The sequence below is a fragment of the Methylobrevis albus genome, assembly GCF_015904235.1.
GTDB classification, from domain to species: domain Bacteria; phylum Pseudomonadota; class Alphaproteobacteria; order Rhizobiales; family Pleomorphomonadaceae; genus Methylobrevis_A; species Methylobrevis_A albus.
In genome coordinates, this window is the sequence record NZ_JADZLT010000040.1 from 455402 (window position 1) to 512069 (window position 56668).

Annotated in this window: 50 protein-coding genes and 2 tRNA genes (2 of these 52 cut by a window edge); 28 read left to right on the forward strand and 24 right to left on the reverse strand. The window is 69.5% G+C overall.

All coding sequences use genetic code 11. The features are described from left to right. The 6 genes from I5731_RS04200 to hflX form a co-directional block, all read left to right on the forward strand. Positions 1-442, forward strand: the 3' portion of a protein-coding gene (locus I5731_RS04200; RefSeq protein ID WP_197310095.1) for a sensor histidine kinase NtrY-like. 1781 nt of this gene lie to the left of the window's left edge; only the last 442 of its 2223 coding nucleotides appear in the window; its start codon lies off the left edge, out of view; it ends in the stop codon at positions 440-442. A gap of 39 nt (positions 443-481) precedes the next feature. Next, on the forward strand, positions 482-1849 hold the full coding sequence (ntrX, locus tag I5731_RS04205) for a nitrogen assimilation response regulator NtrX (RefSeq protein WP_197310096.1): 1368 nt from the start codon (positions 482-484) through the stop codon (positions 1847-1849). 132 nt (positions 1850-1981) lie between these two features. Then, positions 1982-3358 (forward strand): Trk system potassium transporter TrkA, encoded by a 1377-nt coding sequence (trkA, locus tag I5731_RS04210; RefSeq protein WP_197310097.1) that lies wholly within the window; start codon positions 1982-1984, stop codon positions 3356-3358. 197 nt (positions 3359-3555) lie between these two features. Beyond that, positions 3556-4416 carry a D-amino-acid transaminase gene (locus tag I5731_RS04215; RefSeq protein ID WP_197310098.1) on the forward strand — a complete coding sequence of 287 codons (861 nt, stop codon included), beginning with the start codon at positions 3556-3558 and terminating at the stop codon, positions 4414-4416. A gap of 195 nt (positions 4417-4611) precedes the next feature. Then, positions 4612-4857: an RNA chaperone Hfq gene (hfq, locus tag I5731_RS04220; protein WP_197310099.1), complete on the forward strand. Its 246-nt coding sequence runs from the start codon at positions 4612-4614 to the stop codon at positions 4855-4857. A gap of 228 nt (positions 4858-5085) precedes the next feature. Continuing rightward, positions 5086-6417, forward strand: a complete 1332-nt coding sequence (hflX, locus tag I5731_RS04225; protein ID WP_197310167.1) for a GTPase HflX — start codon at positions 5086-5088, stop codon at positions 6415-6417. A 220-nt stretch (positions 6418-6637) separates the two neighbouring features. Here hflX and mazG read toward each other — a convergent pair whose 3' ends face one another. The 3 genes from mazG to I5731_RS04240 form a co-directional block, all read right to left on the reverse strand. Then, positions 6638-7465, reverse strand: coding sequence for a nucleoside triphosphate pyrophosphohydrolase (mazG, locus tag I5731_RS04230; RefSeq protein ID WP_197310100.1), 828 nt, complete (start codon positions 7463-7465; stop codon positions 6638-6640). 123 nt (positions 7466-7588) lie between these two features. Continuing rightward, positions 7589-8575, reverse strand: coding sequence for an ABC transporter substrate-binding protein (locus I5731_RS04235; RefSeq protein WP_197310101.1), 987 nt, complete (start codon positions 8573-8575; stop codon positions 7589-7591). A gap of 178 nt (positions 8576-8753) precedes the next feature. Beyond that, a complete protein-coding gene (locus tag I5731_RS04240; protein ID WP_197310102.1) occupies positions 8754-9299 on the reverse strand; it encodes a hypothetical protein in 546 nt (181 codons plus the stop codon). 221 nt (positions 9300-9520) lie between these two features. Here I5731_RS04240 and hutC point away from each other — a divergent pair, with 221 nt between their 5' ends. The 5 genes from hutC (at position 9521) to I5731_RS04265 (ending at position 15854) form a co-directional block, all read left to right on the forward strand. Then, on the forward strand, positions 9521-10264 hold the full coding sequence (gene hutC / locus I5731_RS04245) for a histidine utilization repressor (protein WP_197310103.1): 744 nt from the start codon (positions 9521-9523) through the stop codon (positions 10262-10264). Positions 10265-11427: 1163 nt separating this feature from the next. Then, positions 11428-12201, forward strand: coding sequence for a triose-phosphate isomerase (gene tpiA, locus I5731_RS04250; protein WP_197310104.1), 774 nt, complete (start codon positions 11428-11430; stop codon positions 12199-12201). Positions 12202-12563: 362 nt separating this feature from the next. Further along, the gene (gene secG, locus I5731_RS04255) at positions 12564-13079 is read left to right on the forward strand and encodes a preprotein translocase subunit SecG (protein ID WP_197310105.1); all 516 of its coding nucleotides are present in this window, start codon (positions 12564-12566) and stop codon (positions 13077-13079) included. 168 nt (positions 13080-13247) lie between these two features. Further along, on the forward strand, positions 13248-14876 hold the full coding sequence (locus I5731_RS04260) for a CTP synthase (RefSeq protein WP_197310106.1): 1629 nt from the start codon (positions 13248-13250) through the stop codon (positions 14874-14876). 27 nt (positions 14877-14903) lie between these two features. Continuing rightward, positions 14904-15854, forward strand: coding sequence for a glutaminase (locus I5731_RS04265; RefSeq protein WP_197310107.1), 951 nt, complete (start codon positions 14904-14906; stop codon positions 15852-15854). 15 nt (positions 15855-15869) lie between these two features. Here I5731_RS04265 and I5731_RS04270 read toward each other — a convergent pair whose 3' ends face one another. The 8 genes from I5731_RS04270 to moaA all read right to left on the reverse strand — a co-directional run bounded on the left by I5731_RS04270 (position 15870) and on the right by moaA (position 23487). Next, positions 15870-16478 carry a LysE family translocator gene (locus I5731_RS04270; protein WP_197310108.1) on the reverse strand — a complete coding sequence of 203 codons (609 nt, stop codon included), beginning with the start codon at positions 16476-16478 and terminating at the stop codon, positions 15870-15872. Positions 16479-16525: 47 nt separating this feature from the next. Next, positions 16526-17359 (reverse strand): ABC transporter permease, encoded by an 834-nt coding sequence (locus I5731_RS04275; RefSeq protein ID WP_197310109.1) that lies wholly within the window; start codon positions 17357-17359, stop codon positions 16526-16528. Next, positions 17356-18066 carry an ABC transporter permease gene (locus I5731_RS04280; RefSeq protein ID WP_197310110.1) on the reverse strand — a complete coding sequence of 237 codons (711 nt, stop codon included), beginning with the start codon at positions 18064-18066 and terminating at the stop codon, positions 17356-17358. Before I5731_RS04280 ends, I5731_RS04275 begins: the two co-directional genes overlap by 4 nt. Before the next feature lie 133 nt (positions 18067-18199). Next, on the reverse strand, positions 18200-18979 hold the full coding sequence (locus I5731_RS04285) for an ABC transporter substrate-binding protein (RefSeq protein ID WP_197310111.1): 780 nt from the start codon (positions 18977-18979) through the stop codon (positions 18200-18202). Positions 18980-19247: 268 nt separating this feature from the next. Beyond that, positions 19248-20555, reverse strand: a complete 1308-nt coding sequence (locus tag I5731_RS04290; protein ID WP_328838131.1) for a molybdopterin molybdotransferase MoeA — start codon at positions 20553-20555, stop codon at positions 19248-19250. Continuing rightward, positions 20552-21205 (reverse strand): molybdenum cofactor guanylyltransferase MobA, encoded by a 654-nt coding sequence (mobA, locus tag I5731_RS04295; protein ID WP_197310112.1) that lies wholly within the window; start codon positions 21203-21205, stop codon positions 20552-20554. Before mobA ends, I5731_RS04290 begins: the two co-directional genes overlap by 4 nt. Before the next feature lie 158 nt (positions 21206-21363). Further along, on the reverse strand, positions 21364-22281 hold the full coding sequence (locus I5731_RS04300; RefSeq protein WP_197310113.1) for a DMT family transporter: 918 nt from the start codon (positions 22279-22281) through the stop codon (positions 21364-21366). A gap of 162 nt (positions 22282-22443) precedes the next feature. Beyond that, the gene (moaA, locus tag I5731_RS04305) at positions 22444-23487 is read right to left on the reverse strand and encodes a GTP 3',8-cyclase MoaA (protein ID WP_197310114.1); all 1044 of its coding nucleotides are present in this window, start codon (positions 23485-23487) and stop codon (positions 22444-22446) included. Positions 23488-23677: 190 nt separating this feature from the next. Here moaA and I5731_RS04310 point away from each other — a divergent pair, with 190 nt between their 5' ends. Further along, a complete protein-coding gene (locus I5731_RS04310; protein ID WP_197310115.1) occupies positions 23678-24067 on the forward strand; it encodes a gamma-butyrobetaine hydroxylase-like domain-containing protein in 390 nt (129 codons plus the stop codon). 160 nt (positions 24068-24227) lie between these two features. On the opposite strand, the gene gatB is transcribed toward I5731_RS04310, so the two are convergent. From gatB to gatC, 9 genes are all read right to left on the reverse strand, one after another. After that, positions 24228-25709, reverse strand: coding sequence for an Asp-tRNA(Asn)/Glu-tRNA(Gln) amidotransferase subunit GatB (gene gatB / locus I5731_RS04315; RefSeq protein WP_197310116.1), 1482 nt, complete (start codon positions 25707-25709; stop codon positions 24228-24230). Between the two features lie 112 nt (positions 25710-25821). Next, positions 25822-26964, reverse strand: coding sequence for a slipin family protein (locus I5731_RS04320; protein ID WP_197310117.1), 1143 nt, complete (start codon positions 26962-26964; stop codon positions 25822-25824). A gap of 304 nt (positions 26965-27268) precedes the next feature. Further along, positions 27269-27334 (reverse strand) — tRNA-Gln (locus I5731_RS04325). Between the two features lies 1 nt (position 27335). Further along, positions 27336-27403: transfer RNA gene (locus tag I5731_RS04330), tRNA-OTHER, on the reverse strand. 320 nt (positions 27404-27723) lie between these two features. Beyond that, positions 27724-29406 carry a methyl-accepting chemotaxis protein gene (locus I5731_RS04335; RefSeq protein WP_197310118.1) on the reverse strand — a complete coding sequence of 561 codons (1683 nt, stop codon included), beginning with the start codon at positions 29404-29406 and terminating at the stop codon, positions 27724-27726. A gap of 311 nt (positions 29407-29717) precedes the next feature. Then, positions 29718-30056, reverse strand: a complete 339-nt coding sequence (locus tag I5731_RS04340; RefSeq protein ID WP_197310119.1) for a hypothetical protein — start codon at positions 30054-30056, stop codon at positions 29718-29720. Positions 30057-30099: 43 nt separating this feature from the next. Beyond that, complete coding sequence (locus I5731_RS04345; RefSeq protein WP_197310120.1) at positions 30100-30450, reverse strand: hypothetical protein; 351 nt, start codon at positions 30448-30450, stop codon at positions 30100-30102. A 120-nt stretch (positions 30451-30570) separates the two neighbouring features. Next, positions 30571-32046: an Asp-tRNA(Asn)/Glu-tRNA(Gln) amidotransferase subunit GatA gene (gene gatA / locus I5731_RS04350; protein ID WP_197310121.1), complete on the reverse strand. Its 1476-nt coding sequence runs from the start codon at positions 32044-32046 to the stop codon at positions 30571-30573. A gap of 64 nt (positions 32047-32110) precedes the next feature. Further along, positions 32111-32398 carry an Asp-tRNA(Asn)/Glu-tRNA(Gln) amidotransferase subunit GatC gene (gene gatC, locus I5731_RS04355; RefSeq protein WP_197310122.1) on the reverse strand — a complete coding sequence of 96 codons (288 nt, stop codon included), beginning with the start codon at positions 32396-32398 and terminating at the stop codon, positions 32111-32113. A 726-nt stretch (positions 32399-33124) separates the two neighbouring features. Between gatC and I5731_RS04360 the strand changes: the two genes are divergently transcribed. Next, positions 33125-34171: a porin gene (locus I5731_RS04360; RefSeq protein ID WP_197310123.1), complete on the forward strand. Its 1047-nt coding sequence runs from the start codon at positions 33125-33127 to the stop codon at positions 34169-34171. 273 nt (positions 34172-34444) lie between these two features. Here I5731_RS04360 and I5731_RS04365 read toward each other — a convergent pair whose 3' ends face one another. Together I5731_RS04365 and I5731_RS04370 are read right to left on the reverse strand one after the other, a co-directional pair. Next, on the reverse strand, positions 34445-35362 hold the full coding sequence (locus tag I5731_RS04365; RefSeq protein WP_197310124.1) for an alpha/beta fold hydrolase: 918 nt from the start codon (positions 35360-35362) through the stop codon (positions 34445-34447). A 319-nt stretch (positions 35363-35681) separates the two neighbouring features. Next, entirely contained in the window at positions 35682-37700 is a 2019-nt protein-coding gene (locus I5731_RS04370; protein ID WP_197310125.1) for a lytic transglycosylase domain-containing protein, read from the reverse strand. A gap of 443 nt (positions 37701-38143) precedes the next feature. Here I5731_RS04370 and dapA point away from each other — a divergent pair, with 443 nt between their 5' ends. From dapA to I5731_RS04400, 6 genes are all read left to right on the forward strand, one after another. Then, entirely contained in the window at positions 38144-39019 is an 876-nt protein-coding gene (gene dapA / locus I5731_RS04375; protein ID WP_197310126.1) for a 4-hydroxy-tetrahydrodipicolinate synthase, read from the forward strand. Between the two features lie 49 nt (positions 39020-39068). Continuing rightward, positions 39069-39548 carry an SsrA-binding protein SmpB gene (smpB, locus tag I5731_RS04380; RefSeq protein ID WP_197310127.1) on the forward strand — a complete coding sequence of 160 codons (480 nt, stop codon included), beginning with the start codon at positions 39069-39071 and terminating at the stop codon, positions 39546-39548. A gap of 537 nt (positions 39549-40085) precedes the next feature. Then, entirely contained in the window at positions 40086-40409 is a 324-nt protein-coding gene (locus tag I5731_RS04385; RefSeq protein ID WP_197310128.1) for a hypothetical protein, read from the forward strand. A 985-nt stretch (positions 40410-41394) separates the two neighbouring features. Then, on the forward strand, positions 41395-42714 hold the full coding sequence (gene proS / locus I5731_RS04390) for a proline--tRNA ligase (RefSeq protein ID WP_197310129.1): 1320 nt from the start codon (positions 41395-41397) through the stop codon (positions 42712-42714). Positions 42715-42828: 114 nt separating this feature from the next. Then, positions 42829-44097 (forward strand): lipoprotein-releasing ABC transporter permease subunit, encoded by a 1269-nt coding sequence (locus I5731_RS04395; protein ID WP_235981509.1) that lies wholly within the window; start codon positions 42829-42831, stop codon positions 44095-44097. Further along, positions 44094-44798: an ABC transporter ATP-binding protein gene (locus I5731_RS04400; RefSeq protein ID WP_197310130.1), complete on the forward strand. Its 705-nt coding sequence runs from the start codon at positions 44094-44096 to the stop codon at positions 44796-44798. The genes I5731_RS04395 and I5731_RS04400 overlap by 4 nt, the downstream gene beginning before the upstream one ends. Before the next feature lie 25 nt (positions 44799-44823). On the opposite strand, the gene I5731_RS04405 is transcribed toward I5731_RS04400, so the two are convergent. Further along, a complete protein-coding gene (locus tag I5731_RS04405) occupies positions 44824-45105 on the reverse strand; it encodes a hypothetical protein (RefSeq protein WP_197310131.1) in 282 nt (93 codons plus the stop codon). Between the two features lie 285 nt (positions 45106-45390). Here I5731_RS04405 and dnaE point away from each other — a divergent pair, with 285 nt between their 5' ends. The 4 genes from dnaE (at position 45391) to I5731_RS04425 (ending at position 51380) form a co-directional block, all read left to right on the forward strand. Then, positions 45391-48837, forward strand: coding sequence for a DNA polymerase III subunit alpha (gene dnaE / locus I5731_RS04410; RefSeq protein ID WP_235981511.1), 3447 nt, complete (start codon positions 45391-45393; stop codon positions 48835-48837). Positions 48838-49082: 245 nt separating this feature from the next. Then, a complete protein-coding gene (gene rpsB, locus I5731_RS04415) occupies positions 49083-49886 on the forward strand; it encodes a 30S ribosomal protein S2 (protein ID WP_197310133.1) in 804 nt (267 codons plus the stop codon). A gap of 172 nt (positions 49887-50058) precedes the next feature. After that, on the forward strand, positions 50059-50985 hold the full coding sequence (tsf, locus tag I5731_RS04420; protein WP_197310134.1) for a translation elongation factor Ts: 927 nt from the start codon (positions 50059-50061) through the stop codon (positions 50983-50985). A gap of 152 nt (positions 50986-51137) precedes the next feature. Further along, entirely contained in the window at positions 51138-51380 is a 243-nt protein-coding gene (locus tag I5731_RS04425; RefSeq protein WP_197310135.1) for a DUF3297 family protein, read from the forward strand. A 25-nt stretch (positions 51381-51405) separates the two neighbouring features. Here I5731_RS04425 and I5731_RS04430 read toward each other — a convergent pair whose 3' ends face one another. Continuing rightward, complete coding sequence (locus I5731_RS04430; protein WP_197310136.1) at positions 51406-52866, reverse strand: S8 family serine peptidase; 1461 nt, start codon at positions 52864-52866, stop codon at positions 51406-51408. A 228-nt stretch (positions 52867-53094) separates the two neighbouring features. Between I5731_RS04430 and I5731_RS04435 the strand changes: the two genes are divergently transcribed. The 5 genes from I5731_RS04435 to clpS form a co-directional block, all read left to right on the forward strand. Next, positions 53095-53598, forward strand: a complete 504-nt coding sequence (locus I5731_RS04435; RefSeq protein WP_197310137.1) for an RNA polymerase sigma factor — start codon at positions 53095-53097, stop codon at positions 53596-53598. Between the two features lie 58 nt (positions 53599-53656). Beyond that, positions 53657-54433 carry an anti-sigma factor family protein gene (locus I5731_RS04440; protein ID WP_235981513.1) on the forward strand — a complete coding sequence of 259 codons (777 nt, stop codon included), beginning with the start codon at positions 53657-53659 and terminating at the stop codon, positions 54431-54433. Between the two features lie 86 nt (positions 54434-54519). Then, the gene (locus I5731_RS04445; protein WP_197310139.1) at positions 54520-55098 is read left to right on the forward strand and encodes a LysE family transporter; all 579 of its coding nucleotides are present in this window, start codon (positions 54520-54522) and stop codon (positions 55096-55098) included. A 239-nt stretch (positions 55099-55337) separates the two neighbouring features. After that, positions 55338-55901, forward strand: coding sequence for a hypothetical protein (locus I5731_RS04450; RefSeq protein ID WP_197310140.1), 564 nt, complete (start codon positions 55338-55340; stop codon positions 55899-55901). A 448-nt stretch (positions 55902-56349) separates the two neighbouring features. Next, on the forward strand, positions 56350-56668 hold the 5' portion of the coding sequence (gene clpS / locus I5731_RS04455; RefSeq protein WP_197310141.1) for an ATP-dependent Clp protease adapter ClpS. It continues 11 nt past the right edge of the window; only the first 319 of its 330 coding nucleotides appear in the window; its start codon is at positions 56350-56352; its stop codon lies off the right edge, out of view.

A 56668-nucleotide genomic window follows, 5' to 3' on the forward strand; every position in this document is an offset into this window, starting at 1 on the left:
CCTGCTCGGCGTCGGCCGCCCGGAGATCGACTTCGAGACCGACCTGCCGGCCGAGCCGCTGGCGGGACTGTTCGACAACCGGCTGATGTCGCAGGCGATCACCAATCTCGTGAAGAACGCCGCCGAGGCGATCGACCAGGTGCCGGTGGAGGAGCGAGACGGCGGCAAGGGCCATGTGCTCGTCGCCGCCCGGCGCCAGGACGACCAGTTCGTGATCGAGGTCGTCGACGACGGCATCGGCCTGCCGAAGGCGGACCGCCACCGGCTGCTCGAGCCCTATATGACGACGCGCGAGAAGGGCACCGGGCTCGGCCTCGCCATCGTGCGCAAGATCATCGAGGAGCACGGCGGCCGGGTCGAACTCAACGATGCGCCGGCCGTGGCAACCGGCGGGCGCGGCGCGATGGTGCGCGTGACGTTCCCGGTCACCGGCGCCGCCTGACGCCGTCATGGCGTCCGGCCCAGAAAAAGAAGAGAGGCGATGGCTTCGGACATTCTCATAGTCGACGACGAGGCGGACATCCGCGAGCTCGTCTCTGGCATCCTCGAGGACGAGGGCCACGGGACGCGCACGGCCGCCGACGCCGACCAGGCGCTGTCCCTGATCGGGGCGCGGCGCCCCTCGCTGGTCTTCCTCGACATCTGGCTGCAGGGCAGCCGCCTCGACGGCCTCGCGCTGCTCGAGCAGATCAAGGCCGACCATCCCGACCTGCCGATCGTGATGATCTCCGGCCACGGCAACATCGAGACGGCCGTCGCGGCGATCAAGCGCGGCGCCTACGACTACATCGAGAAGCCGTTCAAGGCCGACCGGCTGGTGCTGATCGCCGAACGCGCGCTGGAGACCTCGTCGCTGAAGCGGACGCTGCAGGAGCTGAAAGTCCGCTCCGGCGAGCCCGAGTCGCTCGCCGGCGGCTCGTCGGTGATCAACCAGCTGCGCAACACCATCGAGCGCGTTGCGCCGACCAACAGCCGCATCCTGATCTCCGGCCCGTCGGGGGCCGGCAAGGAGGTCGTCGCGCGGGCGATTCACGCCCGCTCGCAGCGGGCGCGGGCGCCGTTCATCGCGCTCAACGCCGCGGCGATCACGCCCGAGGGCATGGAATACGAGCTGTTCGGCGCCGAGCCGGTCGACGGCAATCCGCCGAAGGTCGGCGCGCTGGAGGCGGCGCACGGAGGCACGCTGTTCCTCGACGAGGTCGGCGACATGCCGCGCGAGACGCAGAGCCGCATCCTGCGCGTGCTGGTCGACCAGAGCTTCGAGCGGCTCGGCGGTACGCGGCGGGTGCAGGTCGACGTGCGGCTGATCTCGTCGAGCGCGCGCGACCTCGAGCGCGAGATCGCCGAGGGGCGCTTCCGCGAGGACCTGTTCCACCGCCTCAGCGTGGTGCCGATCCGGGTGCCGGGGCTCTCCGAGCGGCGTGAGGACATCCCGGCGCTGATTGACCATTTCATGCAGCAGATCTCGGTCTCGGCCGGCCTGCCGCCGCGCAAGATCGGCGACGATGCGATGGCGGTGCTGCAGTCGCACGACTGGCCGGGCAACCTGCGCCAGCTGCGCAACAACGTCGAGCGGCTGATGATCCTCGCCCGCGGCGACGCCGAGGCGGTGATCACCGCGGACATGCTGCCGTCCGAAGTCGGGGCCATGCTGCCGTCGCTGCCGAGCAGCGCAGGCGGCGAGCACCTGATGGCGATGCCGCTGCGCGAGGCGCGCGAGATCTTCGAGCGGGAGTATCTCACCGCCCAGATCAACCGCTTCGGCGGCAACATCTCGCGCACCGCCGAGTTCGTCGGCATGGAGCGCTCGGCGCTGCACCGCAAGCTGAAGTCGCTCGGCATCGCCTGAGCCGCGCGGCGCGGCGATGACGCAACGCGGTAGCGGACGGCGCGCCGCGGCCGCGATATAGAGATGATCTCAAAGATGTGCCTCCGCCGTCCGGCGGACGAGCGCCGTCATGCCGAAGGGACGACACAACCGATGCGAGTCGTGATTTGCGGAGCCGGCCAGGTCGGCTACGGCATCGCCGAGCGCCTGGCCGCCGAGGAGAACGACGTCACCGTCATCGACACGTCGCCGCGGCTGATCACCGGCATCCGCGAAACGCTCGACGTGCGCGGCATCATCGGCAACGGCGCGCATCCCGATGTCCTCGCGCAGGCGGGCGCCGAGGAAGCCGACATGATCATCGCCGTCACGCTCTACGACGAGGTGAACATGGTGGCCTGCCAGGTCGCCCACTCGCTGTTCAACGTGCCGACCAAGATCGCGCGCGTCCGCGCCCAGAGCTACCTGCAGCCGCACTGGCGCGACCTGTTCTCGCGCGAGCACATGCCGATCGACGTGGTGATCTCGCCCGAGATCGAGGTCGGCGACCTCGTGCTGCGCCGGCTCGCCTATCCGGCGGCGGTCGACATCGTGAAGTTCGCCGACAACAACGTGCTGGTGCTCGGCCTGCGCTGCGGCGACGACTGCCCGGTGGTCGACACGCCGCTGCACCAGCTGTCGGAGCTGTTCCCGAACCTCGGCGCGGTGGTCGTCGGCATCGCCCGCGGCACCACCGTGTTCGCGCCGAAGAGTTCGGATTCGATGCTGGTCGGCGATCTCGTCTACGTCGCGATGCACCGCGACAGCGTGCGGCGGCTCCTGAAGATCTTCGGCCAGGACGAGCCGGAGGCGACGCGGATCGTGATCGCGGGCGGCGGCAACATCGGCGCCTATGTGGCGCGCATGGTGGAGAAGGCGAACCCCGCCGCCAAGGTGAAGGTGATCGAGGCCTCGCGCGAGCGGGCGGTGCAGATCGCCGACGACCTCGAGCGCGCCGTGGTGCTGCACGGCTCGGCGCTCGACCAGGCGATCCTCTCGGAAGCCGACGTCGAGACCGCCGACACGCTGGTCGCGCTCACCAACGAGGACGAGGTCAACATCCTCGCCTGCGTGCTCGGCCGCACGCTGGGCGCACGGCGCACGCTGAGCCTGCTCAACAACGCGAGCTATCCGACCTTTGCAAAAGCGCTCGGCATCGACGCCTACATCAACCCGCGCGGCGTCACCGTCTCGAAGATCCTGCGCCACGTGCGCCGCGGGCGTATCCGCGCCGTGCACACGGTGCAGAACGGCGCCGCCGAGATCATCGAGGCCGAGGCGCTCGACACCTCGCCGCTGGTCGGCAAGCCGCTGCGCGAGCTCAACCTGCCGGCGGGCGTACGCATCGGCGCGGTGTTCCGCGCCGGCAAGGTGTTGACGCCCGACGGCGATACGCGGATCGTGGCGCGCGACCGGGTGATCATCTTCGCGGTTGCCGGCCGGGTGCGGATGGTGGAACAGATGTTCCGCGTCAGCCTCGAGTTCTTCTGAGCCCGGCGTCGGCCGGATATGCGGAGCGGCAGGCTCAACATGGCCTGAAACCTGCTTTGCAGGAGGTTCGAACTTTCGAGGGCCCTGAAAGCGAAGCTCACAGGCGCGAATCCGCGCAAATCGACTGCAAAAAAAGAACCGACATCGGCCCTGCGGCGCAAAATGCCGACGGAGCTGCAAAAAAAAGAGGCAGATGGATGGGCAGGATCGCATTTGTGAACGGACGCTATGTTCCGCACGCCGCGGCGCAGGTGCACGTCGAGGACCGCGGTTACCAGTTCGCCGACGGGGTCTACGAGGTGTGCGAGGTGCGCGACGGCGCCCTGATCGACGTGACCCGCCATCTCGACCGGCTGGAGCGCTCGCTCGACGAACTCCGGATCGACCATCCCGGCGAGCGCAGCGCGCTGACGCTGATCATGCGCGAGGTCGTGCGCCGCAACCGCATCCGCAACGGCATGGTCTACCTGCAGGTGACGCGCGGCGTCGCCCCGCGCGACCACGGCTTCCCCGCCGACGTGCGGCCGTCGGTGGTGATGACCGCGCGTGCGGCATCGCGGGCAAAGGCCGACGCGCAGGCGGCGGCCGGTATCGCGGTGATCACCGTGCCGGACAACCGCTGGGACCGCGTCGACATCAAGTCCACCTCGCTGCTGCCGAACGTGCTCGCCAAGCAGGCGGCGCGCGAGGCCGGTGCCTATGAAGCCTGGTTCGTCGACGGCGATGGCTTCGTCACCGAGGGCTCGTCGACCAACGCCTGGATCGTGACGCGCGAAGGAACCTTGGTGACGCGCGCCGCCGAACACGGCATCCTGCGCGGCATCACGCGCGGCGTCGTCAGCGACGTCGCGGCGACGCGGCAGATCCGCGTCGTCGAGCGGCCGTTCAGCGTCGAGGAGGCGAAGACGGCGCGCGAGGCTTTCATCACCGCAGCGACCACGATCGTGATGCCGGTGGTGTCGATCGACGGCCATGCGGTCGGCGACGGCAAGCCCGGCCCCGTGGCGCTCGGCCTCCGGGCCGCGTTCCACGACGGGGTCGAGCGGCTGTCGGCGTAAGAGCAGTTTCAGCGCGACCGCCCGCCGGGGAACGGGGGCGGTAGCGAGGGGAATCCCGGTGGTTCGGCGGGCGCCAGGATGCGTCGCCGGGTTTCGGGTTTGGGCCGGCGGAGCGCCGCCGTGGACGGATCCTCCCCCGCCCGCGGCAGCTTGGCCGGATGACACAGGCACAACCAACTACAAGGCCAAATACAAATGGCAGAGCGCGCTCAAAATCTCCAGGACACCTTCCTCAACCACGTCCGGAAGAACAAGACCTCGCTGACGATCTTCCTCGTCAACGGTGTGAAACTTCAGGGCGTCGTCACCTGGTTTGACAACTTCTGTGTATTGCTGCGCCGTGACGGGCACTCCCAGCTCGTCTACAAGCATGCGATCTCGACGATCATGCCGGCCCAGCCGGTGCAACTGTTCGAGCCGGGCGACGACAGCGCCGCGTGACCGCCGTCCGATAGTCTCCCGCTGGTCGGGAGAGCATCATGACCGCTGCGTCGGCCGCCTCATCAGCGGCCGGCGCAGCGCATCGACGATGACAGACGGCCCGGCATTTCGCCGGCCGGGTCATTGTGATCGGGCCGTATCCGGCTTATCTCAGCTCTTTGGAGCTGTGATCCGGAGCAGGCGAAGACCTTGGAAGAGCACGACAGGAACGACGACATCGGCATCTCGATGGGCAAGGCGAAGTCGGTCTCCCGGCTCGCCAAGCGAACCCGTGCGGTCGTCGTCGCGCCGGAAATCGTGCGGCAGCGGCGGGCGGCGGATGCCTCCGACATCGCCAATCGCTCGGCGGAGGCGAAGCTCGCCGAAGCCGTGGGCCTCGCGCGCGCCATCGATCTCGAGATCGTCGGCCAGATGTCGGTGCGCATCTCGACGCCGCGGCCGGCGACGCTGATGGGGACCGGCAAGGTCGAGGAGATCCGCGCGGCGGTCGAGGCGGCCGAGGCGACGCTCGTGATCGTCGACCACGCGCTGACCCCGATCCAGCAGCGCAATCTCGAAAAGGCGCTGAACGCCAAGGTGCTCGACCGCACCGGCCTGATCCTCGAGATCTTCGGCGCCCGCGCGCGCACCCGTGAGGGCGCGCTGCAGGTCGAGCTCGCCCATCTCAACTACCAGAAGAGCCGGCTGGTGCGCAGCTGGACCCACCTCGAGCGCCAGCGCGGCGGCTTCGGCTTCCTCGGCGGCCCCGGCGAAACCCAGATCGAGGCCGACCGGCGCCTGCTGCAGGACCGGATCGCCAAGATCGAGGGCGACCTCGACCAGGTGCGCCGCACGCGCGACCTGCACCGACAGAACCGCAAGAAGGTGCCGCATCCGGTGGTGGCGCTGGTCGGCTACACCAACGCCGGCAAGTCGACGCTGTTCAACCAGTTGACCGCCGCCGACGTGCTGGCGCAGGATCTGCTGTTCGCGACGCTCGACCCGACGCTGCGCCGGATCAAGCTGCCGCACGGCACCGAGGTGATCCTCTCCGACACCGTGGGTTTCATCTCCGACCTGCCGACCCACCTCGTCGCGGCCTTCCGGGCGACGCTCGAGGAGGTGATCGAGGCCGACGTGATCCTGCACGTGCGCGACGTCTCGCATCCCGACACCGAGGCGCAGTCGGCCGACGTTGCCGAGGTGCTGCGCCTGCTCGAGGTCGAGACCGGCGAGACCGGGCGGATGATCGAGGTCTGGAACAAGATCGACCTGCTCGACCCCGACCACCGCGCCAAGCTGCTCGACGGCGAGGGCAGCGGCCGGGCGATCCCGGTCTCGGCGCTCACCGGCGAAGGCGTCGACACGCTGCTCGACATCGTCGAGAACCGCCTCGTCGGCGACCGCCCGGTCTACGACGTGACCCTCGACCCGGCCGACGGCGCCGGCCTCGCCTGGTTGCACCGCAATGCGGAAGTGCTGTCGCGCGGCGAGGCGAAGGAGGAGGGGATTCCCCTCACGGTGCGGGTGTCGCCGCGGCATCAGGAGCAGTTTCTGGCACGGTTCAAGCTCGCGGGGTGAAATGGAGGAGGGGCTGTTGCCCCCTCATCCGCCCTTCGGGCACCTTCTCCCGCGAGGGGAGAAGGGGATTTGCGGCGAATACTGAATCAAGATTGCGCCGTATCTATTTGAAATCGATGCGGATTTGAGCAAGGCTCCGCCTAATTCCTTCTCCCCTCGCGGGAGAAGGTGGCCGAAGGCCGGATGAGGGGGCGCGGCCTCTCCTCACTCCAACCCCCGCCTACTCCGCCGCCACCTTCGCCTGCTGCCACAGCGCTTCCATCTCGTCGAGGCTCGCCTCGGCGGGGCTGCGGCCGGCCGCGGCCAGCGCGCGTTCGATGTAGCCGAAACGGCGGACGAACTTCTCGTTGGTGAGGCGCAGGGCCATGTCGGGGTCGACGTCGAGGTGGCGGGCGAGGTTGGCGAAGGCGAACAGGACGTCGCCGAGTTCGCCGGCGATCGTGGTGCGGTCGCTGCCGGCGTCGATCTCGGCTTCGAGTTCGTCGAGTTCCTCGCGGATCTTGGCGATCACCAGCTTGGGGTCGCCCCAGTCGAAGCCGACGGTGGCGGCTTTTGCCTGCAGCTTGACGGCGCGGGGCAGGGCGGACTGGGCGGCGGCGACCTCGCCGAGCAAGCCCGGGCCGGTGTCGTCCGGCAGGCCGCGTTCGGCGCGGCGCGCCCGGCGGGCGGCCTTTTCGGCAGCCTTGATGCGGTTCCAGGCGCCCTTCGCCATGCCGGCGGAGCGGGCGTCCTCGTCGCCAAAAACGTGCGGATGGCGGCGGATCATCTTTGCGGTGATCGCCTCGACGACGTCGGCAAAGGCGAAGTTGCCGGCTTCCTCGGCCATGCGGGCGTGGAAGACCACCTGCAGCAGCAGGTCGCCGAGCTCGTCGCGCAGGTCGTCGAGGTCGCCGCGCGCGATGGCGTCGGCGACTTCGTAGGCTTCCTCGATGGTGTAGGGGGCGATCGACGCGAAGTCCTGTTCGACGTCCCACGGGCAGCCGTGGTCGGGGTCGCGCAGCGCTGCCATGATGGCGAGAAGATCGTCGATGTCGCGTCCGTGCTGCATGGCTCGCCCGTGGTTGAGAACGGGCGGCACTTGAGCAGAGGGGGCGGCGCAGCGCAACCGCGCCCGCCGCCCCTCGTGGTCTGTCGATCCGGAGGGCGCCGCGTGGCGGCGATCCCTATCCCGTCACATCGCGCTCGCCTGGCCTGGCCAGTAGGTGCCGTCGGTGAGTTCGGTCGAGTCGCCGACGAGATCGGCGCCGCCGAGTTCGGCCATCAGCTTGAACACCCGGCGGGCGTTGTCGATTTCCTGCTCCAGCGACGCGGTCGGGATGCCTTCGCGGAAACGGTCGCGCAGCACGGCGAGTTCGGCGTCGTTGGCCGGGCGCACCTGCGGGGTGAGGCGGACCCACTCCTCGTCGGAGGTCTTCATGATCTCCTTAGCCTCGCGCGAGGCGGCGACGAAGCCCTTCATCGCGGCTTCGTGCTCGGCGGCGAACTTGTCGTGGAAGACGTAGCCGATCGGGGCGTTGTTGCCGCCGGCGCCGAGCGCGGTCGCGGCTTCCTCGCCCGTGATCAGGCGCTTGTAGCCCTTGGCTTCCAGCTTGGCGCTGAAGTTCCAGAAGCTCAGCACCGCGTCGAGTTCACCCTGCTCGAACTTTTCCGACAGCAGCGGCGGGGCGCCGTACTGCGGCTCGGCGTCTTTCGCGAGATCGATGCCGAAGTCCTTCTTGGCGACGGCCTGGATCATCAGCCAGTTCTTGTCGAGCGGGCCCCCGGCGACGCCGATCCGCTTGCCCTTGAGATCGGCGAGCGTCGCCGCGCCGGAATCGGCGGGCACCATCAGCGCGCCGACGGCCGAGGAGAACGGCACGAAGGTGAGGTCGTCGCCGGAGGCGCGCTGGCGCGTGACCCACAGCCAGTCGCTGACGATCACGTCCATGTCGCCGCCCTGCAGGCCGATCTTGGTCGCCTCGTTGTTGGCGACTTCGGCGAGCTCCAGCTCGAAGCCGTGCTTGGCGTCGAGGCCGTGCGCCTTGATGACGTCCATCTCCCAGTTCACCGTGCCGAACTTCAGCACGCCGACGCGGATCTTGTCGGCGGCGGACGCGGCGCCCGCCGTGAGCAGCACGGCGGCGGCGGCCGCGGCGACGATCAGTTTCCTCGCGATCATGAAACCTTCCTCCCGGCGCCGGCTGATCGCCGGCGTTCGTTGTTTGTCTTTGATTGGTGCGGCACGCCCCAGCGGTGCCTTTGGGGCCAACGCTAGATCGCGGCGCGCGGACGCGCACCTTAACAAAACGTCACGTCCCGTCACCTCCGGCCCCGCCCACTTGGCCGTACCGGCTGGCTCAGGGCTTCGGCAGGTCGCAGGCGGTGATCGTCGCCACCTTCGTCGCGTAGCGCACGGCCGGATAGCCGTCGAAGAAGTCGGGCACCACGAAGGTGCCGGTCGAATCCGGCGGGATCACGGAGGCCGCCGTCACCGAGACGGTGGAGAGGTTGAGATCCTGGGTCGCGACCTCGATGCCGGTCAGCAGCTTGTCGGGGAAGATGTTGCGCACCTCCCAGGTGAAGATGTTGAGCTGCTGGCGCCACGAGGCGCTGGCGGCGCGCACGGCGCGGAATTCGTCGCGGGTGAGCGGGCGCGGCGTGCAGGCGGCATAGGCCTCGTAGAGCCCGGCCTTGCGCAACCCGTCGAGCGCCTCCGAGGTGCACATGTCGCGGCAGGCGCGCACGCCGTCGGCCATCTTGAAATGGTCCTGGCTCACCACCGGATCGGCCGCGATGCAGGCCGAGAAGCAGTCCGCCCTTGCCGCTGCGCCGCTGCCGAGAAGAATACCGACGGCGAGCGCCGCTGCGCCGGCACTCGGCGCCCATGCCATGATCTTCCGCATCGTGATCCTCCCGTGCGGCCGGTCTTCGGCGCGCAAACGTCGCGGCCGGCTGTTGTGGTCGCAACTCACTACGTGCGCGCGGGACAACCGGACCATGCGGCGACCCGCCACGCTCCGGCAGCCGTGGCGGAACGGTTGAAATCGCGCGGCCGGGATGTTGTATGGCCTTGTCCATACAGGCCGGCGCCAGCCGGGCGCGGGGACGAGCGGGGACGCGGACGATGACCTTGGACAGTGGGCTCTCCGAGCAGGCCGGGCCGCTCTACGAAAAGGTGAAGGACTACATCCGCCGCAACATCGAGGCCGGCCATTGGACCACCGACACGCGGCTGCCGTCCGAAAACGACCTCGTCGCCCAGCTCGGCGTCTCGCGGATGACCGTGCACCGGGCGCTGCGCGAACTCACCGCCGCCGGCCTGCTCCGGCGTATCCAGGGCGTCGGCACCTTCGTCGCGGTTCCGCGGCCGCAGTCGGCGCTGGTCGAGATCAACGACATCGCCGCCGAGATCCGCGCCCGTGGTCACGCGCACCGCTCGAAGGTGCTGCGGCTCGAGACGGTGACGGCCTCGACCGAACTGATGCTCGGCTTCGAGATGACCAGCCGGCGGCCGCTCTATCACTCGGTCGTGGTCCACTTCGAGAACGACATGCCGGTGCAGCGCGAGGAGCGCTTCGTCAACCCGGCACTGGTGCCCGGCTACGCCGCCCAGGATTTCTCGACCCGCACCACCTTCGACTACCTGCAGAGCCAGGCCCCGCTGACCGAAGTCGAGCACGTCATCACCGCCGTGGCGGCGGACGCGGCGATGGCGGCGGAACTCGCCGTTCCCCCGGGCGACCCCTGCCTGCTGCTGCACCGGCGAACCTGGAGCGGCGCGACGGTGGCGACGGTGAATCGTCTGACCTATGTGGGCAGCCGCTACGCGCTGGGGAGCCGGTATCTGACGGGGACGCGGGCGGGGTAGGGCTGGGTGCCGTCTTGCCCTTCTCCACGGTCGTTATCTCCGCGAATGCGGGGATGTCGGCTGAGAGGGAGCAGGCGAGGGACTGCCCGCGCCCTCGTCTAAACGCCCGCTTCTTGCCGACTGTCAGTGCCTCCATGGACGTCACCCCCTCCCGGAACGTCATCCCTCCCAAGGACGTCATCCCCGCGAAAGCGGGGATCCAACTGTCGACTGGGGGCGAACTGTCGGATCGGTCTGGTGTTGCCGGGGGGCACCGGGGCGGGCGCTATGCCTCTCTGCGTCTCCGCCCTCGCGGAGAGTTGGATCCCCGCTTTCGCGGGGATGACGACCGCGAGGCGAGCGAGGAGAGGCGACCGGTGTCCTCCGGCCTCGCCGCGGTCTTGCCGTCGTCCGCCGCCAATGCGGGGATCGAACCGTCCGCCGGGGGAGAATCATTGAGGGAACTCCTTCCCCTCCACGGCCGTCATCCCCGCGAAAGCGGGGATCCAACTGTCGGCTGGGGGAGAACTGTCGGATCGGTCTGGTGTTGCCGGGGGGGCGCCGGGCGGCGGGCGCTATGCCTCTCTGCGTCTCCGCCCTCGCGGAGAGTTGGATCCCCGCTTTCGCGGGGATGACGACTGAGAAGCGAGAGAGGAGGGATGACCGGGCGGCGGGCGCTATGCCTCTCCGCGTCTCCGCCCTCGCGGCGAGTTGGATCCCCGCTTTCGCGGGGATGACGCCCGAGAGGCGAGAGAGGCGGGACGACCGGCGTCCTCCGGCCTCGCCGCGGTCTTGCCGTCGTCCCCGCCAATGCCGAGATCCAACCGTCCGCCGGGGGAGAATCATTGAGGCAACTCTTCCCCTCCACGGCCGTCATCCCCGCGAAAGCGGGGATCCAACTGTCGGCTGGGGGAGAACTGTCGCATCGGTCTGGTGTTGCCGGAGGGTTTCATCGGGCGGCGGGCGCTATGCCTCTCTGCGTCCCGGCCCTCGCGGAGAGTTGGATCCCCGCTTTCGCGGGGATGACGACCGAGAGGCGAGCGAGGCGGGACGACCGGTGTCCTCCGGCCGCGTCGCGGTCCTGCCGCCCATCCGTCCCAGGCGCCGCTTTCCCGGCATCGCCAAAATCTGCTATGCGGCTTGCGACTTCGCGTCGCCCGACGAACCGAGAAGAAAGATCGCCGATGACCCCCTCCATTCGCCCGCTCGTGGCCGGAAACTGGAAGATGAATGGACTGGCCGCCTCGGCCGCCGAGTTCAGGGCGATCCTCGCCGGTTATGACGCGAGCCTCGCGGGCGCCATCGATCTCGCGGTGTTTCCGCCGGCGACGCTGCTCGCCGCCTTTGCCACGGCGGCCGCGGAGACGGGGGTGATCGTGGGTGGGCAGGACTGCCATGCGGCGGCCTCGGGCGCCCATACCGGCGATATCTCGGCCGAGATGCTGGCGGATGCCGGGGCGGGCGCGGTGATCGTCGGCCATTCGGAGCGGCGCACCGACCACGACGAGACCGACGCCGACGTCTGCGCCAAGGCGCTGGCGGCGCGGCGGGCGGGGCTCATTGCCGTGATCTGCATCGGCGAGACGCTGGACGAGCGCGACCGCGGCGTGACGCTCGACGTCGTCGGGCGCCAGCTCACCGGCTCGCTTCCCGTGGGCGCGACGGCGGCGAACGTCGTCGTCGCCTACGAGCCGGTGTGGGCGATCGGCACCGGCCGCACGCCGACGGCCGAGGACGTCGCCACCGTGCACGCCTTCATCCGCGACCGGCTGGTGCACCGCTTCGGCGCCGAGGGCGAGGTGATCCGCATCCTCTACGGTGGCTCGGTGAAGCCCGGCAATGCGGCGGAGCTGATGGCGATTCCCCATGTCGACGGCGCGCTGGTCGGCGGCGCCAGCCTCAAGGCGGCCGACTTCCTCGGCATCGCCGGCGCCTACCGGTCGCTGACCGCGGCCTGACGACGGCGCCCGGCGGACGCTGCCGGGGGGATCGTCGCAGTCCCTGCGGACCGTGGCGGAATTCGCCCTCGCAATGCGCGCGGCAAACGCCCATATCATGAGTTCCGGGCGACGTTCCGCGCCGCCGGGAGACATCTTCGCCTGATCCCCTCCGCCGGTCCCCCTCGCGCCCTGCCTTCCGGCCCTTCGCCGCCCCGCGAAACGGCAGGAAGCGTTGCGCGGAGCGGGGTGGAAAGCGCGGAGGCGATCGTGTACAACGCCGCCGGTTGTTTTCCTTGCCGTGAGCCGGTTCATTCCGTCCGGGTGCGCCGGCCGGGCGCTCCCGGCCGGTCGGGCCGGGCTCCAGAGGTTTTTGCTGGTCCATGCAGACGGTCATCCTCGTCATCCACCTGATGGTGGTCATCGCCCTCGTCGGCGTCGTGCTGCTGCAGCGCTCGGAAGGCGGTGCGCTCGGCATCGGCGGCGGTGGCGGCTTCATGTCGAGCCGCGGCTCGGCCAACGTGCTGACGCGGGCGACCGCCATCCTCGCGGCGCTGTTCTTCCTCACGTCGATCGCGCTCACCCTGCTGCCGCGCTACATGGGCGGCCCGGCGTCGATCTTCGACGGCGTGCCCGGTGCGGCGCCGGCCCCCGCGGGCCTGCCGAACCTCTCGGGTGATGGCGAGGGCATCCTGAATCAGCTGCAGCGGCCGGGCGCCCAGACGCCCGCCGCGCCGGCCCCGGGTGCCCAGGCGCCGGCCAGCGAGGCTCCGGCGACCGAGGCGCCGGCCGCTCCAGCCCCGGCGACCCAGGCTCCGCCGGCCGCCACCCCCGCGACGCCCGACGTCACGCCGTCCGTGCCGGCCCCGGCCGCCCCGACGACCCCGCCGGCGCCTTGAGGCCCACCGGCGCATAGCCGACATTCGTCCGGCGCCCCCGCGGCGCCGGGCTTCGCCCAGCGAGTGGTTCTCCGGCCCGACCGGCCGGGGAGCGGCTCCCTGTTTTTGTTTGAGGAGACGGTTCGTCACCGCTGACGAATCGATCCGGCAGAGCTAGGTTGGTCTCCCATGGCGCGGTACATCTTCATCACCGGCGGCGTGGTTTCCTCACTCGGCAAGGGCCTCACGTCAGCCGCCATCGGGGCCCTCCTGCAGGCGCGCGGCTATCGCTGCCGGCTGCGCAAGCTCGACCCCTATCTCAACGTCGACCCCGGCACGATGTCGCCGACGCAGCACGGCGAGGTCTTCGTGACCGACGACGGCGCGGAGACCGACCTCGACCTCGGCCACTACGAGCGCTTCACGGGGCGTCCCGCCAACAAGCAGGACAACATCACCACCGGCCGCATCTACCAGGACATCATCGCCCGCGAACGCCGCGGCGACTATCTCGGCGGCACGGTGCAGGTGATTCCGCACGTCACCGACGCGATCAAGGAATTCATCCTCGGCGGCAACGAGGACTACGACTTCGTGCTGTGCGAGATCGGCGGCACGGTCGGCGACATCGAGGCGATGCCTTTCCTCGAGGCGATCCGCCAGCTCGGCAACGAGTTGCCGCGCCAGCACGCGATCTACGTCCACCTGACACTGATGCCGTACATCCCGAGCGCCGGCGAGCTGAAGACCAAGCCGACGCAGCACTCGGTGAAGGAGCTGCGCTCGATCGGCATCCAGCCGGACATCCTGCTGGTGCGCTGCGACCGGCCGATTCCACCGGGCGAGCGGCGCAAGCTGTCGCTGTTCTGCAACGTGCGCGAAAGCGCGGTGATCCCGGGCCTCGACGTGAAGTCGATCTACGAGGTGCCGATCGCCTATCACGAGGCCGGGCTCGACGCCGAAGTGCTCGCCGCCTTCGGTATCGAGGGCGTACCGCAGCCGAACCTCGAGAAGTGGCGCACCATCGCCGACAACATCCGCAACCCGGAAGGCGAGGTCACGATCGCCGTCGTCGGCAAGTACACGGGCCTGAAAGACGCCTACAAGTCGCTGATCGAGGCGCTGGTGCACGGCGGCATCGTCAACAAGGTCAAGGTCAACATCGAGTGGATCGAGAGCGAGGTCTTCGAGAAGGAAGATCCCGCGCCCTATCTCGAGCACGTTGCCGGCATCCTGGTGCCCGGCGGCTTCGGCGAGCGCGGCGCCGAGGGCAAGATCGCGGCGGCGGGCTTCGCGCGCAGGCGCGACGTGCCGTACTTCGGCATCTGCTTCGGCATGCAGATGGCGGTGATCGAGGCGGCGCGCAATCTCGGCGGCATCGACCACGCCAACTCCACCGAGTTCGGCCCGACCTCGGAGCCCGTCGTCGGCCTGATGACCGAGTGGCTGAAGGGCAACATGCTGGAGAAGCGCACGCTGACCGGCGACCTCGGCGGCACGCTGCGGCTCGGCGCCTATGAGGCCTGCCTCAGCGAGGGCTCGCGCATCGCGGAGATCTACGGGTCCGAGCGGATCTCCGAGCGCCATCGCCACCGCTACGAGGTCAACATCGAGTACCGCGAGCGGCTGGAGGCGCAGGGCATGCGTTTTGCCGGGCTCTCGCCCGACGGGGTGCTGCCGGAGACGATCGAACTCGAGAACCATCCCTGGTTCATCGGCGTGCAGTATCATCCCGAGCTGAAGTCACGCCCGTTCGAGCCGCATCCGCTGTTCGCGAGCTTCATCGAAGCCGCGGTGGAGCGCAGCCGCCTCGTCTGAGGCGGTGATCGGAAAGCGGGGACAGCGATGGCGGCGGCGATCGACCCGGCGGCGATCAAGGTGATCCTCGGCGAGATCGCCGAGGAGACGCTGGCGCTCCGGCGCGTCGGCAAGGTCGCGAGCTACATCCCCGAACTCGCCGGCGTCGATCCCGAAGGCTTCGCCGTCAGCGTCGCCTTCCTCGACGGGCGGACCGCCGAGGTTGGCGCCGTGGGCGAGACCTTCTCGATCCAGAGCATCTCCAAGGTCTTCAACCTGACGCTGGCGCTCGGCAAGATCGGCGACGTGCTGTGGCGCCGCGTCGGGCGCGAACCGTCGGGCAACGCCTTCAACTCGATCGTCCAGCTCGAGCAAGAGCAGGGCATTCCGCGCAATCCCTTCATCAACGCCGGCGCCATCGTCGTCTCCGACGTCCTCCTCGCCGGCCACGAGCCGAAGGAGACCATCGCCGAAACTGTGACCTTCCTGCGCTTCCTTGCGGGCGACGAGAGCATCGTCGTCGACAAGGCGGTGGCGCAGTCGGAGAAGGCGACCGGCAACCGCAACTTCGCGCTCGCGTATTTCCTGAAAGCGCACGGCAATCTGGTCGAGACGCCCGACCGCGTGCTCGGCGTCTATTTCCACCAGTGCGCCATCGCGATGAGCTGCCGCCAGCTCGCGCGCGCCTGCCTGTTCCTCGCCGCCGACGGCCGCGACCCGGTCGGCGGCCGGCGCATCGTCTCGGCGCAGCGGGCGCGGCGCATCAATGCGTTGATGATGACGTCGGGTATGTACGACGCCTCGGGCGACTTCGCCTATCGCATCGGCCTGCCGGCAAAGAGCGGCGTCGGCGGCGGCATCGTCGCGGTGGTGCCGGGCGTCGGCACGGTCGCGGTGTGGTCGCCGGGGCTCGACGCCACCGGCAACTCGCTGGTCGGCAGTCTCGTGCTGGAAAAGCTGGTGCAGCGGACGGGCTGGACGGTATTCGGCGGGCGTTGACCGCGGATCCTCGCCTCAGCGCGCGGTGCCGAACGCCAGCCAGACGGCGATCGGGATCAGCGACAGGGCGAGCAGGCGCTGGACGAGGACGCGGCGCGGCGAGGCGCTGAGCAGGCGCTCGCCGGTGCTGGCGGCAAGGACCAGGGCGGTGTGCACGGCGGTCGCGACCGTCACATAGGTCGCGCCGAGCAGCGCGAGGCGCAGCACCGGCTGCGGGTCGGCCGGATCGACGAAGCGCGGCACCACGGTGACGAAGAACAGCACCGACTTCGGGTTCAGCACGTTGGTGACGAAGCCGCGCAGGAAGTGGCGGCCGGCCTTCGCCTCGGGGGCGTCGGCGCCGCCTGACCCGGCCTCGCGCCAGCCGTCGATCGCGAGGTAGACGAGGAAGGCGATGCCGCCCCAGCGCAGGGTCTCGTAGACGATCGGCGAGGCGGCGACGAGGTAGCCGAGGCCGAAGGCGGCGGCGACGGCGTGGACCGAAAGGCCGGCCGCGACGCCGGCGACGGTCAGCAGCCCGGCGCGGCGGCCCTTCGCCAGCGACAGGCTGGTGAGGTAGCCCATGTTGGGGCCGGGCGTCACCTCGACGACGATGCAGAGGACGAGAAACTCCAGCCACGACATCGCCGGCCCTCCGTCTTTCGCCCGCCGGCCGGCGCGCGCCGCGGTGGTCAGGCCTCGTTGTCCGTCCGCCGGACGAGGTGCTGCGTCAGGTGGCGCTCGATGCGGTCCCACAGCCGGCGAATCAGCTCGACCATCACGAGGTAGAGCACGGCAGCCCAGAAGTAGGCCTCGAAATCGAAGGTGCGCGAGAAGATGCGGCGGGTTTCGCCCATCAGGTCGAACACGGTGACGATCGAGGCGATCGCCGAGCCCTTGATCATCAGGATGATCTCGTTGCCGTAGGGGCGCAGCGAGACGATGAAGGCTTGCGGCAGGACGATCTTCCGCATGGTGACGTAGCGCGACAGGCCGAGGGCGGCGGCGGCCTCGCGCTGGCCGCGGGCGACGTTGCGGATCGAGCCGGCAAGGATTTCCGCCTGATAGGCCGAGGTGTTGAGCGAGAAGGTGAACACCGCGCAAAAGAAGGCGTCGCGGAAGAACGGCCAGAGGCCGAGCGCCTCGAACTCGGCGCGGAAGGTGCCGGCGCCGTAGTAGACGAGGAAGGTCTGGGCGAGCAGCGGCGTGCCGCGGAAGAAATACACCCAACCGAAGGCGAGCGCCCCGACCAGCCGGTTGCTGGAGAGCCGCGCCCAGGTGATCGGCAGCGACAGCAGCGCCCCGAACAGCATCGCGAGGCCGACGAGTTGCAGCGTCGTCGTCAGGCCGTTGAGGTAGCGCGGCGCGTACTGGACGAGGAAGCCCGAGTCCCAGTCGCCGAAGATGGCCCAGCCGATCACGCCGGCGAGCAGGATCCAGAACCCCATGAAACCGTGGCCGGCGATGCGGGCGGTGGTCCAGCGGCGGGCGGGCGCCGGCGGCGGGGGCAGGGTGGTGTCGCTCATCGGCTGAAATCCCCGCGCCGCGCCCAGGCCTCGAGCCGGCCGATGCCGACCGACGAGATGATCGAGAGCACGAGGTAGATCGAGCAGGCGACGGCGAAGAAGAAGAACGCCTCGCGCGTGACGCGGGCGGCGACGCCGGTCTCGCGCAGGACGTCGGCAAGGCCGATGACGGAGACGAGCGAGGTTTCCTTCATCAGGATCAGCCAGAGGTTCGAGAGACCCGGCAGGGCGAGGCGCACGAGCTGCGGCAGGATGACGAGGCGCATCGTCTGCGCCCGCGACAGCCCGAGCGCGCCGGCGCCCTCATACTGGCCCGAGGTGATGCCCTTGAAGGCCGAGAGGAAGACCTCGCTGGAATAGGACGAGAACACCAGGCTCAGCGCGATCATGCCGGCGACGAAGGAGTTCACCTCGACGGGCGGCAGGCCGAGCGCAGCGAGGATCGCCTGCAGCAGCATCTGGCCGCCGAAATAGACGAGGAACAGCGTCAGCAGTTCGGGCAGGCCGCGGAACACGGTGGTGTAGATGTTCGCGGCGGCGCGCAGCGACGGCTCCGGCGAGTTCTTCGCGAGCGCCAGCAGGAAGCCGAGCACGAGGCCGATCGGCAGGGTGGCGAGGGCGAGGCTGACGGTGACGAAGGTGCCGGCGAGGATTTCGTCGCCCCAGCCGTCGGGGCCGTAGGAGAGCAGCGACCAGAGTTCGCCCATCGGCTGTCTTTCGAAGGTGGTCGTGGCCGGAGGGCCGATGCAGCGAAAACGGGCAGGCGCCGGGCCGGATCTCGGGCCGGACGAACCGCGCCGGCCGCGAGGGGCGGCCGGCGCAGCGGGGTCGGGCGGGCGGTCAGCCGCCGTAGACGTCGAACTGGAAGTAGGCGTCGTTGATCGTCTTGTAGGTGCCGTCGGCGCGGATCGCCTCGATCGCGGCGTCGAACTTTGCCTTCAGCTCGGTCTCGCCCTGGCGGATGGCGATGCCGGCGCCCGGGCCGTTGATCGCCGGGTCGGGCGTCAGCGTGCCGAGGATCTTGCAGCAGGCGCCTTCCTCGGTCGCCAGCCACTCGCTGAGCACGACGACGTCGTCGATCGCCGCGTCGATGCGGCCGCTGGCGAGGTCGAGCTTGTACTCCTCCGCGGTCGGATAGAGCTTCAGCGCCGCGTCGGGGAACTTCTCCTCGGCGTAGTTCGAGTGCGTCGTCGACGACTGCGCGCCGAGCTGGAGGCTGCCGAGCTCTTCCGGCGTGACGCCGGCGAGGGTGGAATCCTTCGGCACGGCGATCGCCGGCGGGGTGTTGTAGTACTTCGAGGTGAAGTCGACCTGCTTGAGGCGCTCCTCGGTGATCGACATCGACGCGATGATCGCGTCGAACTTGCCGGCCTGCAGGGCGGGGATCATGCCGTCCCAGTCCTGCACGACGAACTCGCACTCGGCCTGCATCGCGGTGCAGAGCGCCTTGGCGATGTCGACGTCGAAGCCCTTCAGCTCGCCGGACGCGTCGAGGAAGTTGAAGGGCGGATAGGCGCCTTCGGTGCCGATGCGGATCTTCGCCGGCTCCTGCGCGGCGGCGCCGCCGACCGCGATGACGGTCACGGCCGCGGCGAGCGCGATACGCTTGAAAAAGCTCATGTCAGCCCCTGTCGCATGTCATGCCCGAAGGGGCATGCGGGTGTCCGGTTGGCAGGTTCCGGCGCGGGAGACCGCCGCCAACGTGCCACCCCAGCGGGCGACATCGGGCGGCGAGCCGTGGCCGGAAGCTGTTCCCTTCGTTTTCGTTCGGGTTCGGTGCGCGGCGTGGAGCGCGTCGTCCCGCTGTCATCATGATACGGCTTGCACCCCGGATGCAACAGCGGACGGCAGGATGAATTCCGCGCCAGAACAAGGGCAGGGCGACGCCTCAGCCGGGCTCGGAGCGGGGCGAAATCCCGAACTCGGTGAAGGGGATGAAGTCGACGAGGTCACCGCGCGCGATGTGCGGCACGTCCTCGCCGATCTCGACCAGTCCGTCGGCGGCGCGCAGCCCGCTGATCAGGCCCGAGCCGTCGCGGCCGTACTTGCCGGCCTGCAGCCGGCCGTCCGGGCCGGTCTCGAGGATGCCGCGCAGGAATTCGCGCCGGCCGGTCTTGCGCGCCGGGGCGTCGAAGCCGGCGGGCAGCGGAAACCGCGTCGGCGGGCGCCAGGCGGCGCCCGACAGGCGGGCGAGCAGCGGCTGGCCGTAGAGCAGGGCGGTGACGAACACCGCCACCGGATTGCCGGGCAGGCCGAGGAACAGGCAGCCGCCGATCTGGCCGAGCGCCAGCGGCCGGCCGGGCTTCACCGCGAGATGCCAGAGGTGGCGACGGCCGAGCGCTGCGACGGCGGCGGCGATGTGGTCGCCCTCGCCGCGGCTGGTGCCCCCGGTCGAAACGATGAGGTCGTGGCTCTGGCTAAGTCCGGCGATGACGCGGCGGACGACGGCCTCGTCGTCGGGCAGCACGCCGTGGTCGGCGAGCTCGAGGCCGCTGCCGGCGAGCAGCGCGGTCAGGATCAGGTGGTTCGAATCATAGACCTGCCCGGGGCGAATCGGCTCGCCCGGGCGGACGATCTCGTCGCCGGTCGAGACGAGGGCGACGCGCAGCGGCCGCACGACGGTAATCTCGGCGCGGCCGATGGAGCCGAGCGAGGCGAGGTCCTGCGGCCTGAGGCGCGTGCCGGCGCGAAGCACCAGCGTGCCCGCGGCGACATCCTCGCCGGCGCGGCGGCGGTTGGCGCCCGGTCGCAGCCCGGCCGGCAGGCGGACGGCGGGGGCGCCGGCGAGCGTCTCCGACATGCAGTGCTCCTGCATGGCGACGGTGTCGGCGCCGGGCGGCATCGGCGCGCCGGTGAAGATGCGCACCGCCGTTCCCGGCGCGATCGGCGCCTCGCGCGCGGGGCCGGCGGAGATGTGGCCGGAGATGGGGAGAGCACCGCCGTCGCCGCCCAGATCGGCGGCGCGGAATGCCCAGCCGTCGACGGCGGCGGTGTCGGTCATCGGCACGTCGCGCGGGGCGGCGACGGTTTCGGCGAGCACGCGCCCGCCGGCCGCGGCGACCGCGACCCGCTCGGTGCCGGTGACCGCGGCGGTGCGGGCGAGAATCAGCGCGACGGCCTCGTCGTGGCGCAGCGACGGCTCGCCGGTGCGGAAGCAGTCGTCGACGTCGAAGCGGGGCAGGTCCGGGGCGCTCACGATGCGGCCTCGCGGCTGGTGGCGAAGCGCTCGGCGGCGGCGAGATCCTCGGGGCGGTTGATGTTGAAGAACGGGTCGACGGGCTCGGCGCCGATGCGCCCCTCCGGGAACGCCGCCTCGGCGGCGCCGACCTCATCGGCGAAGGCCAGTACCTTGCGGCGACCGCCTCCGAGGAAGGCGCGGAGTGCCGCGGCGCAGCCGAGCGGCCAGAGGGCGCAGACCGGGTGAACGCCGGTCGCAGAGCGCGCCAGCACGGCGCGGGCATAGCCCTCACTGGCGGCGACGAGGCGGGCGACGAAATCGGCGGGCAGGAACGGGGTGTCGGCGGCGACGGTGACGAGTGCGCGGGGCCGGTCACTCAGGCCCGCGGCATGGTCGAGGCCGGCGAGGATGCCGGCGAGGGGGCCCGGATGATCCGGAACGCCGTCGGCGACGACGGCGAGGCCGAGGAAGGCAAAGCGGGCCGGGTCGCCGTTGGCGTTGAGGACGAGGGCGCCGACCTGCGGCGCCAGCCGGTCGGCGACATGGGCGACGAGTGGGCGGCCGCCGAGCGGCAGCAGCGCCTTGTCGCCGCCGCCCATGCGCTGCGAGCGTCCGCCGGCGAGGATGCAGCCGGCGACCGGGGCGGCGGGCGCCGCCACCGTCAGCATGCCGGCGATCCCACAGCCTTGCCCATCGTCGTCTCCCGTCGCGGCCGGCGGTGCGCTGCCGCAGGTGCCAAACGTGGAATCCGGATTAGGCGCTCCCGGTTCCGATCGCAAGCCGGCGCGGCCGATCGGGCGAGAGGATGGACGGATCGTCGCGGAGGTTACGGCGCCGGGTTGGCCGCGGCGCGCAGATGATCCCGCGCGCGGACGCGTTCGCGGTGCACGGTATAAATTCCGGTGCAGACGACGATGGCGATGCCGATCAGCGTCGGCATGTCGGGGATCTGGCCCCAGATCAGGAAGCCGGCGACGATCGCCCACAGCACCTGCGCGTAGCGGAACTGCGCCACGGTCGCGACCTCGCCGTTGCGCATCGCCACCACGATCAGCACGTAGGCGACGATGACACAGGCGGCCGCGGCGGCGAGCAGCACGAAGTGGTGCATGGTCATCGCCACCATCGGCAAGCCTTGCGCCGTCTCGGCGACCGCCAGGACGCCGCCGACGATCGTCACCGTCACGATGGTGACCGAAGCGACGAACAGCGTCGGCACGGTGAGCGCCATCCGCCGGGTGAGCAGGTCGCGCAGCGCCACGGCGAACATCGCGGCGAGCGCGATGACGGCGTAGATGTTGAAGCCCTCCGGACCGGGGCGCACGATCAGCAGGATGCCGGCAAAGCCGACCAGCACCGCCGCCCAGCGCCGCCAGCCGACGACCTCCTTCAGGAAGATCGCACCGGCCGCCGTCATCACCAGCGGCACCGCCTGCATGATCGCGGTCGAGTTGGCGATCGGCATGTTGAAGAGGGCGACGAGGTAGAGCAGCGTCGCCAGCACCTCGCCGAGCGTGCGCCAGGCGAGCAGGGCGGAGACGTGCTGGCGCCAATGGGTGAAGGCGCCGCTGAGCCCCGCGATGGTCAGCACGACCACGGAGGCGATCAGGCCGCGCACCAGCATGATCTGGCCGAGGCCGAGATCCTCGCTCGCGAGCTTGGCAAAGGTGTCGTTGGCGATGAATGCGGCGCTCGCGACCAGCATCGCGATGATGCCGCGGAGCGTTTCGCGAAGCGTGGACATGGGACCCGGGAGATCGATCTGCCGCGGAGTGGTCCGGAATCGCCGGACCCGTTGCCGCATCGCGGGCGGGCCGGAGGCCGGTCGGCGACGGCCCTAGATAGACCCGAGGTCGTTCTTGAGCAAACGATAAAATTTCGGGACAGGCATGACCCAGGGACGGTCTCAGCCGCCGGTCACCGACATATGCCGGCCGACCGATGGCGCCTGGCGGCGGCGGTCGATGACGAAGTCGTGGCCCTTGGGCTTGCGCGAGATCGCCTCCTCGATCGCCCGGCCTAGCGCCTCGTCGCTCTCCGAGGCGCGCAGTGCGGCGCGGAGATCGGCGGCGTCTTCCTGGCCGAGACACATGTAGAGGGTGCCGGTGCAGGTGACGCGGACGCGGTTGCAGCTTTCGCAGAAATTGTGGGTCAGCGGCGTGATGAAGCCGAGCCGGCCGCCGGTTTCCTCGACGCGGACGTAGCGGGCCGGGCCGCCGGTCTTGTAGGGGATCTCGGTCAGCGTGAAGCGCTCTGCGAGGCGGCGGCGGACGAGGTCGAGCGGCAGATACTGGTCGGTGCGGTCGCCCTCGATGTCGCCGAGCGGCATGGTCTCGATCAGGGTGAGGTCGTGGCCCTCGCCGTGCGCCCAGCGCAGCATCTCCTCGATCTCGTGTTCGTTGAGATTTTTCAGCGCCACGGCGTTGATCTTGACGCCGAGCCCGGCGGCCTTCGCCGCGGCGACGCCTTCAAGCACCTTGGCGAGATCGCCCCAGCGGGTGATGCGGCGGAATTTTTCCGCGTCGAGCGTGTCGATCGAGACGTTGACCCGGCGCACGCCGGCGCTGGCGAGCTCGGCGGCATAGCGGGCGAGCTGCGAGCCGTTGGTGGTCAGCGTCAGCTCGTCGAGCGCGCCGGTCTCGAAGTGGCGCGACAGGCCGTGGAACAGGCTCATGATGTTCTTGCGCACCAGCGGCTCGCCGCCGGTGATGCGCAGGCGCCGGACGCCGCGCGCGACGAAGGCGCTGCACAGGCGGTCGAGCTCCTCGAGGGTGAGGATGTCGCGCTTGGGCAGGAAGGTCATGTCTTCCGCCATGCAGTAGACGCAGCGGAAATCGCAGCGGTCCGTGACGGAGACGCGCAGGTAGGTGATGGCGCGGGCGAACGGATCGATCAGCGGCGCCGCCTTGCCCGGATCGGCCGTCAGCGGCAGCCTGTCTTCGAAACCCATGCCCTGCTCCCGATTGCCGCGGCTGTCCGCACGTTGTGGCCGCTGGTCGTTTTCGGAAAGGTAGTGGTTGCCGGGCGCCTTCTCAAGCGATGCCCGCGGCGATGACGGAATTGCGATGTGGCGCGACGGGCTTGCCGCCGCGCGCGGCGTGCCCTAGGCCACGGGGACACGGCGAAGACAGGAGCGACGGATGGCTGAGAGCCCGCACGAGAGCATTCACTGGCCGACGGAGATCCGCCTCGGCAAGGACAAGCGCACGCTGTCCGTCACCTTCGACGACGGCGCCCGCTTCGACCTCGCCGCCGAATACCTGCGCGTCTGCTCGCCCTCGGCCGAAGTGCAGGGGCACGGGCCGGACCAGAAGCAGACCGTGCCGGGCAAGCGCGACGTTACCATCATCGCCCTCGAGCCGATCGGCACCTACGCGGTGCGCGTGCGCTTCGACGACATGCACGACACCGGGCTGTTCACCTGGGACTACCTGCACAAGCTCGGCACCGACCGCGAGCGGCTGTGGCACGCGTATCTGGAAGAACTCGCGACGAAGGGCTTGAGCCGGGATCCGAAGAAGCGGGGGTAGGGCGTCGGCAATTCCCTTCTCCCCCTGTGGGAGAAGGTGCCCGAAGGGCGGATGAGGGGTGCAGCGCTTCCGCAACGATGAGGCTCTGCGGCGATGCCGCGCCCCCTCATCCGGCCGCTGCGCGGCCACCTTCTCCCGCGAGGGGAGAAAGATCTGCCCCTCACTCGATCCCGAGCTTCGCCTTCACGATCACATTCACCGCCTGCGGGTTGGCCTTGCCGCCGGTCTGCTTCATGACCTGGCCGACGAACCAGCCGGCCATGGTCGGCTTCGCCTTCGCCTGCTCGACCTTGTCGGGGTTGGCCGCGATCACCGCGTCGACGGCGGTTTCGATCGCGCCGGTGTCGGTGACCTGGCGCATGCCGCGGCTCTCGACCAGCTCGCGCGGGTCGCCGCCCTCGGTCCAGACGATCTCGAACAGGTCCTTCGCGATCTTGCCCGAGATGGTCTCGTCGGCGATCAGGTCGACGATGGCGCCGAGCTGGTCGGCGGACATCGGGCTGGCGTCGATCTCCTTGCCTTCCTTGTTGAGGCGGCCGAAGAACTCGTTGATCACCCAGTTCGCCGCCGCCTTGGCGTCGCGGCCCTTGGCCACCTTCTCGAAGAAGTCGGCCGAGGCGCGCTCCAGCGTCAGCACCATCGCGTCGTAGGGCGTCACGCCGTAGTCGCGGATGAAGCGGGCCGTCTTGTCGTCGGGGAGTTCCGGCAGGGCGCTCGCGAGGCTGTCGACGTAGGCCTGGTCGAATTCGAGCGGCAACAGGTCGGGGTCGGGGAAATAGCGGTAGTCGTGCGCCTCTTCCTTCGAGCGCATCGAGCGGGTGACGCCCTCGCGCGGGTCGAACAGGCGGGTCTCCTGCGCGATCTTGCCGCCGTCCTCGATGATGCCAATTTGGCGGCGCGCCTCGTATTCGATCGCCTGGCCGGCGAAGCGGATCGAGTTGACGTTCTTGATCTCGCAGCGCGTGCCGAGCTCGGCGCCCGGCCGGCGCACCGAGACGTTGATGTCGGCGCGCATGGAGCCTTCCTCCATGTTGCCGTCGCAGGTGCCGAGGTAGCGCAGGATGGTGCGCAGCTTGGCGAGATAGGCCTTCGCCTCGTCGGAGCAGCGCAGATCCGGCTTCGAGACGATTTCCATCAGCGCGACGCCGGACCGGTTGAGGTCGACGAAGGACATGGTCGGGTGCTGGTCGTGGATCGACTTGCCGGCGTCCTGCTCAAGATGCAGCCGCTCGACGCCGACCTCGACGGTCTCGCCGTTCGGCATGTCGAGGATGACGGTGCCCTCGCCGACGATCGGCTGCTTGAACTGGCTGATCTGGTAGCCCTGCGGCAGGTCCGGATAGAAGTAGTTCTTGCGGTCGAAGACGCTGCGAAGGTTGATCTGGGCCTTGAGGCCGAGCCCGGTGCGGATCGCCTGCGCGACGCACTCGGCGTTGATCACCGGCAGCATGCCCGGCATCGCCGCGTCGACGAGGCTGACGTGGGCGTTCGGCGCGCCGCCGTATTCGGCGCTCGCCCCGGAGAACAGCTTCGACTTCGACGTGACCTGCGCATGCACCTCCATGCCGATGACGACCTCCCAGTCGCCGGTGGCGCCGGAAATCAGCTTCTTCGGATCGGGTTCGCGATAGGCGAAGGTCATGGGTCTCGGTCTCGTCGTTGACGGGATGCGTTGCGCCTTCAATGGGCCGGGCAGCGCCGCGCCGTCAAGGGCGAGAACGGGGCCGGGCCGCCCGTGGGCGGCCCGGCGATGGTCAGGTGTCTCGCAGCTGGACGATGTCGTTCATCAGGCCGCTGACGCCGTTGTGGATCGTGAGCCGGTCCACCTTCGACGCGATGGTCTCCAGCGCCTCGAGCTCCTTGAGGCGCAGCATGACCGGGTTCTCGGCCATCACCTTCGCCGTGTTGAGCAGCGAACGGGTCGCGTTCGTCTCCTCACGGCGCCGGATGACGTTGGCCTCGGCCTGCTTCTCGGCCGTGACCACCTGGTTCAGGATGTCGCGCATCTCGCCCGGCAGGATCACGTCCTTCAGCGAGACGGCGCCGAGCTCGACGCCGACCGCCGCCATCTCCGCGCCGAGGGCGGCGACCGCCTCCGGCTTGAGGCCGGCCTTGGTCTCGAGGATGTGGTCCAGCGTCTGCCCGCCGAGCGTCTCGCGGAAGGCGAGCTGCAGGGCGCGGTAGAGCATGTCGCCCGCATCCTTGACGCCGATCGTCGCCTTGATCGGGTCGACGATGCGGTAGCCGGCCGTGACGTTGACGCGGATCGTGACGCGGTCGCGGGTCAGGAGTTCCTGGCCGTTGACGTCGAGCACCTGCGGCTTCAGGTCGACCTGCCGCACCTCGATCGCGGCGTCCGACGCCCAGAAGGCGTGGAAGCCCGGGCCGAGCGTCTCGCGGTAGACGCCGTCGACCATGAGCAGTCCGATCTTGCCGTCCGGGACCGTGGCGGTCTGGACGGCCGCGATCCGGCCGCTGAGGGCGAGGCGCCGCGCGAGCAGCGGTTCGATCTTCAGCGAAGCGGCGAGGTCGAAGCGGCGGATCGTCCATGGACCGGCGTCGGTCCACAGCACCAGCCGCGCGTTCGGAGCGAGCGCGACGAGCAGGTCGCTCTCGCGCTCGATCAGCACGACCTCGCGTTCGCCGGCCTTGACCACCGTCAGGTGACGGGCGGCCACGTCCGGGAGCCGATCGATGAGCGCCTTCTCATAGGTCGAGCGGAAGCGCGGCTCGGCGAGATTGTGGCGCTCGATGACCAGGGTGCCGCGAAAGTTCGGCATCCTGTGCACGCCCGCACCGTAAATCCCGAGGACCTTGCCCTCGTAGAGCGCGACGACGCGCTCCGCTTCGCTCACGAGCACCCGCTCGTACCCAAGAAACCTGGTCAACTTGCTCATCATCGTTCTCCTTCGGCATGGCGCTAGGTCAAGGCCGATGTCCTTTCACTGGTTGGTCGAGAATCCGGAGAAGCGGAGTCGGTGGCGCCTTCGGATCGTCCGGAGCGGGGATTGCAGCACGGCGGCGGGCCCGGGACCCCCGAGGGGGCCAAGGCTGACCATCGCGCGGCGCGCCCTTCATGGACGACCGGTCGGCGTCTCCGGCCCGCTCACACTCCGAAGAATGATCGCGGGCGGGTCCACTTCTCCGGACCCGTGATGCGAGAGACGTCTTACGAGGACGTTGCCGTTTGCGGCGGCGGTTTGGAGGAGGAGTCGAACCTCCGACAGCCGGGACCAAAGCCCCGGTGCTCTACCCACTGAGCTATCCGTGGTGGACGACGGGCATCGAACCCCGCAACCTCCCGGTTTCCCGGGGCTCTACCATTGAGCTACGTCCGAAGCGCCGTTCCCCGTACCGATGCCCGTACACGAGGCGGCAGGGCCGGATCGTGCGGGAGGCAGACGAAAGCCAACCGTTGGCAAGGGCCGATGGAGACAGCGGGGCGCGTCATACGCCGCCCGGGCGCCAATCAGCAAGACTTCCGAGTAAAAGTATTCGTGAAAAAATAGACTGTAACCTCAAAGCAACAGTGAACCGTACGTTACGGTTCCGTCTGGCGCCCCGCCTTCGATATTCGGGGCCGGGATCGCGCTGTCGATCGACATCTGTGCGCAATGACGGACGGGAGGGCCGCGCCTCCCGTCCTCCGCGCTGCCTCAGGCCGCATCGAGGCTGGCGACGAAGCCGCGGACCTCGTCCTGCAGCGCGGTCGCCTGGCCGTTCAGGGTTTCCGACAGCCCGCGCAGCGTTTGCGAGGCTTCGCCGGTGCTGGTCGCGGCCGCGCTGACGCCGGCGACGTTGTCGCTCACGGCGGCGGCGCCGCCGGCGGCGCGCTGGGTGTTGAGCGCGATCTCCGACGTCGCGACGCCCTGTTCCTCGACGGCGCCGGCGATCGCGGTCGCATAGTCGCGCACGGTGCCGATGGCCGCGACGATCCGGCCGATCGAGTCCACCGTCATCGTCGTCGCGCCCTGGATCTCGCCGATCTTGCTGGAGATCTCGTTGGTCGCCCGGGCAGTCTGGGCGGCGAGCTGCTTGACCTCGGAGGCGACGACCGCAAAGCCCCGGCCGGATTCGCCGGCGCGTGCGGCCTCGATGGTGGCGTTAAGCGCGAGCAGGTTGGTCTGCTCGGCGATCTCGCGGATGAGCTCGATCACGGAGCCGATCGACGCCGCCGAGTCACTGAGCAACCTGATCTGCTCGCTGGTGGCGCGCGCATCGTCGGCGGCGACCTGCGAGGCGGCCGCCGACTTCGTCACCTGGTGCGTGATCTCGCGGATCGAGGCGGCGAGTTCCTCGGTGCCGGCGGCGACGACGGCGACGTTCTGCGAGGCGTCGCCGGCCGCTTCCGACATGCGCGACGCCTTGTCCCGGGTTTCACCGGCGGTCGACGCCAGCACCCCGGCCGCGGCCGAGACCTGCGCGGAGGAGGCGCCGAACCCCTTGGCGAGTTCCTCCATGCGCGCCACGAAGCGCTGCGCGGCGGTGGAACGGGCGGCGAGGCGCTGCATGTCCGCCCCGCGCCCGGCCTCGGCCGCGGCGCGCGCGCCCTCGGCGGCGACGAGGCTGTCGCGCATCCGGGCGAGTTCGCGGAACATCGGGCCGGTCTCGTCGCGGCGGTCGGTCTGCAGCCGGGCGTCGCCGTAGCGGCCCGCCGCGATCAGCGTCACGGCATTGGCGACATCGGTGATCGCGCCGAGGATCGTGCGGCCGGCGAAAAAGGTGAGGCCGAGCACCAACACCGCGGCGACGCCGGCGGCGGTCACCTGGGTCCACATCGCCGCTCCGGTTTCGTCCTCCAGGGCGACGAGCTGCTGCCCGAGGTGCCGGTCGCTGCCCGACGACAGCTGCGCCAGCGTCTCGGCGAGCCGCGCGCCCGCGCCGTCGATCACGTCGTCGATCGCCGCATAGTCCGCCTCCGGCGCGCCGCGTTCGATGAGGGCGGCGAGATCGGTCCGGATGGAGGCGACGAGCGCGGCGATATCGCCGACGAAGCCCGCCGGCAGGGTCACGTCCTCGAGCACGGCGTCGAGACGGCTCGCGGCCTCGGCGCCGCCGAGCAGGGTCGACTCCGCCGCCGCGATGGTGGCCATGCGCTCCGCCGAGATGCGGCCCTCGGCCTGGTCGATGATGCTGTCCATGGCGGTGAGGACAAGTTCGGACAGCGACAGCCGCATCGCCGCCACCACCTGCGCGTCGGAGCGCACTGCGTCGACAAGCGCGCTGCGCTCTTCGACGGCGCCGATGTTGAGAAGAGCGACCCCGATGATTCCGCCGAATGAGACGAGGGCGGTGGCTGCAACCAGAATGAGCCTGGCCCTGATCGACGAGAAGTTCATGAGATCCTCCTTTTGTTGTACGGAAGGATCGATGATCATCGTGAATTTTGTCTTAAAAGCCGAAGTATTGCTCTATTGCGGCATACACATGAGCATCGATATTCGGGGAAATCATTGAAAAATCAGAGGTACTTGTGAAAGCAGGAGCATTCGGCTCAACAAGTATGGCTGTATTTCAAAGTGTCGGCCGGGTGTTCGATGCGACGCCATGAGCGAGGGCGTCCGCGACGCATGTCGTCGGTGCCGGCAGCGGCGGCGCAGGGCCCGACGGCGCGGTCGAGGGCGATCGACCGTCCCGCCGTGGCCGTGCCTCACCGCCCCTGGATGATCCGTACGGTGTTCGGCGTCATCGATCCCACCATCGCCGAGCGGTAGTCGTCGTAGCTGAGACGGCCGCTCGACCAGCCGGCGACGAGGCGGGTGCAGATCGTGCGCGGCATGGCGCGGACCGAGACGTTCATGACGCGGGCGGCATCCTGGCGCGCCTGCAGCGAGCGCCGGGCCTGGTTTGCCGTGCAGTCGGCGATCGCCTGCTGGCGCAGCGGCGGGCTGCCGCGTAGCGCTTCGCGGGTCGCATCGAACTGGGTCGAACTCATGGCGCAGCCGGCGAGCAGGAGCGCAACGGAAAGCACGGCAGGGAACTTCTGCATGATGAGGTCTCCGCTGCGGTCGGCTTGGGTACCGGGCCGGGAGCTACTTCACGGTGATCGTGAAGTCGTCTCCCGGGATGGTGAAGGACTCCCGTCCCTTTGCAGTCGCTGTGAACCGGACCGCGCGGGCTGGCGTCGGGCCGCCGCAGGATCGGCTTTGCACCGTGCCGACGCCGCCATCGGAGAAGGTGCCGAGCTTCGAGGACGGCAGGTAGCCCGCGATCTGCTTGAAGGATCGCGCCGGCGCACCGCAGTCGCTGCGCACGCCCTTGAGCACGATGGTCTGACCAACCTTGGTCGACGGCTTGCTGTTGTAGGGAATCTCGGCCGCGGCCGCGGCGGCTGCGGTTGCCAGAAAGGCGATGAGAGATAGAGATCCGATCGCGCGATTCATGATTGCCCCCGCATCATGATTGCCAATGGCCGCAGCATATCGGCCATCGCGCTCTCCGGCAACGATCGGGGGCCTGGGGCGGCGCCGATCAAGCCGCCTCTGCCGCCACGATCGGTGAAGTCACCACCACTTCGGCGCTTCGAAGCGGCCGACGGCCTGTTCCACGGCGTGGCCGAGCGAGAACAGCGTCGCCTCGTCGAAGGGGCGGCCGATCAGCTGCAGGCCGAGCGGGAGGCCGTCGGCGGAGAGGCCGCCGGGCACGGCGAGGCCGGGCAGGCCGGCCATGTTCACCGTCACCGTGAAGATGTCGTTGAGGTACATCTCGACCGGGTCGGCGCCGGCCATTTCGCCGATGCCGAAGGCGGGCGAGGGGGTGGCGGGGGTCAGGACCGCATCGACACCGGCGGCGAAGCAGGTCTCGAAGTCGTTCTTGATCAGCGTCCGCACCTTCTGCGCCTTCAGGTAATAGGCGTCGTAATAGCCGGCCGAGAGCACGTAGGTGCCGATCAGGATGCGGCGCTTCACTTCCGCGCCGAAGCCCGCGGCGCGGGTGTTCTCGTACATGTCGATGATGTCGGTGCCCGGCACGCGCAGGCCGTAGCGCACGCCGTCGTAGCGGGCGAGGTTCGACGACGCCTCCGCCGGGGCGACGATGTAATAGGCCGGCAGGGCGTATTTCGTGTGCGGCAGCGAGATTTCGACGATCTCGGCGCCGGCGTCCTTCAGGATCGCAATACCCTTCTGCCAGAGCGCCTCGATCTCGGCCGACATGCCCTCGACGCGATATTCCTTCGGAATGCCGATCCGGAGCCCCTTCACCGAACGGCCGACGGCGGCCTCGTAGTCCGGCACCGGCAGGTCGACCGAGGTCGTATCCTTCGCATCGACCGACGCCATCGACTTCAGCAGGATCGCCGCGTCGCGCACGTCGCGGGCGATCGGGCCGGCCTGGTCGAGCGAGGAGGCGAAGGCGACGATGCCCCAGCGCGAGCAGCGGCCGTAGGTCGGCTTGATGCCGACCGTGCCGGTGAACGCGGCGGGCTGGCGGATCGAGCCGCCGGTATCGGTGGCGGTGGCGCCCGCACAGAGCCGCGCCGCGACCGCGGCCGCCGAGCCGCCGGACGAGCCGCCCGGCACCAGCGCCATGTTGGAGCCGTTGCGGCGCCAGGGGCTGGTGACGGGGCCGTAGTAGGAACTCTCGTTCGACGAGCCCATGGCGAACTCGTCCATGTTGAGCTTGCCGAGCATCACCGCGCCGTCGGCCCAGAGGTTCGCCGTCACGGTCGATTCATAGGCCGGCTCGAACTTGTCGAGCACATGGCTCGCCGCCTGGGTATGCACGCCTTCGGTGGCGAACAGGTCCTTGATGCCGAGGGGAATGCCTTCCAGCGGCCGGGCCTCGCCGCGGCCGAGGCGCTCGTCCGACGCCGCGGCCATCGCCAGCGCCTTCTCCGGTGTCTCGACCAGATAGGCGTTCAGCGCGCGCGCCGCCTGCATCGCCGCAAGGTAGGCCCCGGTCAGCTCGGTGGCCGAAAACTGCTTCGCGGCAAGTCCGTCGCGGGCCTCGGCGATGGTGAGGGCGGTGAGGTCGGTCACGGGCGGCGTCTCTTTATACAGGGGGATCGGCAGGGGCAGGGTGCAGTCGGCGATGGCGCCGGTGCTACTCCACCACCTTCGGGACCATGAAGAAGTCGTCGTCGGTGACGGGCGCATTGCCGACGACCGCCGCGGGATTGCCGCCGTCGGTGACGACGTCGACGCGCTGCTTCATCGCGGTGGCGACCACGGCGGTCATCGGCTCGACGCTGGACACGTCGACCTCGTCGAGCTGGGCGACGAAGCCGAGGATGGAATTGAGCTCGCCGGTCATGCGCTCGGCTTCCTCGTCGCTCACCTTGATTCGGGCGAGCCGGGCGACGCGGCGGACGGTGGCCGTATCGACGGACATGGGCGGTTCCTCGGGCTGGCGGACGGCTGCTGGACTGGGCCGTGGCTATAGCAGAGCCGCCGCGGCGCCGCCAACGGCGGATTCGCGCGCCGGGCGCCGCGGTGGCCGACGACTACGGCGGTGTCCATTCCGATCGCTCTCTCCATCGCCGTCGGGCAGGGACTGGGTGCAACGGAATTTGGCGCCGCTGCGCGGTATCCGCTCGGCGGCGATCACCCGGCAAATTGGCGATGCGCGGGAGAGGGCCGCCCGGCCGGCCGTCTCGACAGGCGATTCGACGAGTCGACTTCACGAAAGGAGCCGATCATCGGCCCCCGGGAGAGAGGAGGGGCGCCGGCATCGGCGCCGACATCCTCGCCGCACCGTCCTCTCCATGCTTACCGGCGCATGAATCGCGTCGAAAAAATTCGCTGCAAATTCATCCCGTTAACCATTCGTTCAGCAGTTCGTGCAGGCCTCCCCCGCGGTCGTGACATATCTGCAACATCGATTTCCAAAAGCCGGGGAGAGGCCTCTCGGACCTGTGATCGTCGTTGAACGCGGAAAGCCGATGCGTATGGTGAAGACACGAGCACGGGGGACCGAGCTCTGAGGCCGCAGCGCCGATTGTCAGGGGTGGCAATCATCACAAGGCGACGCGGTGTCCCACAAGAGCCGGCCGATCCTCGGGGATCGTTCCAACGGGTGGTCGGCAGGTTCATTGGTTGATTTTTGGAGGTCAGGACTATGAAGCTCAAGAGCATCATGCTCGGCACCGCCGCCAGCCTCGTCATGACGACGGGTGCCTTTGCGGCTGATGCGCTCACCGACACCGTCGTTCCGACGGCTGTCGACTACGTCAAGGTCTGCGACGCGTTCGGCGCCGGCTTCTTCGTGATCCCGGGCATGGAGACCTGCCTCAAGATCGGCGGTCGTGTCCGTACCGGCTTCGAGTACCTCGAAGACAACGTCTTCCTCGGCCTCGACGCCAACGGCAACGAGCGTTGGGACGACTCCTACCGCTGGTTCGCCAACGGCCGTATCGACTTCGATGCGCGCACCGCTTCGGACTTCGGCACCGTCCGTTCGTTCTTCCGCATCGAGTCGGAGCCGGATCGTAACGCTGTCATCTCGCAGGCGTTCATCCAGGTCGGCTACCTGACCGCTGGTTACTCGGATGGCGACACCGTCTTCAACGACGACGCCCTCTACGGCAACTTCTACGACGACGGCTACGGCGCTCCGGGCAACGGCCTGCAGCTGAACGTCGTTGTCGACGACCTCGGCGGCGGCTTCTTCGTCGGCGGCCAGGTCATCGCGGCGAACAACGGTTCGGGCCTGCTGACGGTCGACTACCAGAACGACGCCAACGACGTCGCGCTGGTCGGTATCGTCGGCATCGCCGACCAGGCCTGGGGCAGCGCCTCGCTGTCGGGTCACTACGACAACGCCTCGGAAGGCTTCGTCATCAAGGCGACCGCTGATCTCGTGATCACCGACGGCTTCGGCGCTCGCCTGACCGCCGGCTACCTCGACAACGGCGCCAACGTCGATGCCTTCATCGTCAGCGGTGCGGTGTCGTACGACGTCACCCCGGACCTCAACCTCTTCGTCGGCGCCATCTACGGCTTCAACGATGGCGATGATCCCTTCGAGATCAACGGTGGTATCGGCTACACCCTCGCCGAGGGCCTGACCCTCGCCGCGGAAGTTCGCTACGCGGACGACGCCGGCGACACCCCGAACACCGATGGCAACTTCGACGCCATCGTCGGCCTGATCCGCACGTTCTGATCGCTCGCTCCTCGGAGCTTGCAGGAAAGGCCCGGAGCAATCCGGGCCTTTTTCTTTTTGCGAGACACGGTCGAAACCGGGCGGCCGCGCTGCAGCCCTGACGCTCATTCAGGTTGGGCGAACATCGGCGAGGAGGCGGGACCTCGGCGGCCGATCGAAGCGCCGCCGTCGGACGACGCGGACGGTGTGGCTGTGACGTCCGCGCCCCACCGCCCGTCGTGAGCCGCGTATCCCGCAGAACCGCCCCCGGCGCGCCGGCGCACGGACTGCGTCTCAATCCACCCCATTCAGAAAATCTGCGATCCGCGCGATCGTCGCGTCGTCGCGCAGCAGCGGCGCGTGACCCTGATCCGCGACGACCTGCGTCTCGAGATGCGGCAGAAGCCGCTGCATCTCGGCGAGCGTCGCCTCCGACAGCACATCCGACAGCGCGCCGCGCAGCACGAGCAATGGCCGCGGTTCGGGTGCAGAACCGGCAGTCCGGCGCATCTGGCCGAGGGCGAGGAACATCGGCCACAGCGGGGGCAGGGGTGTTTCGGGCGAGAGACTCGCCAGCGTCGCGAGCAGGGCCGGGTCGAAATCCGCCACCGGGTGCCCACCCTCATCGCGGAACAGCTGCCGGGTGACCGCGGCGAGCTCGTCGCCTCTGACATTCGGGAACGCGCCACCCTGCAGCTTCAGCATCAGCGCCTCGGCCGCCGGCCATGTCTGCGGCGCGCCGGCGCCGGTCAGCAGGTCGATGCCGGCGCGAATCCGCAGCAGGCCGGCGACCTCGATCACCGGGCCGATGTCGTTGAGGATAACCGGCCCGATGCCGAGGCCGCTGGTGGCCGGCGGCAACATGGCGAGCAGCGCCGCAATCAGGCCACCGCGCGAGGTGCCGAGCACGGCGCAGCGGTCAATGCCCGCAGCCAGGAGCCCCCGCCGCACGTCGTCGGCTTCCACCTGCGGCGTATAGCTCGCGGCATCGGCGTGGCCCGAGCGGCCGCGGCCGCGATAGTCCATCGTGATGACGGCGCGGGGTGTCTCGGGATGGCCCGCCAGGGCATCGGCGAGCTGGTCGAAATCGCGGCCGTTGCGGGTCAGCCCCGGCAGGCACAGCAGCGGCAGGCGGTCGGCGGCGCCCTCCGGCTCGAAGATCCGGCCGTAGAGGGCGGTGCAGTCGGCGCCTTGCCAGTGAAGTTCGCGCATGTGTTCTCCCGAGGGGCTTGCGTCACGGTGGATGGGGACGCGCGGAGGGGCTTTAAGCCGGCGGGGAGCGACGTGATTCGCGCGGTGCGGGCCTTGGGGAGACGCCGCCCCCCTCATCCGCCCTTCGGGCACCTTCTCCCGCGAGGGGAGAAGGGAAGTTCGGCAAGACCCTGCTTCTGGCGCCACCGCGGAACCCGGGATCGAGGCGGCCGCGGTTGCTTTCACCGGGCCCCCGGAACCCCTTCTCCCCTCGCGGGAGAAGGTGCCCGAAGGGCGGATGAGGGGGCGCGACGGCGCCAGCCGGCTCCCATCGCCCGCCCTAGTTCACCCCGCGGCGCAGGTCGTCTTCGATTTCGAGGTCGGCGCCGGTCAGCCGCGTCCGATAGACGGCGAGGTTTTCGGCGACGCGCTGGACGTAGTTGCGCGTCTCGCCGTAGGGAATCAATTCGATCCAGTCGATCGGGTCGATCGCGCCACTGCGCGGGTCGCCGAAGCGGCGTACCCATTCGCGCACCTTGCCGGGGCCCGCGTTGTAGGCGGCGAAGCTCATGATGTAGGAGCCGGAGAAGTCGTCGACGAGGTCTTTCAGGTGGGCCGCGCCGAGCGTCGCGTTATAGGCGGGGTCGGTGGTGAGCCGTGGCCGCGAGTAGGCGACACCGAGCTTGCGGGCGGTCATTTCCGCCGTGCCGGGCATCATCTGCAACAGGCCGAGCGCGCCGGCACTGGAGACGGCCGAGGTGTCGAAGGCGCTTTCCTGGCGGGCGATGGCGTAGACCATCGCCGGCTCGACCATCTCGCCGCTGCGGCCCTCGACCGGGATCGAATCCAGCGGATAGGCGAGGCTCGCCACATCCGGGAACCGCTCCATCGCGATCTTCGCGACCTGCAGGATCGTGCCGGCGCGCTGCTGGCGCTCGAGGAACTCGGCGAGCAGGGCGACCTGGCCGGGGGTGGCCAGCCGGCGGGCGATCGCCGGAAACAGCAGGTCGGCGTCGCCGGCGCGGCCGAGTTCGGTGAGCAGCAGCGCGGACCGCACCATGTCGTCGGCGGCGAAGGCCGCGCGGTCGGCCGGCGTCGGCGCCGGGGCCGCCGGCAGGCCGAGGTCGGCATGGCCGAGGGCGCGGCGCGCCAACTGGCCGTAGAAGGTGGTGACGTCGCGCGCGGCCGTCTCGTAAAGACGGCGGGCGCCGGCCTCGTCGCCGGCCGCCGCGGCGGCGCGCGCCTGCCAGTAGGCGGCGCGCGAGCGGCTGATCGGCCGGGTGGAGATCTTTGCGAGCTCGTCGAAATGCCGCCGGGCGATCGCCGGGTCCTTCAGGAAGCGCAGCGCGTACCAGCCGGCGTGGAATTCGGCCTCGACCCGGGTGAGGGCGCCGCCGTCCTGCTGCTGCGCCGCGAGTTCATAGGCGAGGGCGGCCTCGCCGGTCTCGTTGAGATCGCGCGAGACGATGCGGCGCTCGATCCACCATTCGTCGGCGTCGCCGCGGGTGCGGCCGGCGGCGGTGAGGTCGCGCAGCAGTTTCGCCGCCTGGTCCGCGTGGCCCTGGCGGCGCAGATATTCGACCGTGGTGAAGCCGTAGAGCGGATCGGCGCGCAGGGCGGCCGGCACCTTCTCCAGCTTCTTCGCCGCGCCGGCCTCGTTGCGCAACACCGCGGCGCGGGCGTCGGCGAGTGCCGTCCAGTCGGCACCGAGACGCTGAGCGACGCTGCGCGCCTGGCTCATCCGGTCGCCGAACATCATCAGGTGGAAGCGGCCGATCTCGTCGTCGCGGCCGAGCAGGTCGCCGTAATGCTGGAGGAAGGTGGCCTCGTCGGCCGGGGTCAGCTTCTGCGTGCGCCACCAATGGCCTGCGACACGCGCGGCCGCGGCGCGGTCGTCCATCGCGATATGGGCGGTGATCAGCGTCGAAAGGCCGACGGCGGTTTCGGGCATCGTGGCGCCGAAAGCCTTGACGATCTCGGCCGGGGTCGCCCCCTCGCGGGCCAGCGCCGCTTCGGCGCGCCGGCGCATGATCGAGGCCGTCGGCCAGTCGGGCGCCGCGGCCGCAAAGCGGGTGATGTCGCGCGAAGTGAGGCCGGGCGCGTCGCGGCGGATCAGCATCCACTCGACCAGCCGGCGCTCGACGGGAGGCAACGACTCGGCAAGGGTGCGCGCCCGCGCCTTGTCGCGCGCGTCGGCGGCGGAGAGCGCCGCTTCGAGCCGCTCATGCGACTGCGGATGCACGACCATCGCGGCCGGACCCTGCGCCATCAGCACATCCGCCGCGGCGCGCGCGGCCGGCGCTTCGAGGCCGGCGAGCAGCACGAGGGCGGTCAGGGTGGTCGTGGTCAGTCTGCGCATCGTGCATTCCTAGACGGTGGACGCATGGTCGCTGCGGCACGGCACATCGCTCTCGCCGACAGTATAACAGGCCGGCGCATCCTGCAGCCCCGCGCGCGGCCGGCGGCGGAGGCGGCCGCCGTGCCTTCGGCAGCCGTTGCCGCGGCGGCCACATGGCTTCGGAGCCGACAGCACCTTACGGTCCTGCCGCCAGCCTTATGCGGCACCGATGCGGCGGGAACGCGGCGGGCCACCCCGAAGGGGGCCCGGATCCATAGTGCGCCGGGCGGATTAACGGAAACCTAACCATGGTCGCCCGCCGACCGGCCGGCCGCGAGAACGCGCCGCGCCGCCGCACGCGCCGGGCCGGGCGGGCGCTTGTTCTCCCAACGCCGTCCGACTATTGTCCCGGCGAAGTCGAACGGGACGCCGAAAGCCGGCGCCCGATGAGGAACAGGGACGACATGCTCAAGGGTTCGATGACGGCGCTGGTGACGCCGTTCCGCGATGGCGCCTTCGACGAGGCGGCATTCGAGGCCTTCGTGGAGTGGCAGATCGCCGAGGGCTCGCACGGGCTGGTGCCGGTGGGCACCACGGGCGAGAGCCCGACGCTGAGCCATGCCGAGCACAAGCGGGTCGTCGAGGTCTGCATCAAGACCGCTGCCGGCCGGGTGCCGGTGGTGGCCGGCGCCGGCTCGAACAACACCGCGGAAGCGATCGATCTCGCCGTGTTCGCCGAAGAGGCCGGCGCGGACGCGCTGCTCGTCGTGACGCCCTATTACAACAAGCCGGGGCAGGAGGGTCTTTATCGTCATTACAAGGCGATCAACGACGCCGTCGGCATCCCGATCATCATCTACAACATCCCGCCGCGCTCGGTGGTCGACATGTCGGTCGAGACGATGGCGCGGCTCTACGAGCTGCCGAACATCGTCGGCGTCAAGGACGCGACGGCGAAGCTCGACCGTGTCAGCGCCCAGCGGGCGGCGATGGGGCCGGACTTCATCCAGCTCTCCGGCGAGGATGGCACCGCGCTCGCCTTCATGGCGCATGGCGGTCATGGCTGCATCTCGGTGACCAGCAACGTCGCGCCGCGGCTGTGCTCGGCGTTCCAGGAGGCGTGCCTTGCCGGCGACTATGCCGGCGCGCTCGCCATCCAGGACCAGCTGTTCCCGCTGCACCAGGCGATGTTCGTCGAGCCGAACCCGCAAGGCGCGAAGTTCGGGCTGTCGCTGCTCGGCAAGCTGCGCAACGAACTGCGCCTGCCGCTGGTGCCGCTGTCCGCGCCGACCGAGGCGATCATCCGCGACGCCATGGTCCACGCCGGACTGATCAACTGACTTTAGAAAACGGCCGGCCCGCGGGGCCGCCGATGGAGCCCTGTCCCCGATGGCCCCCCAGAAGCCGACCCTGACGGTCAACCGCATCGCGGCCGACAATCGCAAGGCGCGCTTCAACTTCGCGATCGGCGATGCCGTCGAGGCGGGCATCGCCCTGACCGGCACCGAGGTGAAGTCGCTGCGGCAGGGCCGCAGCAACATCACCGATGCCTACGCGGCCGAGCACAAGGGCGAGCTCTATCTCTACAACGCCTATATCCCCGAGTACCTGCAGGCGAACCAGTTCAATCACGAGACGCGGCGGCCGCGGAAGCTGCTGCTGCACAAGCGCCAGATCAATCGCCTGATCGGCGCGGTGGACCGCGACGGCATGACGATCGTGCCGCTGAAGCTCTACTTCAACGATCGCGGCCGCGCGAAGTGCGAGATCGCCCTCGCCAAGGGCAAGAAGAATCACGACAAGCGCGAGACCGAGAAGCAGCGCGACTGGAATCGTGAGAAATCCCGGCTGATGAAGGACCGCGGCTGACCCGCCGCGGCGCGGCAGGCCCGACCTGGGCCGCGGGATCGCAAGGCCGGTGGCGCCTTCGCGATGGCCGCCGCTTCCCTGCATCTGACGCCATGCGCACCGCCGGGGCCCTGATCCGGCCATGTGTCGCCGGCGTCGACCACCGATTCTGACCCCATCGACCCTGCCTGTCCGGTTCCATCACGCGGGTCCAACCCCAGATTGCGGCGACATGGTGGCGCGGGCTTGGCCGCGGATGGGCAGAGCTGCTTTTTTCTGGCCAAGCGTCTGGATTGGGGACGAATAAACGCCGTCGATCACCCGATGTTTCGATCTCGCGATTGATTGATCGACCTGTGAGCGCTGATCGCAGAAACCTGATAGTTCATTGTTATATAAGACTGTTTCCATTTCGATCGCTAATCGCGGCGCTGGAGCGGCCTATATCAGTCTCATCGGGTCGTGGACGACACGACGGTGCCGAGGCGCCGGGGTCGCCACCAGACCGACGATTTGGAACTGATTTGTCGTTTACAACGGATAGATGAGGAGACTGTCATGAAGCTCAAGACTTTCGCGCTCGCCGCCGCCTTTGCCGGCCTTTCGACCGCCGCTTTCGCCGCCGGTGGCTATCACCCGGGCTACTCGACCAGCGAGATCCAGCTGATGCAGCGTGAGGCTCGTGCCGCCGCTTCCGGCCCTGCGATCGGCACCCGCGGTGCGGGCTTCTACGATCAGGCGGCGCCGCTGACCTCGACGCAGCCCTATACGCCGGGTTACTCGACCAACGACCTCGCGCAGCGCGAGCGCAGCGCCGGCAGCACGCACACCCTGCCGGCCACGGCGGGCAACCCGGGCACCGCCTTCGTCAGCGAGCCCTGATCGGGCCAGACGCACCGTCTTTCGGAAAGGGGCCCGTTCGGGCCCCTTTTCTTGTCGTGGCGAATCGAGCGGCGCGCGGATGCGGACAGGCTGAAGCTCGGGCAGGGGACTCGAAGAGCGAGGGAAGAGCGCGGGCGCCGGCAAGGTGCGCGCCGTGGCGCAGCCTGAGAAATGGCGAATCCTAAACGTCGACGTTTGCCAAAGACCCGCGAGCCCTGAACCGGACGGCGGCCGGGGTGCGCCTACGACGAAAGTTGCAGATCACGGTGAGAACAGTTGCGAGACGGTCTGCAGCGCTGTTGGGCCGGCGGAGTAAAATCGATTTAAAAAATAAAAAAGCAAGGCCGAAGCCTTGCTTTTCGAGTTCCGCGTGTCGTCCCCATTCAAGTAATCGAGCGGCGTTTCCTCCCGACCGCCCGGCCACTTCGGCTGCGATTTCCGCGCCAGGGGGCTATCCTCCCAAGACTCAGACCGCGATTTTTGAGAAGACCGTTCGTGAGACGAAATAGTGGAGACGATTATTGTGTCTCGTTGCTCGTCTTGACGATCTTCATTGTTGTTATGTCGGGACCGTACACCCCGACCCCCACCTTGTCATCTCTTTCGGCAATCGATCGCGAAGATTTTTTGCGCACTTTGGCGGCTTCGTGGCACGAAGGTGCGAAAGACACCGCAGCGGGATTTCCCTTGCCTATCAATGGGGCAAGCCTCGACACGCGCCATCGGTTCTCCGTCGGGCGTGGGCCGTGCCCATCACACCGCCTCGATCGCGGGAGGGCGGGCCTGGTCCGATCGGCGGCAACACCCAAGTGTGCCGGCCCCCCGGTCGCGGCAGGCTATCCGGACATCGGCTCCGGCGCGCCGGCAAGGGGCGACGAGCGAGTGGCCGACCGGCGCGCGGGGGCGCCCGGCGCGGGCCTTGTCTTTTCATCGTCGATGCGCTTTCTGTGGCGCCGCGTCCCAGAACACCTTGCGAGGCTTCCGCATGCGCCTGTCGCGCTATTTCCTGCCGATCCTGAAAGAGACGCCGAAGGAGGCGGAAATCGTGTCGCACCGGCTGATGCTGCGTGCCGGCATGATCCGCCAGCAGTCCGCGGGCATCTATTCCTGGCTGCCGCTCGGCCTCAAGGTGCTGGAAAAGGTCGGCGCGATCGTGCGCGAGGAGCAGAACCGCGCCGGGGCGATCGAGATCCTGATGCCGACGATCCAGGCGGCGGACCTCTGGCGCGAAAGTGGCCGCTACGACGACTATGGCAAGGAAATGCTGCGCATCGTCGACCGCCACGAGCGCGACATGCTGTACGGGCCGACCAACGAGGAGATGGTCACCGACATCTTCCGCACCGCGGTGCGCTCCTACCGCGACCTGCCGCTCAATCTCTACCACATCCAGTGGAAGTTCCGCGACGAGGTGCGGCCGCGCTTCGGCGTGATGCGTGGGCGCGAGTTCCTGATGAAGGACGCCTACTCCTTCGATCTCGACGCCGAAGGCGCGCGGCGCTCCTACAACAAGATGTTCGTCGCCTATCTGCGCACCTTCGCGCGGCTCGGCCTGACCGCGATCCCGATGAAGGCCGATTCCGGCCCGATCGGCGGCGACATGACGCACGAGTTCATCGTGCTCGCCTCGACCGGCGAGAGCGAAGTCTACTGCGACCGCGACCTGCTCGACATGCCGGTGCCGGCGGTCGATATCGACTTCGACGGCGATCTCGACCCGGTGGTGAAGTCGTTCACCAGCCGTTACGCGGCGACCGAGGAGATGCACGACGCCGACGTGTTCGGCGCGCTGCCCGGCGAGCGCCAGGTGACGGCGCGCGGCATCGAGGTCGGCCACATCTTCTATTTCGGCACCAAATACTCCGAGCCGATGGGTGCCAAGGTGGCGGGACCCGACGGCGCGGAGCGCCCGGTGCACATGGGCTCCTACGGCATCGGCGTCTCGCGTCTCGTCGCGGGCCTGATCGAGGCCAGCCACGACGACGCCGGCATCATCTGGCCGGAGTCGGTGGCGCCGTTCGATGTCGGCATCGTCAACCTGAAGCCGGGTGACGCGGCGACCGATGCCGCCTGCGAGGACATCCTCGCCCGGCTCGAGGCGGCGGGCCGCGACGTACTCTACGACGACACCGAAGGGCGCGCGGGCGCGAAGTTCGCGACCATGGACCTGATCGGCCTGCCCTGGCAGGTGATCGTCGGGCCGAAGGGCGTCGCCGACGGGACGGTGGAATTGAAGCGCCGCGCGACCGGGGAGCGCCACAGCCTCCCCATCGACCAGGTGCTGGCCCGGCTTTCCGGGGCCTGAGCCGATCTGGTCCGGGCCGGCCGATCGCGTATAGTCGCCGGGCGGTCCTTCGGAGATTCGCGCCGGCGGGGCAGGCGCGGCCCGGCGGCAAACTTCACGGCGAGGCAGGCGAATATGGTGGCGAAGATCGGCGCGGCGTTGATCGCGCCTTTCGAGTGGATGCTGGCGATGCGGTATCTCCGCTCGCGGCGCAAGGAGGCGTTCATCTCGGTGATCGCCGGCTTCTCCTTCGTCGGCATCATGCTTGGGGTCGCGACGCTGATCATCGTCATGGCCGTGATGAACGGCTTTCGCGGCCAGCTGCTCGAGAAGATCCTCGGCATCAACGGCCACATGGTCGTGCAGCCGATCGACACGCCGCTCACCGACTATGCCGAAGTGACCGAGCGGATCGCTGCGATCCGGGGCGTGCGCCTCGCCATGCCGTTCACCGAGGGGCAGGTGCTCGCGTCCGGGCCGTCGGGCGCCTTCGGCACCCTGGTGCGCGGTGTGATGCGCAATGATCTCGAACGCATGCCGCTGATCGCCGGCACGATCCGCCAGGGCTCCCTCGACGGCTTCGACGAGGGCGAAGGCATCGCGATCGGCATCCGGCTCGCCCAGAATCTCGGCATCGCGGCGGGCGACCGGGTCACGCTGGTCAGCCCGAAGGGCAGCGTGACCGCGCTCGGCACCACGCCGCGGGTCAAGGCCTATGTGGTGGCGGCGATCTTCGAGATCGGCATGTCGGAATATGATTCCACCTTCGTCTTCATGCCCTTCGCCGAGGCGCAGATCTATTTCAACACGCCGGAGGTCGCGAGCGCGATCGACGTGTTCGTCGACGATCCGGATCGGGTCGGCGAGATGCGCGACGAGGTCGGAACCGCTGCCGGCCGACCCAACGTCATCAGCGACTGGCGCCAGCGCAACGTCACCTTCTTTGCCGCGCTGGAGGTGGAGCGGAACGTGATGTTCCTGATCCTGACGCTGATCGTGCTGGTCGCGGCGCTCAACATCGTATCGGGCATGACGATGCTGGTGAAGGACAAGGGGCATGACATCGCCATCCTGCGCACCATGGGCGCGTCGCGCGGCTCGATCCTCCGGATCTTCCTGATCACGGGGGCGAGCATCGGGGTGGTGGGGACCATCGCCGGCTTCTGCCTGGGGCTGCTCGTCTGCCTCAACATCGAATCGATCCGCCAGTTCATTTCCTGGCTCACCAGCACGGAACTCTTCTCGCCCGAACTCTATTATCTCAGCCGGTTGCCCGCGGACGTGAACGTCGGCGAGACGCTGAGCATCCTCGCCATGGCGATGGCGCTGTCCTTCCTTGCGACGCTCTACCCCGCCTGGCGCGCCGCGAAGCTCGATCCCGTCGAAGCGCTGAGGTACGAATGAGCGACGCAGCCCAGCCCGCCCCCGGCGCCGTCCTCCGACTTGCCGGCGTCACCCGCGCCTATGACGAGGGCAGCGGCAAGCTGCACATTCTCACCGGTGCGGACTTCGTGCTGCAGCCTGGCGAGATCGTCGGCCTCGTGGCGCCGTCGGGCGTCGGCAAGTCGACGCTGCTGCAGATCGCCGGCCTGCTCGAGAAGCCCGACAGCGGCGACGTGCTGATCCACGGTGCCTCCTGCGGGGCGCTCGACGACACCGGGCGCACGAAGATGCGCCGGACGACGATCGGCTTCGTCTACCAGTTCCACCACCTGCTGCCCGAGTTCACCGCGGTCGAGAACCTCGTCGTGCCGCAGATGATCAACGGGCTCGGCCGACGCGACGCGCGGCAGCGGTCGATGGAACTGCTCTCCTATCTGAAGCTCGACCACCGCGCCGACCATCTGCCGTCGCAGCTCTCGGGCGGCGAGCGCCAGCGCGTCGCCATTGCCCGCGCCGTCGCCAACGCGCCGCGCATCCTGCTCGCCGACGAGCCGACCGGCAATCTCGACCCGAAGACGTCGCGCTACGTCTACGATGCGCTGCTGGCGCTGGTGCGCGGCACCGGCCTCGCCGCCGTGATCGCCACCCACAACATGGACCTCGCCGGCCGCATGGACCGCCGCATCACCCTGATCGACGGCAAGGTCGTCGAACTCGACTGAGGCGGCGCCCGACGTCGCAGTCGCCTCAGGCGCCGCCGACGACGACGGCGAGCATCGTCGCAAAGGCGGTGAGCGCGCCGAGGGCCGCGACATCCCGGACCATCAGCGAACGCACCAGGTGGTGCCAGAGCACGCGCGGCAGCGGCTCGACGAAATCGGCGACCATCAACGCCTTGCCGCCGCCCGAGTAGGAGGTCGGCCGGCCGGCGAGAAACCGGCGGAACCCGAAGGACCAGCGATCGCGGCGGCGCTGCGGCCGGGCGGCGACGGCGAGGGAGAAGAAGCGGACATCGGTGGTGCTCGGCATCGTTTTGCTCCATCAAGTTCCTTGTATGTTCTCATCTGTTCTGATAATGTTCCTTCTGTCAAGGGGCGTTGTGTGTCAGACGGTGCCGGGATCAGGCGCAGCCAGGGACGCGATCGGAACGGGCGGCGCCGGGGCGTCGCGGCTGTCCACAGCGCATGTCGGTGACGACGGCGCTCGTCGTTGAGTGGGAGCGGCGGGGGCGGCATGGTCGACGGACCGGCGCCGCGTTTGACGATCGAGGCAGGTGGCGGCGGGATCCGGGCGCGCCGGACAGGGGAGGGTGGTTTGGCCGAGCTCGAATTCGTGCATCTTCGCGTCCACTCGGCCTACTCGCTGCTCGAGGGCGCGCTGCCGCTCGGCAAGATCGTCAATCTCGCGAAAGCCGACCGGCAGCCGGCCGTCGCGGTGACGGACAGCGGCAACCTCTTCAGCGCGCTGGAGTTTTCCGAGAAGGCGGCGGGGGCGGGACTGCAGCCGATCATCGGCTGCGCGGTCGCCGTCGATTTCGCCGACGAGCCGGTCGATCCGCGCCGCATCAATGCCGAGCCGCCGCTGCACACGCTGTTGCTGATCGCCGCGAGCACGGCGGGCTTCGACAATCTCGTCACGCTGGTCAGCAAGTCGTTCATGGAGACCGATCCGGGCGCGCGGCCGCACGTCGCGCTGACGACGGTCGAGCAGCTGTCGGCGGGGATCATCGCGCTGACGGGCGGGGCGTCCGGGCCGCTCGACCGGGCGATCGCAGCCGGCAATCCGGCGCTGGCCGAGGCGCGGCTGGGGCGCCTGGCGGCGGTGTTCGGCGACCGGCTCTACATCGAGGTGCAGCGCCACGGCACCGAGGCGGAGCGGATGATCGAGCCGCATCTGCTCGACCTCGCCTATGGTCACCGCCTGCCGCTGGTCGCCACCAACGAGTGCTTCTTCCCGGCCCGCGGCGACTTCGAGGCACACGATGCGCTGATCGCGATCGCCGACGGGCGCGTGCTCGCCGAGGACGACCGCCGGCGGCTGACGCCGGAGCACTACTTCAAGAGCCGCGCGGAGATGGTCGCGGCCTTCGAGGACCTGCCGGAGGCGATCGCCAACACCGTCGAGATCGCGCGGCGCTGCGCCTTCCGGCCGAAGAAGCGCAAGCCGATCCTGCCGCGCTTTGCCGGCGGCGACGTCGACGACGTGGTCGAGGCCGAGCGCGTCGAGGCGGCGGAACTCGCGCGCCAGGCCGAGGCGGGGCTCGACGCCCGCCTCGCGGCGCACGGCCCGGCGCCCGGCTGCACGGTGGCGGACTATCGCGAGCGGCTCGCCTTCGAGCTCGACGTCATCAGCGGCATGAAGTTTCCCGGCTACTTCCTGATCGTCGCGGACTTCATCAAGTGGTCGAAGGCGCAGGGCATTCCGGTCGGGCCGGGGCGCGGCTCGGGCGCGGGCTCGCTCGTCGCCTACTCGCTCACCATCACCGACCTCGACCCGATGCGTTTCGCGCTGCTGTTCGAGCGGTTCCTCAACCCCGAGCGCGTGTCGATGCCCGACTTCGACATCGACTTCTGCCAGGACCGGCGCGACGAGGTGATCCGCTACGTCCAGGGCAAGTACGGCCGCGAGCAGGTGGCGCAGATCATCACCTTCGGCACGCTGCAGGCGCGCGCCGTGCTGCGCGACGTCGGCCGCGTGCTGCAGATGCCCTATGGCCAGGTCGACCGTCTGTGCAAGCTGGTGCCGCAGAACCCGGCCAATCCGGTGACGCTCGCCCAGGCGATCGAGGGCGAACCGCGGCTGCAGCAGGCGCGCGACGAGGAGGAGGTCGTCGGGCGGCTGCTCGACATGGCGCTGAAGCTCGAGGGGCTCTACCGCCATGCCTCGACGCATGCGGCGGGCATCGTGATCGGCGACCGGCCGCTCGACCAGCTGGTGCCGCTCTACCGCGATCCGCGCTCGGACATGCCGGTCACCCAGTACAACATGAAGTGGGTGGAGAGCGCCGGGCTGGTGAAGTTCGACTTCCTCGGCCTGAAGACGCTGACCGTGCTGCAGAAGGCGCTGGAACTGATCGCGCGGCGCGGCATCACGATCGACCTCTCGGCGCTGCCGTTCGACGATCCGCCCACCTACAAGCTGCTGCAGCGCGGCGAGACCGTCGGCGTGTTCCAGCTCGAAAGCATGGGCATGCGGAAGGCGATCGCCGACATCAAGCCCGACCGCTTCGAGGACATCATCGCGCTGGTGGCGCTGTACCGGCCGGGTCCGATGGCGAACATCCCGGTCTATGGCGCGCGCAAGCACGGGCACGAGGTGCCCGACTACATCCACCCGTTGCTGGAGCCGGTGCTGAAGGAGACCTACGGCATCATCGTCTACCAGGAACAGGTGATGCAGATCGCGCAGATCCTGTCGGGCTACTCGCTCGGCGAGGCCGACATGCTGCGCCGCGCCATGGGCAAGAAGATCAAGTCGGAGATGGACGCGCAGCGGGCGCGTTTCGTCGAGGGCGCGGGGTCGTCGGGGATCGACGGGCCGCAGGCGGACGCGATCTTCGACCTGCTCGCGAAGTTCGCCGACTACGGCTTCAACAAGTCGCACGCCGCAGCCTATGCGCTCGTCGCCTACCAGACGGCCTATCTGAAGGCGAACCACCCGGTCGAGTTTCTCGCCGCGTCGATGACGCTCGACATGGCGAACACCGACAAGCTGAACGACTTCCGCCGCGAAGCGATGCGGCTCGATATCGAGGTGATGCCGCCGTCGGTGAACCGGTCGGCGGCCGAGTTCGAGGTCGACGAGGGCAAGATCCTCTATGCGCTGGCGGCCGTGAAGGGTGTCGGGCGCGCGGCGGTGGAGCATCTCGTCGAGGTGCGCGGCGGGAAGCCGTTCCGCGACCTCGGCGATTTCGCGGCGCGGATCAACCCGAAGGCACTCAACAAGCGGATGATGGAGAGCCTCGTCGCGGCGGGCGCCTTCGACGCGATGGAGGCAAACCGCGCCCGGATGTTCCAGGGCATCGAGGCGGTGCTTGGGGCGGCGGCACACCGGACGGAGCGGGAGGCGAGCGGGCAGAACGAGCTGTTCGGCGGCGCGGCCGAGGTCGAGCCGATCCGGCTGCCGCAGGCGTCGTGGCTGCCGGAAGAGCGGCTGCAGCGCGAGCACCAGGCGATCGGCTTCTACCTCTCCGCCCATCCGCTCGACGCCTATGCGCCGTTGCTCGACCGGCTCAGGGTGCAGACCTGGGCGAAGTTCTCCGAGGGCGTCCGGCGCGGCGCCTCGGCCGGGCGGCTGGCGGGCACGGTGGTGTCGCGGCAGGAACGGCGCACCAAGACAGGCAACAAGATGGGCATCATCGTGCTCTCCGACCCGACCGGCCAGTACGAGGCGGTGATCTTCTCCGAAGGGCTCGGCCAGTTTCGCGACCTGCTCGAGCCCGGACGGTCGCTGATTCTCGAGGTCGGCGCCGACAACCGGCCGGAGGGGATCAGCGTGCGCATCAACAAGGTCGATCCGCTCGACGAGGCGGCCGGCAAGCTGCGCAACGGGCTTCGGGTGTTCCTGCGCAGCCGCGACCCGATCGAGAGCCTGCGCCGCCATCTCGACCCGACCGGAGAGGGCGACGTCTCGCTGATCGTGATGATGGAGGAGACCAAGCGCGAGGTGGAGGTGAAGCTCCCCGGGCGCTACCGGGTCTCGCCGCAGCTCGTCGGCGCGCTGAAGGCGATTCCCGGCGTGGTCGACGCCGAGCTCGCCTGACGGGGCCGCCGGCGGCAGGCCGGGGCGGCCGCTCGACCGAATAGGCGCGGTTCCGGCCCGGATCGGCCGGGAAATCCCGTGTTTCCGCAGGCTGGGCGGGGTTGCCAAGGCCGGGGGCTATCGACTATATCACCGCCATCTCACACGCGGGGCCGCGGGTGCGCATCGTCGCATCCATCCGGTGCCGGGACCAGTCGGTCCCATCCCCCCGCGGAGGTTAAACCGGAAAAAAGGACTGTTCTTCAATGGCTCTTCCTGAATTCACGATGCGCCAGCTGCTCGAGGCGGGTGTCCACTTCGGCCACCAGACCCACCGCTGGAACCCGAAGATGGCGTCTTACATCTTCGGCGCGCGCAACAATATCCACATTCTCGACCTCGCGCAGACGGTGCCGGCGATGTACCGCGCGCTGAAGGCCGTGAGCGACACCGTCGCCCAGGGCGGCCGCGTGCTCGTCGTCGGCACCAAGCGCCAGGCGCAGGAGCCGGTCGCGGACGCTGCCCGCAAGTCGGCGCAGTATTTCGTCAACGCCCGCTGGCTCGGCGGCATGCTGACCAACTGGAAGACCATCTCGATCTCGATCCAGCGCCTGCGCAAGCTCGATACGATGCTCGCCGGCGAGCAGGCCAACCGCCTCACCAAGAAGGAGCGGCTGAACCTGCAGCGCGAGCGCGACAAGCTCGAGCGCGCGCTCGGCGGCATCAAGGACATGGGCGGCGTGCCGGACCTGCTGTTCGTGATCGACACCAACAAGGAAGCGATCGCGATCCAGGAAGCGCGCCGGCTCAACATCCCGGTCGCCGCGATTGTCGATTCGAACTGTGATCCGGACGGCATCAGCTACCCGGTTCCGGGCAACGACGACGCCGGCCGCGCGATCGCGCTCTACTGCGAGCTGATCGCCCGCGCCGCCATCGACGGCATCTCGCGTGGCCAGGGCGCGCTCGGCGTCGACCTCGGCGAAGCCGACGAGATGATCGAGCCGGCTCTCGACGAGGTTCCGGCCGAGGCCGCCCAGGCCGAGGACGCCGCCGCCGCGACGGCGTGACGGGTCGCCGCCGGCACCCCGCCAGCTGGCGGGGGTGCCGGAGCGGCACCGCAGGATCTGAATTTTTCAACGGCCATCGGGCCGTGCCGCCGTGGCCGTCATTCGAGCGTCGCAGACTTGGCGGCGTGATGGCGACCGCCCGCGAACGGACCGACAAAGGATTGGGACGAGAATGAGTATCTCGGCTGCACAGGTTAAGGAACTGCGCGAGAAGACCGGCGCGGGCATGATGGACTGCAAGTCGGCTCTGATCGAGACGAACGGCGACATCGAGGCGGCGATCGACTGGCTGCGCACCAAGGGTCTCGCCAAGGCCGCCAAGAAGGCCGGCCGCGTCGCGGCCGAGGGGCTCGTCGGCGTCGCGACCGACGGCACCAAGGCGTCGGTGGTCGAGGTCAACTCCGAGACCGACTTCGTCGCGCGCAACGATGCGTTCCAGACGCTGGTGCGCAACGTCGCCGCCGTGGCGGTCGCCACCGACGGCGAGACCGATGCGGTCGCCGCGGCGACCTACCCGGGCAAGTCGCACTCGGTCGATGCCGAGATCAAGGAACTGATCGCGACCATCGGCGAGAACATGACGCTGCGCCGGACGAAGACGCTGTCGGTTTCGGCCGGTGTCGTCGCGCCCTACGTGCATGCGGCGATCACCGACGGCCTCGGCAAGATCGGCGTGCTGGTTGCGCTGGAATCGACCGGCAAGACCGACGAGCTGCTGAAGCTCGGCCGCCAGATCGCGATGCACGTCGCGGCGACCAGCCCGCTCGCCCTGACCCCGGACGAGATCGACCCGGCGGTGATCGAGCGCGAGCGCGCGATCTTCGCCGAGCAGGCGCGCGAGAGCGGCAAGCCGGAGAGCATCATCGAGAAGATGGTCGAGGGCCGTATCCGCAAGTTCTTTGAGGAGGTGTCGCTGCTGAAGCAGCCCTTCGTGATCGACCCGGACAAGACCGTCGAGCAGGCCGTCAAGGCGGCCGAGTCGACCGTCGGCGCGCCGATCACCGTCACGGCCTTCGTCCGCTTCAACCTCGGTGAAGGCATCGAGAAGGAAGAGACGGATTTCGCGGCGGAAGTCGCGGCCGTCAGCGGCAAGGCCTGATCGACCACGACGCCTTGCGGCGAGAATTTCGGGACGGGCGCCGGCGCTGAGCCGGCGCCCGTTTCGTTTGCGGCGTTGTACGGCCGGGGGCGAGCGACTATACCGCCGGGTCAGTCGCCGCCCGCACCCGCGGCCAGAAACAGGAGCTCCGAGTGTCCGACGCATTGCCCGATCGCCTGTCGATCGACCCCGCCAGCCCCTTTCACGACGCCGCCCTGCTGGAGCGCGGCATCGGCATCCTGTTCAACGGCGTCGAGAAGACCAACGTCGAGGAATACTGCGTCAGCGAAGGCTGGATCCGCGTTGCGGCCGGCACCGCGCGGGATCGCCGCGGCAACCAGATGACCCTGAAGCTCAAGGGCCGGATCGAGCCGTTCCTGCGCGACGAGGCCTGACGGCCGCGCGGCCGCGGCCGCGCCGTCACTGCACGCGCGGGTCCGTCCGCTCGTCGAGCGCGACGGGGACCGCGGTGGGGCTTTCGTCCGCGGCGCACGCCTCAGATGCCTGCACCAGGCCTGCGCCGAAGACATCGTCGCGTCCCGGGGCTCCGAGATCGCGGGCTTCCGCGGTGAGCTCGGCGAGCACGTCTGCCGGCGCGAGGTCCGGCTCCGCCGCAAGGAGACGGGCCGCCGCCGCGGTGACGAACGGCGCGGCGAACGAGGTGCCCGAGCGCGGCCGGACGCCGCTGATCGAGGCGGCGGTCGGGATGTCGACGCCGGGCGCCGCGATGTCGACCTGCGGCCCCTGCAGCGCGCGGCGATAGATCCGCCCGCGGCGATCGACCGCCGTCACCCCGATCACCCCTTCATAGGCCGCGGGATAGAGCGGCTTGGCGCGCGGCCCGGCGTTGCCGACCGCGGCGACCAGCGTGACGCGCCTGTCGACGCTGCGGCGCACGACGTCGGCGAGCAGGCTGTTGGGCGGGCCGGCGAGGCTGAGGTTGACGACCTGTGCGCCGCCCCGGATGACGTGCTCGATGGCGCGGACGACGCTGTAGGCATCGGCCCGCTCGTCGCCGCCCCGGCCGGTCTCGAACGGGTCGGCGGCGACGATGCGGGCGTCGGGCAGCAGGCCGGGGACGCGGCTATCCGCGGCGCCGAGCAGGATCGCCACCACGGCCGTGCCGTGCTTGCGCTCCGACGCGCTCGCCGCGTCGCCGCGCAGGGTGGCGAGGTCGACCCGGCCGCTGGCCAGCACGTCGTGCTCGGTGTTGATGCCGGTGTCGACGACGCCGATCGTCACCTCGACGCGGCAGGCGCCGGTGCGCGGCGGCACCTGCCAGGCGATGCTCTCCCAGACGCCGCAGATCTGCGCGCTGCAGGCGTCGCCGGCCTCCGGCCGGTAATAGTGGTTGAAATCGACTTCGGCGTCCGGGGCGAGGGCGACGATGCGCTGCCGCGCGGCCTCGAGGTCGACGCCGGCGGGTAGGCGGAGCCGGGCGATGGTGCCGCGCTCGGGGAGGTCGTCCTCGGCGACGACGACGTAGCCGTCGGCGCTGAGGGCCGAGAGCCCCGCGGGCGCAAGGCCGATGGCGACGATCTCGCCCGGCACGCGGTCGGGGCGCGGGACGGCCGCCGCGCGCTGGGTCCGGCGCGGCCGCTGCGGCTCGTCGCGCCGCAGCCAGCGCAGCAGGCCGATCGGGCGATCATCCGGCCGGGCCGACGAGCCGCTCCCGGTCCGGCCACCGCCCCGGCTCGACCGGCTGCCACCGTCATCATCGTCGTCATCATCATCATCGTCGTCATCGTCGGCGAGCGCTTCGGCGGCGATGAGGCGGAGGCGCGGGTCTTCGCCCTCGATGGTGAGAGAGACCGGCGCGGCGACGAGGCTGGCGGCGAGCGTGGCCCGGAGCAGGGCGGCGGGAAGGCGGGGCGAAGCCATGGCGCGGCTACCTCATTGCGGTTGATCGGCGCGGCATGGTCGGCGCGTGCACGGCGCTGACCGGTCGGATATAGGATCGACGCGCGGGGCGGCCAGCTATTCCTTTCCGCTCTATTTCTTTTGCGGCAATCCCGCGCCGCGCGTTTCGTGCGCGGCGCGGGATTGCCGCAGGATTATTGCAGAGGTCGTGGAATAGATGCCGCGGCCGGACGTCATGGAGAGAACGGCATGGCATCCGACATCGGCCCGCGGCTCGTCGACCTGCTGCCGCGGCTGCGGCGCTTTGCGATCGCGCTGTGCAGGTCGCGCGAAACGGCGGACGACCTGGTGCAGGACGCCTGCGCCCGGGCGCTGGCGGCCGAGGAGCCGATGACGGCGGACATGAACGTCGAGGCCTGGATGTTCAGGATCCTCCGCAACCTTTGGTACGATCGCCTGCGCCGCTCGAAGGTGCGCGGCGAGGAAATCGAGATCGGCGACCGCGACGACCTGCCCGGGCTCGCCGCCGAGCCGGAGGCGGAACGGCGGTTGGTGCTGCAGCGGGTGGCGCTGGCGATCGACGCGCTGCCCGACGAGCAGCGCGAGATCGTGCTGCTCGTCTGTGTCGAGGAGACGAGCTACCGCGACGCGGCCGAGGTTCTCGGCCTGCCGCTCGGCACCGTGATGAGCCGGCTCGCCCGGGCCCGCCGCAAGCTGGCGGAGGCGACGGGGCTCGATCCGGCGGACCTGTGACGACGGCGAACCTATTGCGACGAACGGCCCGGACGCACCGGGCGCGAGGATGACGACGATGCGCTACGACGACGAGACGCTGACCGCCTTTGCCGATGGCCGCCTCGATCCGGCGACCGCGGCGGAGATCGAACGCGCGCTCGAGACCGACGCGGCGCTGGCCGAGCACGTCGCAGCCCTGATGGAGAGCGGCGACGCGGTGAAGGCGCTCTATGCGCCGCTGGCCGACGAGCCGGTGCCGCCGGCCCTCGCGGCGCGCGTCGCCGACATGATCGCGGCCGCCGAGGCGCGGGAGGCGGCCGGCGCCGGGGTCGTGGCGGTCCGGCCGCGCCGCCGTGCGCCCGCCGGGGGCTTCTGGCCGATGGCTGCGGCCGCGGCGGTTGCGGCGATCATCGCCGGGCCGGCGGGCTATCTGTTGTCGGGCCCCGGCGCGGCACCGGGGCCGGGATCGTCCATGGCGGCCCTCGCGATCGGCGCGCCGCTGCCGACGGAGCTCGCCGGGCTGCTCGGGAGCGTGCCCGCGGGCGAGGAGCGCCAGGTCGGAGATGGCCGCCTGCGCCTGATCGCCTCCTTCCGCGATGCCGGCGGCGCGCTCTGCCGCGAGTTCGAGCTCGACGAGCGCAGCGCCGTCGTCGCCGTCGCCTGCCGCGCCGCGGCCGAGGACTGGCAGATCACGTTCGCGGTCAACACGCCGATCGCCGAGGAGGGCTTTGCACCGGCCTCCTCGCTGGCGTCGCTCGACGCCTATCTCGAGGCGATCTCGGCCGAGCCGCCGATGGCGCCGGACGAGGAGCGCGCGGCACTCGCCGCCGGACCGGCGGTCCCTGCGCCTTGATGTCGATCATTCGGCCCGGCGGACAGATCGGCTAAGCCGGGCGCACCACGCCGCCTTGCGGGCGCGGCGCTGCCTCGGGATCGGTCATGGACAATCCGCTGCTTTTCCTCCTCGCGGTGATCACGCTGCTGGCGACACCCGGCCCGACCAATACGCTGCTCGCGGCGGCCGGGGCCGCCGGCGGCGTACGGCGATCGTTGCGGCTGCTGCCGGCGGAGGCGGCCGGCTATCTGATCGCCATCCTCATCGTCGGGCTGGTGCTCGGGCCGCTGCTGGCCCGGCTGCCGTGGGTCGCGGATGCGCTGCGGATTGTCGTCGGCCTCTACCTCTTGCACCTCGCGCTCCGCCTCTGGCGCAGCTTCGGCGCCGGGGGCGAGGCGAGAGCGGTCGTCGGGCCGGCCGAGGTGTTCCTCGCGACGCTCGCAAACCCGAAGTCGATCGTTTTCGGCCTCGGCATCGTGCCGTTCGGTTCGCCGAGCGTCGCGGCCTACCTCGCCGCCTTCACCCTCGTCGTGCACCTCGTTGGCCTCGGCTGGCTGGTGATCGGGGCCGGGGCTGGCCGGGCGGCGCGGGCGGCCGGCCGGGCGGCGCTGGTGCCGCGCTGCGGCGCCGTGTTGATCGCCGTGCTCGGCGGCGGCATCGTGGCTGCGCCGCTGCTCGGATAGGCCGTCCTTCGCCGCGAGCGGCCGGCCGCAAAAAAAAAGCCGAAAAAAGTTAGGCCTCCGGGAATAGGGCGGATCCTGCCGCGTCTTTCCTCATGACCCTGCCGATGGCGGCCAGATGGCCGCTCCGCCAGGGGGGCAACAAGCAATGTCCGCGATCGACCTGGTCGCCGGTGCCGCATGACGCGGTTCCGGAACGAGATCTGACGGCTCGATGCGGCTCTTTTCGCGGAGACACGACAATGAAGACGCTTCTTTCGGCAGCGGTTGCAGCAGCGGCGATGATGACGGTGATGGGCGCGGCGCCCGCGATGGCGGACGAGCGGATCTGCCGCGGCACGCTCGGTGGCGGCACGGTGGACGACGTCAAGGTGCCGGCGGGCGCGACCTGCCGCATGGACGGCACCCGCGTGAAGGGCAACATCAAGGTGGAGCGCGGCGCCACGCTGGTCGCGACCCGCGTCGTCGTGATCGGCAACGTCCAGGCCGAGGGTCACAAGGCCGTGACGATCCAGCGCGGCGCCCGCATCGGCGGCGACGTGCAGACCAAGCAGGGCGGCGCCACCTCGGTGTCGGCCAGCGTGATCGACGGCAACATCCAGCTCGAGCAGAACCGCACCGGCGCGCAGCGGGTGATCGACAACCGCGTCAACGGCGACGTGCAGGCGTTCTCGAACCGCGGCGGCGTGCGCATCGTCGACAACCGCATCGATGGCAACCTGCAGTGCAAGTCGAACTCGCCGGCGCCGACGGGCGGCAACAACACGGTGCAGGGCAACAAGGAAGACCAGTGCCGCCGGCTCTGAGCCGCGACTGACCGCCGGCGCCGCCATCAAGGCGCCGGCAGATTTCTCGTCGACCGACGCCCCGAGCCGCCGCGCCGTTGATCCGGTGCGGCGGCTTGTTGTCGTTCGCGGCCCGGCCGGCGTGCGGGGGAGGGCGGGGCGAGTCATCGGCCGAGCCGCCGCCGGACAACCCGCGCAGCCATGCCCATTTCCTCCACCAAAGCCGTGCGCCCGTGCTCAACAAGGCGCTTCACAAATCGGCTCCGACGTGTTCGACTCAAAGCCTGTCGCGGCGGGCTGTTTTCGGCGAAACCGATGCCTATATCCGCTGGGTGCGCCGGCGGGAGCCGATCACGGCGGCGCCGCGCTCGCCCCCGAGTTCTTTGCGTCTTCAACCCGTTTCAGGCCGACGGGCGACGGAGGGAAAGGACGGGGCGGCAGATCAGGCTGGGGATCGACGGGCGCGTAGATGAGCAAAGATATCCGTCGCGACGGCGACGACGAGAACAACAGCGACGTCGTGACCAAGACTCGGTCGAAGACGAAACGACCGAGCATGTACCGCGTCCTGCTGCTCAACGACGACTACACCCCAATGGAGTTCGTCATCCATGTCGTCGAGCGCTTCTTCAACAAGGGCCGGGAGGAAGCCACCCGGATCATGCTGCACGTCCACAACCACGGTGTCGGAGAGTGCGGTGTCTTTACCTACGAGGTGGCCGAGACCAAGGTGACGCAGGTCATGGACTTCGCGCGCCGGCATCAGCACCCTCTGCAATGTGTCATGG

Excerpts from the sequence above, each read along its gene's own strand:
- ntrX (WP_197310096.1), top strand. The coding sequence starts at position 482 with ATGGCTTCGGACATTCTCATAGTCGACGACGAGGCGGACATCCGCGAG.
- trkA (WP_197310097.1), top strand. The coding sequence starts at position 1,982 with ATGCGAGTCGTGATTTGCGGAGCCGGCCAGGTCGGCTACGGCATCGCC.
- I5731_RS04215 (WP_197310098.1), top strand. The coding sequence starts at position 3,556 with ATGGGCAGGATCGCATTTGTGAACGGACGCTATGTTCCGCACGCCGCG.
- hfq (WP_197310099.1), top strand. The coding sequence starts at position 4,612 with ATGGCAGAGCGCGCTCAAAATCTCCAGGACACCTTCCTCAACCACGTC.
- hflX (WP_197310167.1), top strand. The coding sequence starts at position 5,086 with ATGGGCAAGGCGAAGTCGGTCTCCCGGCTCGCCAAGCGAACCCGTGCG.
- mazG (WP_197310100.1), bottom strand. The coding sequence starts at position 7,465 with ATGCAGCACGGACGCGACATCGACGATCTTCTCGCCATCATGGCAGCG.
- I5731_RS04235 (WP_197310101.1), bottom strand. The coding sequence starts at position 8,575 with ATGATCGCGAGGAAACTGATCGTCGCCGCGGCCGCCGCCGCCGTGCTG.
- I5731_RS04240 (WP_197310102.1), bottom strand. The coding sequence starts at position 9,299 with ATGCGGAAGATCATGGCATGGGCGCCGAGTGCCGGCGCAGCGGCGCTC.
- hutC (WP_197310103.1), top strand. The coding sequence starts at position 9,521 with ATGACCTTGGACAGTGGGCTCTCCGAGCAGGCCGGGCCGCTCTACGAA.
- tpiA (WP_197310104.1), top strand. The coding sequence starts at position 11,428 with ATGACCCCCTCCATTCGCCCGCTCGTGGCCGGAAACTGGAAGATGAAT.
- secG (WP_197310105.1), top strand. The coding sequence starts at position 12,564 with ATGCAGACGGTCATCCTCGTCATCCACCTGATGGTGGTCATCGCCCTC.
- I5731_RS04260 (WP_197310106.1), top strand. The coding sequence starts at position 13,248 with ATGGCGCGGTACATCTTCATCACCGGCGGCGTGGTTTCCTCACTCGGC.
- I5731_RS04265 (WP_197310107.1), top strand. The coding sequence starts at position 14,904 with ATGGCGGCGGCGATCGACCCGGCGGCGATCAAGGTGATCCTCGGCGAG.
- I5731_RS04270 (WP_197310108.1), bottom strand. The coding sequence starts at position 16,478 with ATGTCGTGGCTGGAGTTTCTCGTCCTCTGCATCGTCGTCGAGGTGACG.
- I5731_RS04275 (WP_197310109.1), bottom strand. The coding sequence starts at position 17,359 with ATGAGCGACACCACCCTGCCCCCGCCGCCGGCGCCCGCCCGCCGCTGG.
- I5731_RS04280 (WP_197310110.1), bottom strand. The coding sequence starts at position 18,066 with ATGGGCGAACTCTGGTCGCTGCTCTCCTACGGCCCCGACGGCTGGGGC.
- I5731_RS04285 (WP_197310111.1), bottom strand. The coding sequence starts at position 18,979 with ATGAGCTTTTTCAAGCGTATCGCGCTCGCCGCGGCCGTGACCGTCATC.
- mobA (WP_197310112.1), bottom strand. The coding sequence starts at position 21,205 with ATGCTGACGGTGGCGGCGCCCGCCGCCCCGGTCGCCGGCTGCATCCTC.
- I5731_RS04300 (WP_197310113.1), bottom strand. The coding sequence starts at position 22,281 with ATGTCCACGCTTCGCGAAACGCTCCGCGGCATCATCGCGATGCTGGTC.
- moaA (WP_197310114.1), bottom strand. The coding sequence starts at position 23,487 with ATGGGTTTCGAAGACAGGCTGCCGCTGACGGCCGATCCGGGCAAGGCG.
- I5731_RS04310 (WP_197310115.1), top strand. The coding sequence starts at position 23,678 with ATGGCTGAGAGCCCGCACGAGAGCATTCACTGGCCGACGGAGATCCGC.
- gatB (WP_197310116.1), bottom strand. The coding sequence starts at position 25,709 with ATGACCTTCGCCTATCGCGAACCCGATCCGAAGAAGCTGATTTCCGGC.
- I5731_RS04320 (WP_197310117.1), bottom strand. The coding sequence starts at position 26,964 with ATGAGCAAGTTGACCAGGTTTCTTGGGTACGAGCGGGTGCTCGTGAGC.
- I5731_RS04335 (WP_197310118.1), bottom strand. The coding sequence starts at position 29,406 with ATGAACTTCTCGTCGATCAGGGCCAGGCTCATTCTGGTTGCAGCCACC.
- I5731_RS04340 (WP_197310119.1), bottom strand. The coding sequence starts at position 30,056 with ATGCAGAAGTTCCCTGCCGTGCTTTCCGTTGCGCTCCTGCTCGCCGGC.
- I5731_RS04345 (WP_197310120.1), bottom strand. The coding sequence starts at position 30,450 with ATGAATCGCGCGATCGGATCTCTATCTCTCATCGCCTTTCTGGCAACC.
- gatC (WP_197310122.1), bottom strand. The coding sequence starts at position 32,398 with ATGTCCGTCGATACGGCCACCGTCCGCCGCGTCGCCCGGCTCGCCCGA.
- I5731_RS04360 (WP_197310123.1), top strand. The coding sequence starts at position 33,125 with ATGAAGCTCAAGAGCATCATGCTCGGCACCGCCGCCAGCCTCGTCATG.
- I5731_RS04365 (WP_197310124.1), bottom strand. The coding sequence starts at position 35,362 with ATGCGCGAACTTCACTGGCAAGGCGCCGACTGCACCGCCCTCTACGGC.
- I5731_RS04370 (WP_197310125.1), bottom strand. The coding sequence starts at position 37,700 with ATGCGCAGACTGACCACGACCACCCTGACCGCCCTCGTGCTGCTCGCC.
- dapA (WP_197310126.1), top strand. The coding sequence starts at position 38,144 with ATGCTCAAGGGTTCGATGACGGCGCTGGTGACGCCGTTCCGCGATGGC.
- smpB (WP_197310127.1), top strand. The coding sequence starts at position 39,069 with ATGGCCCCCCAGAAGCCGACCCTGACGGTCAACCGCATCGCGGCCGAC.
- I5731_RS04385 (WP_197310128.1), top strand. The coding sequence starts at position 40,086 with ATGAAGCTCAAGACTTTCGCGCTCGCCGCCGCCTTTGCCGGCCTTTCG.
- proS (WP_197310129.1), top strand. The coding sequence starts at position 41,395 with ATGCGCCTGTCGCGCTATTTCCTGCCGATCCTGAAAGAGACGCCGAAG.
- I5731_RS04395 (WP_235981509.1), top strand. The coding sequence starts at position 42,829 with ATGGTGGCGAAGATCGGCGCGGCGTTGATCGCGCCTTTCGAGTGGATG.
- I5731_RS04400 (WP_197310130.1), top strand. The coding sequence starts at position 44,094 with ATGAGCGACGCAGCCCAGCCCGCCCCCGGCGCCGTCCTCCGACTTGCC.
- I5731_RS04405 (WP_197310131.1), bottom strand. The coding sequence starts at position 45,105 with ATGCCGAGCACCACCGATGTCCGCTTCTTCTCCCTCGCCGTCGCCGCC.
- rpsB (WP_197310133.1), top strand. The coding sequence starts at position 49,083 with ATGGCTCTTCCTGAATTCACGATGCGCCAGCTGCTCGAGGCGGGTGTC.
- tsf (WP_197310134.1), top strand. The coding sequence starts at position 50,059 with ATGAGTATCTCGGCTGCACAGGTTAAGGAACTGCGCGAGAAGACCGGC.
- I5731_RS04430 (WP_197310136.1), bottom strand. The coding sequence starts at position 52,866 with ATGGCTTCGCCCCGCCTTCCCGCCGCCCTGCTCCGGGCCACGCTCGCC.
- I5731_RS04435 (WP_197310137.1), top strand. The coding sequence starts at position 53,095 with ATGGCATCCGACATCGGCCCGCGGCTCGTCGACCTGCTGCCGCGGCTG.
- I5731_RS04440 (WP_235981513.1), top strand. The coding sequence starts at position 53,657 with ATGCGCTACGACGACGAGACGCTGACCGCCTTTGCCGATGGCCGCCTC.
- I5731_RS04445 (WP_197310139.1), top strand. The coding sequence starts at position 54,520 with ATGGACAATCCGCTGCTTTTCCTCCTCGCGGTGATCACGCTGCTGGCG.
- I5731_RS04450 (WP_197310140.1), top strand. The coding sequence starts at position 55,338 with ATGAAGACGCTTCTTTCGGCAGCGGTTGCAGCAGCGGCGATGATGACG.